This window comes from Bradyrhizobium agreste (assembly GCF_016031625.1).
In the GTDB taxonomy this organism is placed as follows: Bacteria; Pseudomonadota; Alphaproteobacteria; order Rhizobiales; family Xanthobacteraceae; genus Bradyrhizobium; species Bradyrhizobium agreste.
In genome coordinates this window covers 461,374-519,044 of the sequence record NZ_JACCHP010000001.1, presented here as the reverse complement: position 1 = coordinate 519,044, position 57,671 = coordinate 461,374, and the positions used below count along the sequence as shown (strand labels likewise).

Annotated in this window: 39 protein-coding genes and 4 pseudogenes (2 of these 43 only partly in view); 32 read left to right on the top strand and 11 right to left on the bottom strand. The window is 58.4% G+C overall.

The features are described from left to right. The 6 genes from trbK-alt to HZZ13_RS02060 all read left to right on the top strand — a co-directional run. Positions 1-269, top strand: the 3' portion of a protein-coding gene (gene trbK-alt, locus HZZ13_RS02085; RefSeq protein ID WP_197957979.1) for a putative entry exclusion protein TrbK-alt. 103 nt of this gene lie to the left of the window's left edge; only the last 269 of its 372 coding nucleotides appear in the window; its start codon lies off the left edge, out of view; it ends in the stop codon at positions 267-269. Then, positions 266-1,492: a P-type conjugative transfer protein TrbL gene (trbL, locus tag HZZ13_RS02080; protein WP_197957978.1), complete on the top strand. Its 1,227-nt coding sequence runs from the start codon at positions 266-268 to the stop codon at positions 1,490-1,492. The genes trbK-alt and trbL overlap by 4 nt, the downstream gene beginning before the upstream one ends. An 89-nt stretch (positions 1,493-1,581) precedes the next feature. Then, on the top strand, positions 1,582-2,265 hold the full coding sequence (gene trbF, locus HZZ13_RS02075) for a conjugal transfer protein TrbF (protein WP_197957977.1): 684 nt from the start codon (positions 1,582-1,584) through the stop codon (positions 2,263-2,265). 5 nt (positions 2,266-2,270) lie between these two features. Further along, the gene (gene trbG, locus HZZ13_RS02070; RefSeq protein WP_197958111.1) at positions 2,271-3,296 is read left to right on the top strand and encodes a P-type conjugative transfer protein TrbG; all 1,026 of its coding nucleotides are present in this window, start codon (positions 2,271-2,273) and stop codon (positions 3,294-3,296) included. Beyond that, the gene (locus HZZ13_RS02065) at positions 3,293-4,504 is read left to right on the top strand and encodes a TraB/TrbI/VirB10 family type IV secretion system protein (RefSeq protein WP_197957976.1); all 1,212 of its coding nucleotides are present in this window, start codon (positions 3,293-3,295) and stop codon (positions 4,502-4,504) included. The genes trbG and HZZ13_RS02065 overlap by 4 nt, the downstream gene beginning before the upstream one ends. Before the next feature lie 4 nt (positions 4,505-4,508). Next, entirely contained in the window at positions 4,509-4,751 is a 243-nt protein-coding gene (locus tag HZZ13_RS02060) for a DUF2274 domain-containing protein (protein WP_128931751.1), read from the top strand. Between the two features lie 125 nt (positions 4,752-4,876). Here HZZ13_RS02060 and HZZ13_RS02055 read toward each other — a convergent pair whose 3' ends face one another. The 3 genes and pseudogenes from HZZ13_RS02055 to HZZ13_RS37590 form a co-directional block, all read right to left on the bottom strand. After that, positions 4,877-5,812, bottom strand: a complete 936-nt coding sequence (locus HZZ13_RS02055) for a TauD/TfdA dioxygenase family protein (RefSeq protein ID WP_197958110.1) — start codon at positions 5,810-5,812, stop codon at positions 4,877-4,879. 510 nt (positions 5,813-6,322) lie between these two features. Further along, complete coding sequence (locus HZZ13_RS02050) at positions 6,323-6,952, bottom strand: FMN-binding negative transcriptional regulator (RefSeq protein WP_197957975.1); 630 nt, start codon at positions 6,950-6,952, stop codon at positions 6,323-6,325. A gap of 4,530 nt (positions 6,953-11,482) precedes the next feature. Then, a pseudogene (locus tag HZZ13_RS37590) lies at positions 11,483-11,744 on the bottom strand (IS3 family transposase); the annotation flags it as partial. A 47-nt stretch (positions 11,745-11,791) separates the two neighbouring features. On the opposite strand from HZZ13_RS37590, the gene HZZ13_RS02040 reads away from it, so the two are divergent. The 4 genes and pseudogenes from HZZ13_RS02040 to HZZ13_RS02025 all read left to right on the top strand — a co-directional run bounded on the left by HZZ13_RS02040 (position 11,792) and on the right by HZZ13_RS02025 (position 17,999). Beyond that, positions 11,792-12,175: a PLP-dependent transferase gene (locus HZZ13_RS02040; protein WP_197957973.1), complete on the top strand. Its 384-nt coding sequence runs from the start codon at positions 11,792-11,794 to the stop codon at positions 12,173-12,175. Between the two features lie 282 nt (positions 12,176-12,457). Then, a complete protein-coding gene (locus HZZ13_RS36655; protein WP_246504249.1) occupies positions 12,458-12,826 on the top strand; it encodes a transposase in 369 nt (122 codons plus the stop codon). Positions 12,827-13,520: 694 nt separating this feature from the next. Next, a pseudogene (locus HZZ13_RS36650) lies at positions 13,521-14,181 on the top strand (pantoate--beta-alanine ligase); the annotation flags it as partial. A gap of 713 nt (positions 14,182-14,894) precedes the next feature. Continuing rightward, positions 14,895-17,999: an efflux RND transporter permease subunit gene (locus tag HZZ13_RS02025; RefSeq protein WP_197957972.1), complete on the top strand. Its 3,105-nt coding sequence runs from the start codon at positions 14,895-14,897 to the stop codon at positions 17,997-17,999. Positions 18,000-18,094: 95 nt separating this feature from the next. Here the strand turns inward: HZZ13_RS02025 and HZZ13_RS36645 are convergent. From HZZ13_RS36645 to gmd, 4 genes and pseudogenes are all read right to left on the bottom strand, one after another. Further along, positions 18,095-18,306 (bottom strand): annotated as a pseudogene (locus HZZ13_RS36645) (transposase); the annotation flags it as partial. 55 nt (positions 18,307-18,361) lie between these two features. Further along, on the bottom strand, positions 18,362-21,040 hold the full coding sequence (locus HZZ13_RS02020; RefSeq protein WP_246504279.1) for a DUF5695 domain-containing protein: 2,679 nt from the start codon (positions 21,038-21,040) through the stop codon (positions 18,362-18,364). 447 nt (positions 21,041-21,487) lie between these two features. Next, complete coding sequence (locus HZZ13_RS02015; RefSeq protein WP_197957971.1) at positions 21,488-22,495, bottom strand: GDP-L-fucose synthase family protein; 1,008 nt, start codon at positions 22,493-22,495, stop codon at positions 21,488-21,490. Further along, positions 22,476-23,561 carry a GDP-mannose 4,6-dehydratase gene (gene gmd, locus HZZ13_RS02010; protein ID WP_197957970.1) on the bottom strand — a complete coding sequence of 362 codons (1,086 nt, stop codon included), beginning with the start codon at positions 23,559-23,561 and terminating at the stop codon, positions 22,476-22,478. Before gmd ends, HZZ13_RS02015 begins: the two co-directional genes overlap by 20 nt. A 984-nt stretch (positions 23,562-24,545) precedes the next feature. On the opposite strand from gmd, the gene glmS reads away from it, so the two are divergent. From glmS to HZZ13_RS01995, 3 genes are all read left to right on the top strand, one after another. Further along, positions 24,546-26,372: a glutamine--fructose-6-phosphate transaminase (isomerizing) gene (gene glmS / locus HZZ13_RS02005; RefSeq protein WP_197958109.1), complete on the top strand. Its 1,827-nt coding sequence runs from the start codon at positions 24,546-24,548 to the stop codon at positions 26,370-26,372. A 1,108-nt stretch (positions 26,373-27,480) separates the two neighbouring features. After that, the gene (locus HZZ13_RS02000) at positions 27,481-29,445 is read left to right on the top strand and encodes a glycoside hydrolase family 127 protein (RefSeq protein WP_197957969.1); all 1,965 of its coding nucleotides are present in this window, start codon (positions 27,481-27,483) and stop codon (positions 29,443-29,445) included. Between the two features lie 425 nt (positions 29,446-29,870). Further along, positions 29,871-30,698, top strand: a complete 828-nt coding sequence (locus HZZ13_RS01995) for an Effector protein NopP (protein WP_197957968.1) — start codon at positions 29,871-29,873, stop codon at positions 30,696-30,698. A gap of 881 nt (positions 30,699-31,579) precedes the next feature. Here HZZ13_RS01995 and HZZ13_RS01990 read toward each other — a convergent pair. From HZZ13_RS01990 to dctA, 4 genes are all read right to left on the bottom strand, one after another. After that, positions 31,580-32,005, bottom strand: a complete 426-nt coding sequence (locus tag HZZ13_RS01990) for a response regulator transcription factor (protein WP_376707015.1) — start codon at positions 32,003-32,005, stop codon at positions 31,580-31,582. A 46-nt stretch (positions 32,006-32,051) separates the two neighbouring features. Continuing rightward, the gene (locus HZZ13_RS01985) at positions 32,052-32,735 is read right to left on the bottom strand and encodes a response regulator transcription factor (RefSeq protein ID WP_197957966.1); all 684 of its coding nucleotides are present in this window, start codon (positions 32,733-32,735) and stop codon (positions 32,052-32,054) included. Beyond that, positions 32,732-35,407: a PAS domain S-box protein gene (locus tag HZZ13_RS01980; RefSeq protein WP_197957965.1), complete on the bottom strand. Its 2,676-nt coding sequence runs from the start codon at positions 35,405-35,407 to the stop codon at positions 32,732-32,734. Before HZZ13_RS01980 ends, HZZ13_RS01985 begins: the two co-directional genes overlap by 4 nt. A 963-nt stretch (positions 35,408-36,370) precedes the next feature. Then, a complete protein-coding gene (dctA, locus tag HZZ13_RS01975; RefSeq protein WP_197957964.1) occupies positions 36,371-37,681 on the bottom strand; it encodes a C4-dicarboxylate transporter DctA in 1,311 nt (436 codons plus the stop codon). A 1,152-nt stretch (positions 37,682-38,833) separates the two neighbouring features. Here dctA and HZZ13_RS01970 point away from each other — a divergent pair. The 19 genes and pseudogenes from HZZ13_RS01970 to sufB form a co-directional block, all read left to right on the top strand. Further along, positions 38,834-39,523, top strand: a complete 690-nt coding sequence (locus HZZ13_RS01970; protein ID WP_197958108.1) for a molybdate ABC transporter permease subunit — start codon at positions 38,834-38,836, stop codon at positions 39,521-39,523. 65 nt (positions 39,524-39,588) lie between these two features. Continuing rightward, a complete protein-coding gene (locus HZZ13_RS01965) occupies positions 39,589-40,851 on the top strand; it encodes a serine hydrolase domain-containing protein (RefSeq protein WP_197957963.1) in 1,263 nt (420 codons plus the stop codon). 701 nt (positions 40,852-41,552) lie between these two features. Further along, positions 41,553-42,653, top strand: coding sequence for a hydrogenase small subunit (locus HZZ13_RS01960; RefSeq protein WP_197958106.1), 1,101 nt, complete (start codon positions 41,553-41,555; stop codon positions 42,651-42,653). 13 nt (positions 42,654-42,666) lie between these two features. Continuing rightward, a pseudogene (locus tag HZZ13_RS01955) lies at positions 42,667-44,456 on the top strand (nickel-dependent hydrogenase large subunit). After that, positions 44,446-45,141, top strand: coding sequence for a Ni/Fe-hydrogenase, b-type cytochrome subunit (gene cybH / locus HZZ13_RS01950; RefSeq protein ID WP_376707014.1), 696 nt, complete (start codon positions 44,446-44,448; stop codon positions 45,139-45,141). Before HZZ13_RS01955 ends, cybH begins: the two are co-directional and overlap by 11 nt. A gap of 40 nt (positions 45,142-45,181) precedes the next feature. Then, positions 45,182-45,766 (top strand): HyaD/HybD family hydrogenase maturation endopeptidase, encoded by a 585-nt coding sequence (locus tag HZZ13_RS01945; RefSeq protein ID WP_197957962.1) that lies wholly within the window; start codon positions 45,182-45,184, stop codon positions 45,764-45,766. Positions 45,767-45,782: 16 nt separating this feature from the next. Then, a complete protein-coding gene (locus HZZ13_RS01940; protein ID WP_197957961.1) occupies positions 45,783-46,073 on the top strand; it encodes a HypC/HybG/HupF family hydrogenase formation chaperone in 291 nt (96 codons plus the stop codon). A 191-nt stretch (positions 46,074-46,264) separates the two neighbouring features. Beyond that, positions 46,265-46,702: a hypothetical protein gene (locus HZZ13_RS01935; RefSeq protein WP_197957960.1), complete on the top strand. Its 438-nt coding sequence runs from the start codon at positions 46,265-46,267 to the stop codon at positions 46,700-46,702. After that, complete coding sequence (locus HZZ13_RS01930; RefSeq protein ID WP_197958105.1) at positions 46,702-47,556, top strand: hydrogenase expression/formation protein; 855 nt, start codon at positions 46,702-46,704, stop codon at positions 47,554-47,556. The genes HZZ13_RS01935 and HZZ13_RS01930 overlap by 1 nt, the downstream gene beginning before the upstream one ends. A gap of 100 nt (positions 47,557-47,656) precedes the next feature. Continuing rightward, the gene (locus HZZ13_RS01925) at positions 47,657-48,751 is read left to right on the top strand and encodes a hypothetical protein (RefSeq protein WP_197957959.1); all 1,095 of its coding nucleotides are present in this window, start codon (positions 47,657-47,659) and stop codon (positions 48,749-48,751) included. Then, positions 48,744-49,085, top strand: a complete 342-nt coding sequence (gene hypA / locus HZZ13_RS01920) for a hydrogenase maturation nickel metallochaperone HypA (RefSeq protein WP_197957958.1) — start codon at positions 48,744-48,746, stop codon at positions 49,083-49,085. Before HZZ13_RS01925 ends, hypA begins: the two co-directional genes overlap by 8 nt. Beyond that, positions 49,085-50,041 carry a hydrogenase nickel incorporation protein HypB gene (gene hypB, locus HZZ13_RS01915; protein WP_197957957.1) on the top strand — a complete coding sequence of 319 codons (957 nt, stop codon included), beginning with the start codon at positions 49,085-49,087 and terminating at the stop codon, positions 50,039-50,041. Before hypA ends, hypB begins: the two co-directional genes overlap by 1 nt. Further along, positions 50,038-52,293 carry a carbamoyltransferase HypF gene (gene hypF / locus HZZ13_RS01910; RefSeq protein WP_197957956.1) on the top strand — a complete coding sequence of 752 codons (2,256 nt, stop codon included), beginning with the start codon at positions 50,038-50,040 and terminating at the stop codon, positions 52,291-52,293. Before hypB ends, hypF begins: the two co-directional genes overlap by 4 nt. A 1-nt stretch (position 52,294) precedes the next feature. After that, the gene (locus HZZ13_RS01905; protein WP_197957955.1) at positions 52,295-52,528 is read left to right on the top strand and encodes a HypC/HybG/HupF family hydrogenase formation chaperone; all 234 of its coding nucleotides are present in this window, start codon (positions 52,295-52,297) and stop codon (positions 52,526-52,528) included. After that, positions 52,525-53,667, top strand: coding sequence for a hydrogenase formation protein HypD (hypD, locus tag HZZ13_RS01900; RefSeq protein ID WP_197957954.1), 1,143 nt, complete (start codon positions 52,525-52,527; stop codon positions 53,665-53,667). The genes HZZ13_RS01905 and hypD overlap by 4 nt, the downstream gene beginning before the upstream one ends. Then, positions 53,664-54,710: a hydrogenase expression/formation protein HypE gene (hypE, locus tag HZZ13_RS01895; protein ID WP_197957953.1), complete on the top strand. Its 1,047-nt coding sequence runs from the start codon at positions 53,664-53,666 to the stop codon at positions 54,708-54,710. Before hypD ends, hypE begins: the two co-directional genes overlap by 4 nt. A 307-nt stretch (positions 54,711-55,017) precedes the next feature. Then, a complete protein-coding gene (ald, locus tag HZZ13_RS01890; protein ID WP_197957952.1) occupies positions 55,018-56,130 on the top strand; it encodes an alanine dehydrogenase in 1,113 nt (370 codons plus the stop codon). 728 nt (positions 56,131-56,858) lie between these two features. Continuing rightward, complete coding sequence (locus tag HZZ13_RS01885) at positions 56,859-57,053, top strand: 4Fe-4S binding protein (RefSeq protein WP_197957951.1); 195 nt, start codon at positions 56,859-56,861, stop codon at positions 57,051-57,053. A 194-nt stretch (positions 57,054-57,247) separates the two neighbouring features. Continuing rightward, positions 57,248-57,671: the start of a Fe-S cluster assembly protein SufB gene (sufB, locus tag HZZ13_RS01880; protein ID WP_197957950.1), read on the top strand. 1,073 nt of this gene lie beyond the right edge of the window; the window shows 424 of its 1,497 coding nt (coding positions 1-424); the start codon lies at positions 57,248-57,250; its stop codon lies beyond the right edge, outside the window.

Genomic DNA, 57,671 nt, shown 5'->3' with positions numbered 1-57,671 from the left:
CGCCGGCGCCAAAGGCAGAGCAGACGACCTATCCAACCAGCGCCGACCTCGCGCGCTGCCGCGTCGTCGCTCCAGAGGAAACGGCAAGCTACCGCCATTGCCAGCAGGTTTGGTCCGAAAACCGGCGCCGCTTTTTTGGCAAGAAGAACGGTCCCGCAGATGCTGGCCAAAGCGATTCCACCACGGGCCTAGCGCCCGCCCCCAAGGATCAGAGCCGAATACCACAAGGATATCCAGCGCTGGCGATACCTGACACGAGCAAGCCATGACCGGTACGGGGATCATTGACCAGTTCCTGGAAACGTTCACACGTTATATCGACAACGGCTTCGGGCTGCTCGGTAGCGAGGTTGGGTATCTCGCAGCGACCCTTGCCGCGATCGACATCACGCTCGCCGCGTTGTTCTGGAGTTGGGGAACGGACGAGGACATCATCGCGCGCCTCGTCAAGAAGACGCTCTTCGTCGGGGTCTTTGCCTACCTTATCGGCAACTGGAATAGCCTGGCGCGTATCATGTTCGAGAGCTTTGCCGGACTTGGGCTGAAAGCGTCTGGCTCAAGTCTCTCCGCGGCAGATTTCCTGCGACCGGGAAGGATCGCCCAAGTCGGACTCGACGCCGGTCGACCGCTGCTTGATTCCATTTCTAACCTAATGGGCTACATCAGTTTTTTCGAGAATTTCGTCCAGATCGTCGTTCTCCTGTTCGCCTGGGTCGTGGTGCTGCTCGCTTTCTTCATTCTGTCGATCCAGCTCTTCGTCACCCTGATTGAATTCAAGCTTACGACGCTGGCCGGCTTCGTGCTCATTCCCTTTGGCCTGTTTGGCAAGACCGCCTTTGCGGCGGAGCGGATTTTGGGCAACGTTATATCTTCAGGGATCAAGGTCCTCGTCCTGGCCGTCATCGTTGGCATCGGCTCGACCCTGTTCTCGCAGTTCACCTCTGGTTTCGGCGGCGCGCAGCCGACCATTGAAGACGCGATGACCCTGGTGCTTGCGGCGCTCTCTTTGCTGGGCCTCGGTATCTTCGGTCCGGGTATCGCAAACGGCCTAGTATCGGGCGGACCCCAACTCGGCGCCGGTGCCGCGATTGGAACAGGCCTTGCGGCCGGCGGCCTTGTTGCGGTAGGCGCAGGTGTCGCCGCCGGCGGTGCTGGTCTCGCTGGCGGCGCGATTGCAGGCGCCGCGCGCGGTAGCGGTACTGTCATTAGCGGAGCATCAGCCGCCTATCGAAGCGGCGGCCTTGCTGGCGTCGCGGAGGCCGGCGCCTCGGCTGCGATGAGTCCTTTGCGCCGAGCAGCGGCTGCCTTCGGGGGTGGCCAAGCCGGCGAGCAGGCCACGAGCACCTCGGCCGAAGGGCAGCCCGATTGGGCTCGCCGCATGAAGCGTGCTCAGACCATTCGGCACGGTGCCTCGGCTGCTGCCCACGCCGTCCGCTCGGGCGATCATGGTGGCAGCGGTTCCTCCGTTGACTTGTCCGAACGAGAGCGCTGAGGCGGACCAGTGCACCTCCGCCGCACAGCGCGCCTCAAACTCCATCCCACGACTTGAAAGCGATCACTCGATATCAGGGTCAACCATCGATGTTCAAACGACCATCAGTTCACTATGGGCGCATGCCCGAGCCGATTACGCCTTATCAAAAGGCGGCGCAAGTGTGGGACGAACGCATTGGATCAGCGCGGGTGCAAGCCAAGAACTGGCGCCTGATGGCGTTCGGCTGCTTGATGATGTCGGCCGGTCTCGCTGGCAGCCTTGTCTGGCAATCGAACCAGGGATCGATCACGCCTTGGGTGGTAGAAGTCGATCATCTCGGTCAGGCCCAAAGGGTTGCGCCCGCCAACATCGACTATCGACCAACCGATGCGCAGATCGCCTACCATCTGGCGCGCTTTATCGAGGATGTCAGAGGTCTGCCAGCCGACGGCATCGTTCTGCGCCAAAACTGGCTCCGTGCCTATGATTTTACCACCGATCGCGGCGCCGCTGCGCTCAACGACTACGCGCGCAACAATGATCCCTTTGCCAAGCTGGGTAAGGAGCAAATCTCCGTCGACGTATCGAGCGTCATTCGCGCTTCGTCAGAAAGCTTTCGGGTCGCGTGGACCCAGCGCGTCTACGACAACGGCGCGTTGAGTTCGATCGAGCGTTGGACGGCCATTCTCACCATCGTAATCGAAACGCCGCGCGATGCCGAACGCCTGCGCAAGAATCCCCTTGGCGTCTACGTCCGCGCCATCAACTGGTCGAAGGAGTTGAGTCAGTGAACGATATGACGTTAGAAGTATCTACGAAGCGTCGCATCCAACATCGTAGGCTCTATTCGGCTCGGCGCGAGTTCGTGAACTCGAAACGTGCATTTTTGTTCGCTCTCCTGCTTAGTTCGTCGATGCTTGGCGGGTGCGCGACCTACATTCCGCCGGAGATCAGCTATGACGCTGAAGTTCCTCCGTTGCCGGCACCGCCTGTGGCTCTCGACGACAAACCAAAACCCCTTCACGTTCCACCCCTCTGGAAGCCAGCACTCGGCGGTAAGTCAGTAGGGAAGGAAGACGCGGAGCCGGTGAGCCGGGTCGAGACGGCAAACAGCGCGGCCCGTGTTGAGCCGCGCAAGCGGGGGTATTTCAACGCAGCCCAAATCTACGCCTACAGTCCCGGAGCGCTCTATCAGATTTACGCCGCACCGGGGCAAATAACGGATATCGCGCTCGAGGAGGGAGAACAGTTGACGGGATCAGGACCGATCGCGGCCGGAGATACCGTACGCTGGATCGTGGGCGATACCGAGAGCGGGAGCGGGGACACACGGCGCGTCCATATCCTGGTCAAGCCGACGCGAGCTTCGATCGAGACCAACCTCGTGGTCAATACTGACCGGCGCACCTACCTAATCGAGCTCCGCTCCCGCGAGCGGCCTTACATGCCCTCCGTTGCTTGGTACTATCCAGAAACTGTACGGGAACGATCGCGCTCGGTCGCTCTGAAGCCCGTCCTTCCGGAGCCGCCGCAGCGCATCTCCCGCTATGCCATCGAAGGGGACAGTCCTCCCTGGCGGCCGCTCGCCGCATATGACGATGGCCGCAAGGTCTACATCGAATTTCCGGCAGGGATCGTGCAAGGCGAGATGCCTCCGCTCTTCGTCATTGGTCCAGACGGCAAGAGCGAGCTGGTCAACTATCGCGCTTACGCCAACGTATTGATCGTCGATCGGCTGTTTGCTGCCGCCGAACTGCGGCTTGGCGGCGAGCATCAGCAGAAGGTCAGGATTGTCAGGACTGACGGGAGGCCGTCGACATGAACACCCGGAATGCAAACGATGACGAGCGAGCAGTTCCCTCGGAGACACAAGGCGAGCAGTCCGAAAGTTTCCGCTTGAGAGCAGAGCATCCGCGCGTGATGCGGTTGTCGCGGAAGGTCTTAGCCGGCGGGAGCGCGGTTGCCCTGCTTGTCGTTGGCGGAGCGGTGCTGTGGTCGCTACAGAACAATCGCTCACGTAATCAAGCGGCCGATGGGCTTTACAGTACCGACCACCACAATGTGGCCGACGGCATAACGACGCTGCCGAAGGACTATACTGGCGTCCCGCGCCAGTCGATCCCGCAGCTTGGTCCGCCGCTCCCCGGGGACCTCGGTCGACCGATCCTCGCCGCTCAAGGTCAGTTGCCGACGAGCGGCGCTGATCCGGACCATCAGCGGCGGGATCAAGAGACCGAAGCTGCTCGCATCAGTCATCTATTCGCTTCGACCAATGGAAGTGAAGTACGTCCGCCCGTCGCTGCGGCTGTTGGAAGTGACCGCGCTGTGCCATCGAATGCAGCGGGGACCGCCGATGACGGATCCGCGCAAAACAGTCAAGACCGAAAGCTTGCCTTTGTGAGCGGTTCTGTGGATCGCCGCACGGTCAGTTCTGACCGCATCGCCAGGCCCGCTTCACCCTACATCGTGCAGGCCGGAACTGTGATTCCGGGAGCTCTGATCACAGGGATTAGATCGGATCTTCCAGGCCAAATCACCGCGCAGGTGACCGAAAACGTATACGACACGCCCACCGGTCGGTTCTTGTTAGTGCCCCAAGGAGCGCGCCTAATCGGGGTCTATGATAGCCAAGTCACTTTCGGCCAGTCGCGCGTTCTGCTCGTTTGGACCCGACTGATCATGCCGAATGGACGTTCAATCGTTCTCGAGCGGCAGCCTGGCGCTGATACTGCCGGATATGCAGGCCTCGAAGATCAGGTCGAAAATCACTGGGGTGAACTGTTCAAGGCTGCGGCACTATCGACGTTTCTGGCGGTCGGGACCGAATTGGGTGCCGGCTCGGATACCAACAGCAACGACAGCGCAATCATCCAGGCATTGCGACACGGCGCCTCCGACTCACTGAATCAAACCGGACAGCAGGTCGTTCGCCGCAGTCTCAGCATCCAGCCTACTCTGACTGTACGACCTGGATTCCCGGTTCGTGTTCTTGTCAATCATGACCTCATACTTACGCCCTACAGAGGGTGACAACATGCCAAAACTCAAAATTGGAGAGCTTCCAGACGACAAGCCGGTCAAAGTGAGTACGGAGCTGCCTGCGGCAGTGCATCGTGATCTCATTGCATATGCAGAAGCGCTTACGCGTCAGGGTGGTCAAGTGGTTGATCCGACTAAGCTCATCGCTCCCATGTTGGCGCGCTTTATGGCCACGGATCGAGGATTTTCTAAACTGAAACGTGAAGGCCACGTACCGGCCGCTGGCGAGGGACAGTGATGCTCAAGGTTTCCGAAACTGTTGGTCGACGCTAAATATAGGCGCTGCCGAGCTGGCGCCAAGAGCCGAGATATCTTCGGAAAGGTGTGTTCGCGCCCGATACAACTCCGATTACCCAGGTTTTCTCAGTTTTCAGACGCGAGGTGTTGGGTGCCAGTTATTGCCTTCAAGCGCGTTACACTGCTCCGGCCATCGACGCTAACAGGCACGTCACCCTCGACCGTGGCCCGCCGTACGATGCGATGCTGGTCCCCGTAATCGTTGACCGCGTAATGCTGCGTTGCGCGGTTGTCCCATATTGCAATATCGCCCTCTATCCAGTTCCAGCGCACAGTGTTTTCGGGCGCGGTGATGTGGGATTGGAAAAGATCGAACAACTTTTGTCCGTCGTATTTGCCGATCCCTACAAAGTGCTTCACCAAGGCGCCGAGCACTAGCGTCCGCTCGCCTGTTTCGGGGTGGACGCGCACAACGGGATGCTCGGTCTCAAAAGCCGTTCTGGTGAACACCTCGTCAAAGTGCTTCTTGTCGACCTCGCGGACACGCGCGATCCCGGCGTAATCGAAAACGTTGCTGTGAACGGCCCATAGGCCGTCGGCAAGCCGTTGTAGAGGCGGCGGCAGACCAAGATAAGCGGCAGCTGTGTTCGACCACACCGTGTCGCCTCCGAACCTTGGCATTACAACGGCCCGCAGGACCAAAATCTTGGGATAGGCGTCGGCGAAGGTCCCATCCGCATGCCAAACGTCTGCGCGACCGCCGCCGCGAGAGGAGTCCAGTTCGAGGAGCGACGCCGTCCCCTTGGTGGCACCGAGCATCGGATGCGGCACTAACTTTCCGAGACGAGCGGCAAAGCGCTCCTGCTCGGCGTCATTGAGATGTCCTTGATTACGGAAGAAGATCACCTTGTGCTCGAGCAATAAGCTTTTGATCGCAGCGATCGCGTGATCCGGTAGATCGCCTGATAGCTTGATATTTTTGATTTCGGCGCCGATGCGCGCTGCACGTTTCACCACATCGGTGCTCGGAATGACGCCACCGATCAAAGCCGTTGTGCTCATGTTGCTTTTGTAAGCCCTTGCAGTTTTTCTCTCTCTCGCCTCTCGGAGCGAATGATCTTCAGCAAGCATCGTGCCAAGCGAAAGACGACCAGGTATCGCCAATGGCACCGAACGAATATGGTATTTGGCGCGAGTCATAGAAGCCGATGGTTGGACCGAGTGACAGAACTCGATCATCGAACTTCCACTTCTAATGTCGAACTGTGAAGCCGAAGCGGAGAGCAGGAGGCGCCAACCCGGAACATCTTCAGTTATGCTTTTGTAATCATTCAATTGTGTTGGAAAAACAATGCTTCTGTAGAATTGGTAAACTTCATGCGAGATTGTGCCTCTGTCAGAATACGGACAAGTGTCTACAGCGCGGTAAGCTCGAGCTGACTGTTCGGTTAGTAAATGTGGCGAGGTAATTATATTGCCCAGGTTAATCTCTACTAATGCCGCCGGAGCGTGTGAGAGCTGCAGATGTAATGTCCATCGGCGCTGTTGGCCACGGTCAAGCACATTATCGTTTCAGTCCTGAGCCAGGATAAGAGCTGCAACTTCCTGGTCCTGTGCCAGTTTGCTCGCCGCTAGGCCGGTGGCGACACCAACGCGATCAGGCGTAGGGCGGTTTTGGCTCATCTTGCGCTTGCCTTCTACCATAGTGATCGGGATGCGCACGCCGACGATTTCACGCAACTGGACGGCAATGAAATCCGCGGGAGCATCGCTGACGGCCCAGGGCGTCGCACGTGACATCTCATGGATATTCGTCAGACGCGTCACGATCTCAAGGAGGCGTTTAGGATCCTCGAAGAACTCAATCGGCCCATGGGCGTGGACCGCGATGTAATTCCATGTAGGCACCACGCGTTCAGTTTGACGCTTGCTTGGATACCAGGATGGTGTCACATAAGCCTCTGCGCCACTAAAGATCGCCAGAGCTTCTCCAATCGGGGCCGTGCGCCATTGCGGATTGCCCTTCGCCAAGTGCCCGTACAGCGCGCCGTGTTTGCCTTCGCTCTCATCGAGGAAGAGCGGAAGAGGCGTCGCAAGTGGCCCATCTGATGTCGCTGTGATCAGGTTGGCCAATCGGGCGCAGCGGATTGTCGCTCGAATGCTCTCGAGGTCGTAATCTCGAAAGTGGGCTGGTATGTACATAGAGGGTCTCCGGTGGCTGTCGTCCAGATAAAAACCGAAGTCACGAAGCTAGAAAACCGCCAGTTTCAGTAGCTCGCGTAGAGGTGCTCCGCTTTCTCTCTTGACGTGAAGTTTTCGGATTGTCTGGGACGTGACCTGCCACTAAGTATCTGTTCCAGAAGGCCTGGATCGTAGCGCAACTGTATCGCAACATTTCTCGTTCTGCCGCCGGTCCGACAGACTTTGAGACAATAACCGTAGCCATCCAGCGTACTGGCTCTAACTTACTTCAGATGAAGTTCGACGGATGTCTGGCACTTTGATTGGAGAGGATCTCACAGTTCTGCTTCAGAAAGTCGGTTTGAAGCTCAGGAGCCTCGGTGATCGCGCAAACGCGCCCGCAAGGACCTACCAAGAATGGTCGGTCGCACTGTTACGGGAAGTTAGTTATACTGTCGCTCTCAACGAGGGGGATCCGTGCCTTACAGTATTAGGTGTCATCGAACGGGGTTTAGCCGGAAGCATTTTTCGGTTCAAAGTGTGAGCGCAAGAGAAGCCCTGTGTAAGTCGGAGTGTCTTGAGAGATCGGGAGTAGACATAGACTATATTGATACTCCCTCAGGCGGACGTGTCGACCTCCGCACGCTCCGGAAGCTGGCTGAGACGGAGGGCGGCTTCGAACAAGAAATTCCCAGCCAATGATGGTGATCATACCTGTGCTTTCAGCAAAATACTCGAATATTTGAGCTCGCACCTACGAAGCCCTGTCACTTCAAAGCTGGCGCCTTCACGTTTCGATGCGATAGTACCTGGTGCATCGAGCGCGATGGTCTGCACCGGGGTCGTGTCGGTTTCGGCCTGGAATCTCAGAGGCACTTCTTCGGATACCGGTGGGCCGGCCAATTTGGGTTGTCTCGAATACGCGCATCGTTGCCTTCCCTAGCATCCATCAACTTCGCGCATATTCCACCATGCACAATAACTAATAAGACGAGCGGCTACTCCAGCGAGTTCAGTATTGCGAGCTGCCTCGGACTGCCACCGAAGCAGTGTCCCCTGCCGTTAAGATTGTTTCGTCGAGAAGATGCTGCGCATTTCAGGATGCGTTTAGAAGACCGTTCACAGTCTTCAAGCCGAGCCCGTCTTACGGCAGGATGCATGATCCGACGCAGCAGCCTAATCTGCACAGTAGGCGACCGTTGTTGAGCCACGAGCCTACGACAGCTTTCCGGGCCGGCAGCCTCAAGCCGAGACCTTACTCACCATAGCGAAGTACGTGCAGATTGCCGAGTGACGCGCACGTGAGGTGCGGCGCGGTTTTGGTCCGGCGCAAACGATCCATGCTTGCTTGGGCCTGCCAGTCCAGCTTCGCGAACTGTCCTAGACATGCACTAGTTCCGGCCCTTGACCTTGCGCGGCACTTAGCTAGCCGAGGCGCCACGCTGACATAAAGAGGATTTGCCGTCAGGGCCTGTGAAACAGGCAGTGTGATTTTGCTTTGGGAGGAGTTCCTGGTTCATAGTAGCCAGCGGGAGCGAAGATAAAACAGAAATCCGGACCGGGCAAAGCACCGGCAGTAAAAAGACATTAGGCGACAAAGCCGGCCGGCATTATTCGGCGGAAGAGAGGATCCGCATGGTGCTGTGCACGGAATGGAGAACATCTCGAGATCTGCCGCCCAGAAGGCATTGCCGCCTCGATGTATTACAGCTGGTTCAAGGAGTCTGACGACGGACGTCTGCTCTCAAACAAATGTCGACAACTTGACCCTGCAGCCCGCTACGAAGTCCCTGCTGAACCTCCAATTCTCAATTCGGCACGGCCCTTGCTTGGTTAGGGGTACCATCACGTATTGCTCCAGATACGGCGATGTTAGGGGCGGGCTCGGCGTCGCGAGCGTCTGGTCCGCCCCGCCGATTTGCTGCGGCTTGCGAATCCGGTGCCCAAGCGGCCATGCCATAGCCTTGAACACACGTTAGATCAGAGATGCAGACTGGAACGGTAGTCTCCTACAGTGTTGAGAAGGGCTGGGGCTTCATCAGACCCGACAACTGCGACGGCATGAATTTGTTCGTGCACATTTCGGGACCTTTGCGACTGCACAGGCGCTGATCTGGTGCCGGGGACGCGCGTGTCTTTCGATCGTCGCTTCAACAAACGCCGCTCGAAGTACAGAGCCGCCGAGGTCAGAGTAATCAATTGAGATGCCGTATTTTCTGAAGCACGCGTTGCTTATCATTTGATATCGGAAAGGCGATGCAGGAGCGCGTCCCTTGCAGGGCGCATTAAAATTGACGGCTTCCATTCTGTACGTTCAGGTCGATCTTCAGAAGAATCTTGCCCACTCCAAGACTCCTTTTGGCGTAGAGACGTGCCACCTGGATGCCGTGAGCAATCCTGGTCAAAATCGTTCAATGAAGCATCGAAGATGTTGGACAATTTTAGGACGCCGGGGTCATCTGACGGGAGCGTTTCGGCACGGAACTCGTACAAATACGATCGTCCCCAAACAACCGAAACTGGACGGCCGCGCCGATGGATCATACATGGATTCGGCGACGCCCGCGGTGACGCTCAGCGTAGTGCAGTCGACGATCTTGACGAGATCCTAGCCACGCCGCGTGTATTGGCCATCGGTATGTCTCAGACATGCCAACAACGCGGCGTTGAGCGTAGCGAAGATCAGACACGAACAGGCTATGGACGATGCGCGCTTTCACTTACTCGCTCTCGACATTAAGTTCGGCCAGCCGCTGATCGAGTTCTCGGATCGAGTTAACTACCTCGAGGCCGAACTCGCGCCAGCCCGCGACGGAGTCTTCGTCGGGAGTCCTACAATGAGGCGCCTTTGCTGGGTGCAATTGCGCAGCACCTCCAGCGCTTTGATGTCACCGTGATTGTTCCAGATCTTGCAGGAGAGCCAGATTTCGGCTGCGCGATTGGGGGTACTGGACGCGTTATCTTCACCGGCGGCCCGATCGCACAATTCCGTCGGTTTCTTACGCGCTACGGGCTCTGATGCTGCTGCCCTCACGACTCTTTGCCGCTTTCCACGGCCTTTTGTGGCCGTACTTGACGCCGATTTTGTTTCGCAAACGCCGCTTTCAGAATCGGGTTCCGCCTTACCGTCGTTACGTTGCTCAATCCGGCGAAATGCTATTGGCGCGCTCTTCTCCTGGGAGCGGCTGCCATACTGTCTTAGCGCCATGTGGTTTGGCGCGCTGGTGCCACTCGGCTCGACTGGGGGCGCGCTTCCTCATGCGGACTTAATCGAGCGGACATTGGCACTGTTTAACGAGCCGAGCGTTGTCGAGTCGAAGATTCGCATGCTCGAAGCGCTACTGTCCTCGTCCCTCGTCCATTGCGACTCGAATCAATCCGGACCTGACGCCTTATCGTGGAGGAATAGGGTGATCTGTTGCCGTACTCGAGCGCTCGTTCCTATCGACGAACAGATGCTCTTCAGATCGTCCCAGAGCTAGTTGGGGGATCAAGTCGGGCTGGAGGACAGGCGCAGTCCGCCCCTGCCATAACTTGCGGGATCGACAATGCTTGAAAGCAGAAATCCAAGACAGCGCGTCGGCCAAGTCGGCAGCGTCCTTCATCAAAAGCCCCGTGAAGATGACGTTGCCCTAGCATGCGGCCCGCCCGGTCACGACACCGATCACAGTCCATCCGAACCCATCGCGTCAGACCGCGTAGCGAGCTAATCTGGGTGAGAGCTCGATCGCGTTTTACCACTGTGCGTTTAGCCGACGCGGCGCTATGGATGCTTTGCCACTCAGACAAGTCTCGCGGATACCCATCTTTGTAGGATCGCCAGCCCACGGCCAATGACATCTCGCGTTTGCCAGCTCTTCTGCTGCTATGACTTGCGAGATATACTGGCCTAAAACCTGGCCCATCAAACAGGAGGGCGCATCCTCCTGGCACGATGATGATCTCGGCTAGCCCGGCGTAGGTTTCATACCTCCATTGCCTAGCTAACTACCGGGTTAACCCCTTTGATATTGACGGCAACGCGGGTGCGACTCGGCGCCTTTCCTCAAGAGAACTCGACGCTGTCCCTGCCGCGCCCACGCTGCCGGTGAAGTTAGCCCCGACGTGACTCGGCGCTTGTGCTGGTCCGAAAAAGCGCTGTCCCTACCACGCCCCACTAACTTCAGTGGCCAACCTTGCCATAACAACGCTAACCACCTCGCCTTCGCCGGAGTGTCTCAAGCTCCCACAGGCCGCGGAATTGTAGCGCCAAGAGCGATCAAGGGACGCCTACCAGGATTGGTGGCTGGCCTACGGCGTAAAGGCGCACTATCGGTATGGTAATGGCCGCATGAGATGGGCACATGCACATCAACACGATTGCCCGCGCCAAGCTTGGGCAACTACGGGCGCTCACCTCAGCCACGTAGAAAGGGCCCCGAGCATACCTGGCGAGGATGCAGACAAGCCGGCCCTACAACCGTGGTGATACGGGCGTGGCGTGTGCGATGCTACGAGCCGCATGCAGGTTGACGACGTGCTCAAGCTTTAACTCAGTGAGCTGCTGCCGGTTTAATGGACACCGGGTTCAGCTAAACCCGTCTTGCGCCCGAACTCAACCGGGCTGACATAGGCGTGGTGGAGTCCCTGCTGGGTCTTGTTGCAAAATCTTTCAGTTTAGCTGAACACTTTGGCGCGTGCCTCGTCTGGTTCTGTAGATCTTTCCTGCCGTCCGTTCGGTCTTGAGAAGATAAGACGCTCTCCGTGGCCGCATCGTCCCACACTTCCCGGAACGGCTCATGCTGCGCAGGATGCCATGGTCGGCCATCAGGCGCTAGAACTACTCGCTCGTGTGCCGGCGCACCAGTCGGGTGCTTCGCGATGATGGATGATACCTGGGCGACAAACGCTACTTTCAAGCCGCCACCAAATATCTCGCTGGCCGACGCATTCCTCGGGATCGCGACAGCAACTGATGCCGCATGGCCGGCGCTACGGGCGAGTCCTCATCAGTTCGGAGAGGTCGCCGGGCCCAAAGATATCCATTTGGCCCTGTTTAGACTACGCACCCTCACGATCCGCAAACAACATTGGGAAAACGGCCTTAAACTGGCTCCAAGGCTGCAAGCCAATCCCGCTGTCGACCGTGTTTTGCACCCAGCACTAGTTCCCCAAGCTTCGGTGGACATCAATGCCAATCACCCGTCGCATTCGCGACTCCTGCCAGACACGATGAGCCGAGAACTTAGGGCTGGTCGCCTCTGACACGCCGAGAGTGCGAATCCGTAGTTGTCGCGTCGCCCGCAGCTCCCGTCAGGTCATTTGGAACCGAGAGTTTTTAGGCGCGAGCAGCCTTTTCGGAGTTGTGCTGAAGCGATGCCGCGCGCTCAGCTAGCGAGCGTAGCAGGGACAGCGTGGGGTTCTCACTCACTCGAGGCGCCGAGGCACGTCCGCGCTGCTCAGGAGGCGACATGGTGCATCGACAGCTAGGAATCCAAGCCGAGGCACCGGAAGCACGGTGCGGGTAGCCCGATATACACACGACACATGCAGGCCGCATTGATATCACGCGGGCTGCGCTGCAGGATCAGCCGGTTCAACAGCCCGCAGAAGCTGGTGAGCGATTTCGGGCTCAACCGGCGGCTGCGGCTGTCGAGACTGGGAGCTGCCCATCACGGCCGGATCAGTAAGATCGACCGCAGTTATGCGCGCGCCATGCTAGTCGAGGGGGCCTTGGCTGCGCCCAAGGCACCCCGGTCCACTGCATGCGTTTGGTACTGCCGGTTCTGGCCGCGGCGGGCGATCTTAGCGATAGGCCATCGCACGCAGGTTAACTCCAGGGCCGCACGCCCATCTCACAGGTTGTCCATCACGGTCTGGGTGAGTCCTAGTGGCTCCAAGATTTCGTTGGCATAGGAGCAGCTTCGGCTATGCCAACGTATAGCTTTCGAAGGAATTCCTCCGCCGGCATTTATGAGGACACGATCACTGGGTAGCCGAGGCGACGCTATGGGGGGAGGCCATACAGTTGATCACACTTAAATCTGTTCAGATGAGTTTTCGTCATCCGGATTGGGACTGTACTGCGCATTCCAGAACATGAACGCGGAGATCGCAGAGCAAGCTTGGCAATGCGCTCGGCACGGAACAGGTTGGACGGGGCTGGCGGACAGTTCTTCTCTAGAACCGCATGAATTCAGGGCTAAGAGGTTAACTTGAAGGCGGCTCTCCGCTCTCCTCGCTGGACCAGACGGGAAGATGAACTGTTGCGCGAGCTTGTTGATGCAGGCGCGCCTGTGGAATCCATTTGCGAAACGCTCAACAGGCCCGAGCCGGAACTTCGGAGGCGTGGCTACTACATTGGCCTACCAAGGAAATGGTTTAAGCGAAGAGTCGCCCTCTGACGTTGAGGCCGCGCTCGACTGCGATCCTGGTGTTGGCAAAGTAAGGCGAGGCAGCCTCTTTCATTCAGCAAAAAAGGCGACGTCGACTTCCGGGCCCTCCGGCATATGACGATGGTAAGCGCGCATTTTGGCGCGCGGCTATGCGCTCACTCGGCCGCTGGCACGATCTGACGCGGGGCTGGCTTGATTGAGCCCGGCGATCGAACGTCAGCATCTTCGTCGACCCCATTCAGTTCGGACTGAACGAGGATCTCAGCACCTACACGTCCGACTTCTTGCAGGATGAGGGACTGTGCCGCGACGCCGATGTTGCGTTCCTCTTTGCGCCGGATGCACAGGAAGTTTATTCGAGTCATTTCGAGACGTTAATTGAACCGGGGGACCTCGCCAAACCTCTGTGCGGAGCCTTCAGGCCTGGACATTTTCGCGGTGTCGCGACTGTCGTATGCCAGTTGTTGAACATGGTGCAGCCCTGTTTTTTTGCCAGAAGGATTTTCAGCAATGCGCAGTCGTGCGTCGCATGGCGATTGATCTCAATCGCCCAATCGAGCTCTTCACCGTACCGACCGTTCGCGAGCAGGATGGGCTCGCGATGAGCCGTCGCAACCGGTATCTCGGCAAGGAAGAACGTCAGCGGGCCCTTGCGTTCAATCGTGGACTCTCCGCGCCGCGCTCGATGAATTCCGCTCGGGAGAAAGGCTAATTGCGATTGCCAATGCATTTAGAGACTGTTGACCGACTCCAGTATCTTGAACTTCTGGACGGTGACACGCTCAACGCCGCCCACAGTCCACTGCGACGCCCCGCGGCGCTTTGTGCAGCAGCCTACGTTGGATCGCCCGGCTGATCGACAACGTAATACTGGCGTTGCGCAACTCCGTAGCGCACTGCATAGCCAGCATTACGCAGCATATTGAGCTGGAAGAAGTGCTCAAGCCAACCGTTCCGACCGTGTTGGTACCAAGGGCGAACTCCGAGCAGACGTTGTTCAGCGAGTTAGCGATGCGAGAGGGGGCTTGCGGAATACTGTTAGGATCGAGAACTTTGCGTCTGGCAAGGTCACAAGTTTCGCGAGTCTGCGATCAGCGAGCGTTTCGACAAACCTTGGTATAGTGTTTTGCAGCCCATTCAATATTGCCCACTTACCTTTGTAGAGTTGAGCACCCGTCAGGTCGTTTGTACTTTCGATCTCGAACCCGGATCATTCGATCGACGGGCGGCGCGAAGCCCGAAGTGACGCCTTGCTAGAAGTCGTTGCGTTCCAATCAGGTGTGAGGACGAACATCTTGAGTCTGACCGTTGGCCGGCTGCACGCAAAAAAGACTAGGGGGCTGTGTCTCAAAAAGGTGCCCACTATTCGAGATCGCGATGAGTGATCAGAACAGCGCAACCAACCTGCATTCAAGCGACGAAGGTGAAGAAGCGGAGGATTGGGCACGCTATGCTCCGCAACGTGTGAGTCTTTAGAGTAGCCGATAATGCTTCCCTCATATTACGGGCTTTAGCGCAGTCGCCGCATTGATAATCATTGCCGCAATTTGCTGGCGTATTTGCATCCCCCTCTGGAAATGCGAGTCGAGATGGCGTTTACCGAGCTTTTCATCAAACGTCCGGTATTGTCTATTGTCGTCAGTCTCCTGATCCTGCTGGTCGGCTTTCGCGCGGCCACTGTGCTGCCGATCCGGCAATATCCCAAGCTGTCTAATACGGTCGTCAATATCACGACTTCCTATCCTGGCGCCTCCGCCGACATGATCCAGGGGTTCATCACGACTCCCCTGGAGCAGGCAGTCGCTTCCGCCGAGGGCGTCGACTACATCAGTTCCTCGTCAGTGCTCGGTACCTCGACGATCCAAGTTTACATCAAGCTGAATTTTGATCCCAACGAGGCGCTCACCGAGGTGCTCTCCAAGGTCAACTCAGTCAAATATTTGATCCCAAAGGAATCAAACGATCCGGTCGTCACCAAATCGACCGGTCAGGCCACCGCTGTCATGTATATCGCGTTCTCCAGCGAGGAATTGACGGCAAGCGCGATCTCCGACTACCTCTCGCGCGTCGTGCAACCCGTTATGTCAACCGTCGATGGTGTCGCAGCGGCAGACATCCTGGGCGTTCAGAGTTTTGCGATGAGGCTATGGCTCGATCCTGCGAAAATGGCGGGGCACGGCGTGTCGCCGGCTGAAGTTTCGGCTGCAATCGCCGCTAACAACTTCCAGGCCGCAGCCGGCCAGACCAAGGGCAATTTCACTATCTCCGATGTCACTGCAAACACGGATCTGCGGAGCGTCGATGACTTCAAGCGCATGATCGTCAAAGCCAATGACGGCGGCTTTGTGCGCATGGAAGACATTGCCGTAGTCGAGCTTGCCGCGCAGACCGCAGACATCAGCGTCGCCATGAACGGCGAGCACGCGGTCTTTATCGGCGTTCAGGCGAGCCCGCAAGGCAATCCGCTAAACATAGTGCGAGGCGTTCGGGCCCTGTTTCCCGACATCGAACGTAACTTGCCGCCTTCACTGAAGATGAAAGTTGCCTACGACTCCACCAAGTTCATTCAATCATCGATCGATGAAGTGGAGAAGACGCTCATTGAGGCCGTCGTTGTCGTGGTGGTGGTGATCTTCCTATTCCTGGCCTCGCTGCGGTCGGTCATCATTCCTGTAGTCACTATTCCTTTGTCGCTCGTTGGTGTCTGCAGCATGATGCTGGCGCTCGGGTTTTCATTGAATCTCCTGACCCTTCTTGCCATGGTTCTCGCGATCGGTCTCGTGGTCGACGACGCGATCGTGGTGGTGGAGAATATTCATCGCCATTTAGAAGAAGGTGCGCCGCCTGTCCAAGCTGCTACGAGGGGCGCGCGAGAGATCGTCGGCCCCGTTATATCCATGACGATTACCTTGGCTGCTGTATATGCCCCAATCGGATTTCTCGGCGGCCTCACCGGTGCGCTGTTCCGCGAGTTCGCGTTTACGCTAGCCGGAGCGGTAATCGTGTCGGGCGTGATCGCTTTGACGCTATCGCCGATGATGTGCTCGCTCTTCCTGCAGCGCGCTGAGGAGGGGCGGGTCGCAAGAGTTGTGAACCGCGGGTTCGGCGCCATGACACGATGGTACGGCCGCAAGCTCGACCGCTCGCTCGACTATCGTCCGATTACTGGGCTGTTTGCGCTGACCATGTTGGGCCTCGTCGGCTTTCTCTATATGAATATTTCCAAGGAACTCGCACCCGAGGAGGATCAAGGTATCGTATTCGCTCTCATCAAGGCGCCGAAATACGCCAATATCGACTACCTCGACTACTACGGGACCAAGCTTGAGAAAGCGTTACAGAAATTTTCCGAGACTGATTTGAGTTTCGTGCTCAATGGCGTTAGTGGCCAGCAGAGTGGCATGGCCGGCATGTTGCTCAAGCCATGGGACGAGCGCAAGCGATCATCGAGCGCCCTACAGTCCCTTGTCCAAGCCGAGCTGTCGAAAATCGAAGGGATTAACGCGTTTGCCTTTAGCTTGCCGCCACTTCCCGGCGGCTCTGGTGGCCTACCAGTGCAGATGGTGATCAATTCGACGCTTGGCTTCCAATCCGTCTACGAGCAAATGTCGAAGCTGAAAGATGCCGCGCGCAAGAGCGGCCTGTTCATGGTGAGCGACTCCGACCTCGAGTTCAACCAGCCGGTGGTACGAATCAAGGTTGATCGATCCAAGGCCAACGAGCTTGGCATCACCATGCAGACCATCGGTAGCGCGCTCGCCACCTTACTTGGCGGTAACTACGTCAATCGCTTCAATCTGCAGGGTCGCTCCTACCAGGTGATCCCGCAGGTGCCACGTGAGGAACGCCTGGCGCCGCAAGCAATCGGGAGCTATTATGTGAAGACTGCGACGGGGGCGATGCTCCCGCTGTCTACCGTAGTCTCCATCGAGACTGCGACCGATCCGAACGCGCTCACCCACTACAATCAGCTCAACTGCGCGACCTTTCAGGCTGTGCCGATGCCCGGCGTCACGATCGGTCAGGCTGTGGACTTCCTCGAAGCGGAGGCAAACAAACTGCCCACGGGTTTCAGCCACGACTTTCTCGCCGACGCCCGGCAATATGTGCACGAGGGCAACCAGCTGGCGATTACCTTTGCTTTTGCAATCATCATCATCTTCTTGGTGCTTGCGGCGCAGTTCGAAAGTCTGCGCGATCCCTTCATCATCATGATCAGCGTGCCGATGGCAATCGTCGGCGCCTTGATCCCGCCATTCTTTGGCTGGACGACTATGAACATCTACACCCAGGTCGGATTGTTGACACTGGTCGGGTTGATTTCCAAGCACGGCATCCTAATGGTTCAGTTCGCCAACGAGCTGCAGCTCAAAAAGGGGCTTGACCGTCGCTCGGCTATAGAAATAGCTGCGCGCGTCCGCCTGCGTCCAATCTTGATGACTACGGCGGCGATGGTCACGGGCTTCATACCCTTGTTGACTGCAACGGGAGCTGGCGCCGCGAGCCGCTTCTCGATTGGGCTCGTGCTCGTCGCTGGCATGTCTGTCGGCACGCTGTTCACGCTCTTCGTGCTGCCGGCGGTCTATGTCGCTATCGCGTCCGATCACGGTGCCGATGCAAGCTCCGGCCGCGCGAAGATTGCCGCCGAGCTCGGCCTCACCGGCGCTGCTGATGCCCAGCTGGCCGAGCAATGACGATAGATTCAAGCCAGTTCGCTCGGTGTGGTGAGCGGAGGAGCCTGCGACCGGTTCCGCTGGGGAGGAGAGAGTTGATGCTCGCCTGATAAAAAAGGCTTCGTCCTCCACCGAACGAGAGGTGAACTTTGGCTTCTTGGGTCCTGTCTTCAGATCACTGACGGAGCCGGGTCTCTTCCACTTGGCGACCGAGTTGGGATTGATCCCGTAGCGCTTAGCCAGCGCTCTTAAAGCTGTCTTGACTGTTTTGTATTACTCGACGGACCGCCTCCGCCGTGGTGGCGCAGCCGTGTAAAACTTGTCCTATAGCTTCCTTCGAATCGTGCGATAAGGATGCACCATCAAAGCCCGGTACTAAACATCTAGCGAACCTCACCCCGCGGTAAGCGCGCCGCAGGCAAGCGGACGACGATCTGGCTGTCCGTGATGTCGACGACTTCCTTGCGCTTCCTCCCGTCATCGTACCGCAATTCGAACGTCACTCCCGATGCAGATGGAGCAAAGGGCTCAGGCGTAAGGCTGATCCGCCCCTCCCCCAAATTCAGAATGATTGGTCGATCCGCCCGGAATCGGGCGTCGAGCAGGACCAAGTCCAATCGGAGAGACTGGAGGCGCACGTTGAGCCGTCGCCGCACGCCATCACGTGGCCAGATACGCAGGGTGTGAGCGAACGTCTCCATGGTGCCACCGTAACAAACCTGTCCAAAGATGGGATCGTCGGCAACGATCGTCGCGGCAGCGCGGACCGCCCCACAAAATCCCAGGTCGATCTCACACGAGTAATACCACGATCCACGGCGATGCGGCTGACCGAGCCATGTGGTCCCGCTCGGCGCCGGCTCGAAGCCGCCACCGGCCGCGCCGTCATTCTCCTCGCCCGGATACCAATAGCCATGACCGGCCGACGCAGGGCCGCTGTTCAGCAAAGCCCACGCGCTGAGTTGTGACGCATAGCCGAGACGAAGAAGCGGATGCGGGTCGTCTGCATCGTTCAGCGCATGATCAAGCAGCGCCCAGCCGCCCATCTGCGCCATGTAGGTCAGCGTATAGGCGTCGCCCGCAGTCCCGCGATAATCGCTGCCCAGGTAGTAATAAGCAGGTTCCAGCCAGCCACGGCAGAACAGGTTTGCAGCGATCTGGCGCTCCGCGAAGGCACGGGCTGCCGCCTTCGAAACCCCCATGGCGACAGGGTCGTCAAGGGCCGAGCGCGCCAGTGCCTGCGTTGATTCGAAGCCTGTGGAATCGAACGCATATTCCGACCCGAACAGGTCGGCCTTCGGATCGACGAAGGCGCGCACCTTACGCGCCCAGTGCGCCTCCAAAGTCGTCGCCTCGCGCATCAAGCCCGCCGTCTTGAGCGCCGAAACCAGTTCGGGGATCACACATTCGTTGTAAAAGCCGGTGTGGTAGGCAGACCACATCACCACGCGCATCGGCACCGTGAACATGGCCAGCGCCGTACCATAGGCGCGTACCAAATAATCTCGTGCGCTCTGGCGGGTGGGTATCGCGGGATGGTCACGCGCGATGCGGTGCATGGCCAAATACATCGCGAAGATGTGCGGATAGTCATAAGGCCGCCAGATATGCAGGCGACCCTTTGGGCCGGGATCGCGGCTTTCCCTGTTCTGCTTCCAATCGGGTATGCCGTAAAGGCCGTAGGCGTATGCCTCCTGTGTGGTACGTTGCAGCCCGCCCCAGACGAACGTATCTATATACCGATCCAGCGCCGCCACTTCCGCCACATCAGGATGCTCGGCATTCTTGGTCGCGAGGTAAGCGGGCTTGCTCAACCCGGGATCGTCGCACGTCACCTCGTAGATGCGCCAGCCCTTGATCCGGTCGTAATTGTCCGGGCCAAGCAGGACCTGCGTCTCCATATTCCACTCGCCAAACAAACTGTCGTACCATTTGGAAGGGTCACGATGCTGCCGCTTCACGATGAAGGTTGCGCGCTTCTTCATCATCGTCTCGACGGGCTCGGTAGCGAAGAATTCAAGAAAGGTCTGGCGCGCACCAGGCTGGTGCAGGGTCAGCCGGTTCTCGCCCAATCGCGAAAACCGGACCCGCCACAGTTGCCTGCCAGCCCGATCCGGCAACCGTTGCACCACCGTGTCGTCGGTAAATTCCGCTTCGATTCGCTCCACCGGAATGGAGGACGCGAGCGCGATGTCGACATGCAGGTCGTTGGGAACCGTCATGCCGGGCATTACTTCCACGTCCACCAGACCGGCGTTCGCGATAGCCCTGCGCGCCGCCTCGTAATCGGCAACCCACTGGAAGCGGAGACGGTAATGCCGTTGCTCGGCCGGCGACAGGGACAGGGAATGGGTCGGCTGTCGCCAGCGAGTCCCGCCCGCCACTGCCTCGCCGGCGGCCGCCCCACCCAAGATGTAGGCGCACCACGTCCCACTGGCTTCGGCCGAATCCTTGTGGACATCCCAATATTCCAGTGACGTGTCCGCGTCCGGTAAGAGCATGAGGAAGGGACCGGCGCTGTTGCCGCGAATCCAGAAGATGTGCGATCCATGCCCCGAGACGAAGCTGTGCTTCAAAACAGCCCCCGATACCGGTTGCCCTGCCGGAAAATCGGTGTTCATCGGCATGGGCAAATAGAGGTCGCCAACCTCCACGCTCGCCATGGCGTCGTTCTGCAGCATGATCTCCCACGTCAATCCAGCCTCGTCGACTGCGAGGCGGGTCGTGAGAAGGACACCGGCATCACGGGCTGCTAGTTCAAGGGCCGCGCTTTGCATCGGCTTCGTTGCATCAACGCTGGTTCGAAGCGTATGCCACTCGGAACCGGCACGGCGAACTCTAGCGTGAGCCGTCCCCAGCACGGCTCCAGGCAGAACATAATCCGTGTCATACGTATCGTTACGATAACGCAACGAGGTAATGCCGTCTTGTGTGCACCCAACGACGAAGGGAGAGTCGGCCGCCTCCAACACCATGGCAACGTTGCGCTGCGGCCGATTGGGTGTAGGCACCATAACGCCCCCGAACAACGCGCTACCCAAGAAGCTACTGCCCAACAGCATCGTACGACGCGTATACGTCCGGGCTTTAGACATGCCTTTGGTCTTCGTCAACTACCGTATCCGGTATCGCTACATACGGATGATCAAGGCGTGCCGTTTCCCGCCGTAAGCGTCAACGCGACAAAGCGACATACGTTCTCAAGTACCCAGCGTTCGGTCGGCACCGCTTCGGCACCATCGGTCCTGATGGTGCCCTCGGACACGAGACCTTGCACGCAAGGAGGCCAAGCTGCTCTGGGCCTGATTGCCAATGGCAAAGACGCGGTCAACGACAAAGCCACGGCGCGCCTGAGGCGTCCACATAAGGACCATGATCCCAGGTTCAACCCAATCACGCTGAAGCCACCAAGGAGGTCGATCATCCAATCCCCTGGGCGATCGTCTTGCCATCCGCGCTCAACTAGGAAGCAAAATTGATTGTTACGTGAGGTCAGCTAGGGTGGACGTTCACCGCCGATTGATACGTAGGATCGGCCCGTTATCGGGAACAGGCAGATCACTCGGGTGCCGTCCGTCGCTGTCGGCCCGATACGCCAGGTACGCCAGCCGAATCCCGTCCTCGAGCGAGGTCGTGGCGCGCCAGCCGAGCCCGGACAGCCGCCCGACGTCGAGCAGCTTGCGCGGCGTGCCGTCCGGGCGCGACGCGTCGAAGCTGATCTCACCGCGAAAACCGACGGCGGCCGCCACCATAAGTGCTAACTCGGCGATGCTGATGTCCTCGCCGGTACCGATATTGACCAATTCCGGCGAGGAATAGGTCTTCATCAGATGGATGCAGGCGTCGGCGAGATCGTCGACGTAGAGAAATTCCCGGCGCGGCGTGCCGGTGCCCCACACCACCACATTGCCGCCGCCCGAAATCTTGGCCTCGTGGAAGCGGCGGATCAGCGCGGCGATGACGTGGCTGTATTCGGGGTGATAATTGTCGCCGGGGCCGTAGAGATTGGTCGGCATCACGCTTATGAAATCGGCGCCGTACTGGCTGCGATAGGCCTCGGCCATCTTGAGGCCGGCGATCTTGGCGATGGCATAGGGTTCGTTGGTCGGCTCCAGCGGGCCCGCCAACATCGAATCCTCTCGCAGCGGCTGCGGCGCCAGGCGCGGATAAATGCAGGAGGAGCCGAAGAACATCAGCTTCTCGCATCTAGTGGCATGGGCCGCCTGGATCACGTTGCTCGATATCGCCAGATTGTCGTAGAGAAACTCGGCGCGCAGTGTGTTGTTGGCGACGATGCCGCCAACCTTAGCGGCGGCGAGGAACACGGCCTGCGGCCGCTTCGCGGCAAACCAGGCATTCACCGCGGCCTGGTCGCGCAGGTCGACCTCGCTGCGCGACACCGTCAAGAGATCGGCCTGTTCGCGCGCCAGCCGACGCATCAGCGCCGCGCCGACCATGCCGCGATGGCCTGCGACGAAAACCCTCTTGCCCTTCAGCTCAAACGCCGTGCTTGCCATCGGCTGCGTCCTGCCTCGCTTGGACGAGATCGCTAGCGACCATTTCCTTCACCAATTGCGAGAACGGCGTCTTCGGCGCCCAGCCGAGTTTCGCGCGCGCCTTGCTTGCGTCGCCGATCAGGAGATCAACCTCGGTCGGACGGAAATAGGTCGGATCGATCTGCACCAAGGTCTTGCCAGACGTCTTGTCGACGCCGACCTCCTCGATGCCCTTGCCGCGCCATTCGATGCTGCGTCCGACCTCGGCAAACGCCAACTCGACGAACTCGCGGACCGACCGCGTCTCGCCGGTCGCTAGCACGAAGTCACCGGGCTCGTCGACCTGCAGGATCCTGTGCATGCCCTCGATATAGTCGCGAGCATGGCCCCAGTCGCGCTTGGCGTCGAGATTGCCGAGATAAAGCTTGTTCTCGAGGCCGACCTCGATGGCGGCGACAGCGCGGGTGATCTTGCGCGTCACGAACGTCTCGCCGCGAATCGGACTCTCATGGTTGAACAGGATGCCGTTGCTGGCGAACATGCCATACGCCTCACGGTAGTTCACCGTGATCCAGTAGCCATAGAGCTTGGCGACGCCATAGGGCGAACGCGGATAGAATGGCGTGGTTTCCCTCTGCGGCACCTCTTGCACGAGCCCGTAAAGCTCCGAGGTCGAGGCCTGGTAGAACCGTGTCTCATTTTCCATGCCGAGGATGCGGATCGCTTCCAAAAGGCGCAGCACGCCGATCGCATCGGCATTGGCGGTGTATTCCGCGCTCTCGAAACTGACCTGAACGTGGCTCTGGGCGGCCAGGTTATAGATCTCGGTCGGCCGGATCTGCTGTACCAGCCGGATCAGATTGGTCGAATCCGTCATGTCGCCATAGTGCATCAGGAACCGCACGTCGTCGGCATGCAGATCTTGATAGAGATGATCGACGCGCGCGGTGTTGAATGAGGACGACCGGCGCTTGATCCCATGCACGGTGTAGCCGAGACCGAGCAAATACTCGGTGAGATATGCGCCGTCCTGCCCGGTGACGCCGGTAATCAGCGCAACGCGCCGCTTTGAGTCCTGAGCCGCCATGATCTCCCTTAGTTACGTCGTAAAGAGCCCCGCTGTGAAGCACCATTGCGAAGCCGTTTCTCGAAAAATCTAGATGCGCACGCGCGCTCCACCCGTATTTAAAGGAAAGCGATCGTTAGCTCCAGTCATACACATCATGCAGGAATGCACACCATATACATTGATTTATAATTGGACTGAAGGATGCCAACACATTGAACTTCAAAAAATGGAGCCACTAACCCTCGCAACGCGATGATCCCGAGCAGGCGAGATGGATGGCAAACGACGTTACGCGTGCTCCGCAACGGTCTGTGCTCCTTATCTATCCTCAGGCGCATGTATGCATTCTCGTGGTGGTCTCGTCATTGCGAAGAGCGGCGAGTTGAGGCCGCAGTCGTCAATGCATTTGTTAGAATGACGGCATGCAAGCCAGCACCAGTCAAGCCTGCGCATCGGGTCGCAGTCTACAAAGCCTGTTAACTTCCGAACAGAACACGCAGTCTTAGCGGTCGACTCATCAACCATGATCAGCGCTGTTGCCAATATCCAATTCGCGGCAAGAAGTGGACGACCGACAAGACAAAATGAGAAAGAGTAACAAACGTTGGTATAGATCGTGGAACGTTTAGATATCCAGAGCTTACGTTCGTACAATGGAGCTTCGACGTTAATCCTTTTACCTTGACCGCGCGTAAGTTGGCCTAGGTCCGAGTATGATAAGTCTCTTAAACCCGCGCGCGAAAAATGTCTCCAGTAAGACAGGACAATTCAAGCGAGAGCTGCTGCGCAGTTGTACTCGATCGGTAATCAAAAGCGGAATGCGGCCGGGCGAAGCGATGATGGCTGAAGGAGGTCTTACTCACGCTTGCGAATGCGGCGGCGATACAGGCCGCCGCGAAAAAGCCCGAGCTTGACACCTCTTACCATCGGGCAAGCGAATTTCATGATCGGATTCCTGTAGGGGAACCTCGGACTCCCTGAGCTTGGGCTGCATTGATCGATATGTGCGGAATTGTTGGCATTTTGGGGCGTGGTCCGGTCGTTGGCCAGTTGGTCGCGTCGCTCAAGCGATTGGAATATCGTGGCTATGACTCCGCAGGCCTCGCGACTCTCGAAGGTCTCCGTATCGAGCGCCGCCGCGCTGAAGGTAAGTTGAGAAACCTTGAAGAGCAGCTGCGCTATTATCCGCCGTTGGGTCATACCGGCATCGGTCATACCCGCTGGGCGACTCACGGAAAGCCGACCGAGAGCAATGCTCACCCGCATGCGACGGAAAATGTCGCGGTCGTTCATAACGGGATCATTGAGAATTTCCGCGAGCTGCGAGCCGAACTGGAGCGGAATGGAGCCCATTTTGACTCAGAGACAGACACGGAGGTGGTGGCGCATCTCGTCGAATCTTATCTCAAGAAGGGCTACTCGCCGCGGGATGCGGTACAGGCGTCGCTGCCACGACTGCGCGGTGCGTTCGCGCTGGCATTCCTTTTCAAAGCCCACGACGATCTTTTGATCGGTGCGCGTAAGGGGTCCCCCCTTGCGATCGGACATAGTGACGGCGAAGTGTATCTAGGATCGGACGCGATCGCGCTCGCGCCTCTTACCGACACCATCACCTATCTTGAAGACGGCGACTGGGCCGTGCTTACGCGCACGATGTGCGTGATTTATAGCGCAGACGGATCTGTCGTCCAGCGGGAAACATCAAAGTCTGGCGTATCGTCACTCCTCGTGGACAAAGCGAATTATCGCCACTTCATGGCCAAGGAAATCCACGAGCAGCCGACAGTGGCCGGCAAGACATTGGCGCATTATCTCGATATGGCCGCCAAGCGCGTCGTCCTGCCGGTCACATTGCCGTTCGACTTTAACACTATTCAGCGTATCTCAATTACCGCGTGCGGCACTGCAAGCTATGCCGGGCACATCGCCAAATACTGGTTCGAGCGGCTGGCGCGCTTGCCTGTCGAGATCGATGTAGCGTCCGAGTTCCGCTACAGGGAGGCGCCTTTGCGCCGGGGCGATCTCGCGGTCGTCATCTCGCAGTCGGGCGAAACCGCTGATACGCTAGCTGCACTGCAATATGCCAAGAACCAGGGCGTGCACACGATATCTGTGGTCAACGTCGCAACGTCGACGATTGCGCGCGAGAGCGAATCCGTTCTGCCGACGCTGGCGGGGCCGGAAATCGGCGTCGCCTCCACCAAGGCGTTCATCTGCCAGCTGATGGTATTAGCGGCGCTTGCCGTCGCAGCAGGCAAAGAGCGCGGTAAGTTGTCTGAGATCGATGAAACGAGGCTCGTGCGTGAGCTTATCGAAGTGCCGCGGTTGATTGCTGCGGCGCTGTTGATCGAGCCGCAGATCGAGAAGCTCGCGCGTTATATCGCCGATTCAAGGGACGTGCTCTATGTCGGTCGTGGCACATCGGCCCCCTTGGCGTTGGAGGGCGCACTCAAGCTGAAGGAAATTGCCTATATCCACTCAGAGGGTTATGCCGCCGGCGAGCTCAAGCACGGACCGATCGCACTGATCGATGAGGCCGTGCCTGTGGTGGTGATCGCACCTTATGATGATGTCTTCGAGAAGACCGTCTCGAATATGCAAGAAGTTGCGGCTCGGGGCGGCAAGATCATCCTGATCACCGATTCGAAGGGTGCTTTGGAAGCGGCGGTGGACACACTCATGACCATTGTGCTGCCTGAGATGGTCGCAAGCTTTACGCCGATGGTCTATGCCATTCCGGTTCAACTCTTGGCTTACCATACCGCTCTCGTAAGGGGCGCGGACGTGGATCAGCCGCGTAACCTAGCAAAATCGGTGACTGTGGAATGAGCTACAGTGTTATATCGGACCTTGAGGCCACTAATGGCCTGGGCGAGCTCAAAAAGAGAACGATCCCTGTATCAACAGGTCAATCATAGACCGATCCAGCTCGATGAGCAGAGTCAGCCCTGCTTGCGTCATCATCGTCAACCGACTAACGTAATGGGAGCGAGCGTTACCTTCCTGCCGTTCGAGCGGAACGAACGGTCGATAACAAGTGGGATTACGGACAATTGGAAGATCGAAGTCGGCTCTCGGTTACCCAGCCCGCGATCTGCTTTGCAGGGCCAAGTCAGCCTAAAGCTCGGTCTACAAAAGATACTCTCTAACTCATCCTCCCACCTCGCCGATGTCGACGACCAAGTCGGCGCACAACGGCTTCGGGCCGCTCCGGCCCAGCTTATTCACTGGCGGCGCATACGTGCGACAACTCACTTTTCCCGATTGCCAGCATTCGCGCGATGTCGGGCACGTCGAGCATGCATTTCGCCCCGGGACGATTGCTTAGGATTAGCAGTCCAGTGTGTCTCTTCGATCGCGCGTGGCAGCGGTTCACGCAATCTGGTTGGGCCACACGCGCTACCGCGGCCCTCCGGCCTGATACGTGTCACCAAATGGATTGTTAGATACCTGACATTCCCGCGCAAGGTCGAGGGCCCAAAACCACGTGCAGGAGCCGCCGCACCGGAAGGGCGCGGCGCCCCTGGCCTATATGTGGCAGGCGAGTACTATTGACCACTATCTGATCCAGCGACAGTCACCCGCTCGTATAGCAGGATCGATTAGCCTTGCGACGACGTGGGATTAGCACGACTTGCCAATCCGGTTGGTGGGCCAGCGATCGCATCGGGTTCCTAACGCGGAGCTGCAGATCGGGTTGCCAGAAGAACCGGTCCTCATAATCGGCACGGGAATTGCTGTCCCCCACGTCGAACGACTGCTGTCAACGCATGTCTGGGAGTGCGGCGCCTGGGTAGCCTCACCATTTCTATCGTGTGAACCCTCGCACCGAGACTACAAGTGTGCAGCCGCAGATCTCAGAGCCACAACCTTAACGACGCAATCGTGGTGAGGTGGCTTACTAGGCTCCGTTCGCCACACGCCAAGGAGGAACGAGATGGGTGATCGGAATGTGGCCGAAGTCGATCTTCACAATCTAGAAGTCTTGGATCCGCTGATTGGGCAATGCCAGCAACTGGTCAGGGAAGTGGCAATTCCCTACCAATGGGAGGTGCTAAACGATCGGAATCCTGAGGCGATACCGACCCACGCGGTAGAGAACTTCCGTGTTGCGGCCGGACGTGCGAGGGGCGAGTTCCATGGCATGGTTTTTCAGGACAGTGACGTCGCAAAATGGCTTGAGGCGGCTGCATGGTCGCTATGCCAGACACCAAATCCAGACCTGGAGAAAGCCGCCGATGAGCTGATTGAATTGATGGCGGACGCCCAATGTGGCGACGGCTATCTCAACACCTATTTCATACTGAACGCGCCTCAGGAGCGCTGGACCAACCTAGCGGAGTGCCACGAACTATATTGCGCGGGCCACTTGATCGAAGCAGGTGTCGCGTTCTTTCAGGCAACTGGCAAACGGCGATTGCTGGAGGTCGTTTGCAGGCTTGCTGACCACCTCGGCACAGTTTTCGGCCCAGAGCGCGATCAGTTGCACGGCTACGATGGCCATCCGGAAATCGAACTTGCGTTGGCACGCCTCTACGAAGCGACAAAGGAGCGGCGATATCTCACACTAGCCAATTATTTCGTGGAGCAACGCGGCACGGAGCCGCACTTCTACGACATTGAGTACGAGAAGCGCCAGCAATCCCGCGCCGCCAAATCCGGCGGCACGCCTTGGATGATAAAAAACAAAGCGTATAGCCAAGCGCACTTGCCGCTCTCGGAGCAGCGGACTGCAACAGGTCATGCAGTTCGTTTTGCATACCTAATGACGGCAGTAGCTCATCTCGCGCGTCTGCGCCAGAACGAGCAGCAGCGCCAAACTTGCCTACGGCTATGGCAAAACACGGTCCAACGCCAGCTCTATGTTACCGGAGCCATCGGCTCGCAAGGTGCCGGCGAAGCGTTCAGCAGCGATTACGATTTGCCGAATGATACGGCGTACGCGGAAAGTTGCGCGTCGATTGGCTTGATGATGTTTGCGCGCCGTATGCTGGAGTTGGAACTGGACAGTCGCTATGCCGACGTGATGGAGCGAGCGCTCTACAATACCGTTCTCGGCAGTATCGCGTTCGACGGGCGTCACTATTTTTATGTTAACCCACTCGAAGTGCATCCAAAAACGCTGAAGTCTAATGGCATCTACAATCATGTCTCGCCGGTGCGACGACCTTGGTTTGGCTGCGCCTGCTGTCCACCGAACATCGCACGGCTTTTCACATCGATTGGTCATTACATCTACACGCCCAGCACCGATGCGCTCTATGTAAATCTCTACGTTGGTAATAGAGTAGCAATATCCGTCGACGGACATGCGCTGCGGTTGCTCATAAGCGGCGGCTATCCCTGGAGAGAAGAGGTGGAAATCGCCGTCGAATCTGCGCCGCCAATTGCCCACACGCTCGCCCTGCGCCTGCCAGAATGGTGCAGCGTGCCGCAGGCGAGCCTGAACGGCGAGCCTGTGAATTGCGAGCCGCGCAAGGGCTATTTGCACATCAGCCGAACGTGGCAGCAGGGAGATCGCGTCAAATTATCGCTGCCGATGCAAGTGCGTCGCGTATACGGCCATCCACAACTTCGCAATTTGGCCGGCAAGGTGGCCATCCAGCGTGGCCCCTTAATTTATTGTCTGGAGGAGGCCGACAACGGGACCGAGTTACACAACCTTTGGCTTCACTCAGATAGCCGGTTTTCCGTTATGGAAGGATCTGGTCTCTTTAACGGCAAGATTTTGCTGCAGGCCGACGGGGCGCGGTTGCAACACACGCATTCTGAAGAAACGGCGCTTTATAACTACGACAAAGTGCCTGGACAGCTAGAACCGCAGCGGCTGACATTCATTCCGTGGTTCAGCTGGGGTAACCGCGGCGAAGGCGAAATGCGGATTTGGATAAATGAGCGCTGACGCCGGACGCGCGGGTCGCGCTTCCACGAGTCGACGTTAGACGGCCTTTTCTGGCACAGGCGATATCGTTGGTCAAAGTCTGGAAATCGGCCAATCTATGGAAGGCGGTGCGCGAGCTCCACTGGAACGTTGAAAAAAATCGAATATGAAGCAGCGCGGCCCGAAAGAGTACGATCCGATTGGGTCAGCAGGTCAATCAGCAATCGGCCCAATTCCCAATAAAGGAGCCTCCTCGGAGGTGTTCGCGGCCTCTCATCAAACCTGATGAATGCCGATGGCACGAGCGTGCCGCCGTGTCGTTGGTTGCCCTAACGTGAGGGCGGCCACGTCAGGTTTTGGTAAGCCAGGCTTCCTATCAGCGCTGCTGGGCCTAACAGGCCTAAACTAGATGCGGAAATGTATGTCCGACGGGAGCACCAATCGCCATGTATAATCGGATCAATGGCTCGTCCTACTTCCAATCCTCTGACTTTGCCGAAATTGATGAGCAAATGGACGCAGACATCTTTGCGGATGCGTTCGCGAATATGCGCTTAGCCGAATCTGGTTCCAGTAGCAGTTCATCTTCGGCAACAAGACCGTATTCGCTCGTCTCAACCCCTCCCATAATAGAGTTCAAAAATCGTCAGTTATTCCGAAAAGCCGCGGAGGCCTATCATGGTGACGAAATCATAAAAATCGCCGACAACCCCCAAGAGTATTCCGACTTCGTGTCCGGCAAGGCAAGGCGAACTGCAGAAGTTGCCAAAGACTACGGGCGAACCCGAGATTCCGAGAATGCGCGATACTTCAGCTACCAATTGGGCAACAAGAGTGTTGGACTTCTAAGAACGGAAGGCGGCGACAGCATGACCGAGTTCGACGAAAAAAGGTGGAAGAAGCTATTTCCTGGACGCCAAGGGACTACCTCTACTGTGGATCTTCAAGTCGTTCATCCGCTTGTCGAGAACGCTGGCGATATCCTGCTCGAGCACCAGCTTCGACTAGACGGAAAACAGCCGCTGCTCAATTTGCGTCCGGCTAATTCGGAAGCGAGAGCCCGTGCGGCAAAGATGGGATTCGTCGAGGTTGACGCCGACAACATGGTTCTCGACCCAGAGAAGTCAGACAAGTGGGTAAGGAATAGCGATGGCGAATGGCAGCGCAAAGGTACTGCTGCGCTGTATCTTTCCAAAGCTGACGACAGTGAGGGTAGTGATACCGAGATCTCAGCGAGCCCCTCAACATACGACTATGAGGATGATTTTATGTGACAATGGGATCACCGTTGGCCCGATGGAGTAGACCAATCCTCTGTGTTGGAGAGTTCCTCTGAGTTGGCTCAGAATACTGTCCCCAGAGTGCTCCTTTGCTTAGCGGTTGCTGATCTGTTTGAGCCTTGGAAGTAGGGGCTCACTGCGCAAGGCAATTGTGACAATGCTCGCTGCGGCGAGGACCTGCATGGGGTGCCGCCAAAGTGCGCCCGGCCGCCAAGGGGCCGGGCGTGTTGTGCCGAGCCGTTGGACGGCTTGGAGCCAGAAGTCGTCTACAGATGACGCCTACGAAGTAGTAAGGGCGTGAGCGCCTGCCGTGAGTGGTGGGTAAGGAAATGCACAGCGAAGCGGCGCCCGATGGGCAAGACGGCTGGCGTGCGTCAACGGACATAACGACGCCGAGAGCACGATCATCGTTCAGGGCGCTTTCACCAGAAAAGCCTCAACACAGGACGCGAGGCGGTTGTCCTGGGCGAAGCTCCGTTATCATCGTCACTGCAGTCGGCTGCGAACAGCCAATCTCTTGCTTTGTCGATCGCTCTCGGCCAGCTCCGCTCTGCAATGGAATATATAGAAACGATCCAGGCGAGTTAAGAAGGGCTTAGGGTCGTCGATTGCTTTGGATGAGCATTACGTTGAACGTCGATCTGCAGAATGAGTCGAGCTGGCGTGTCCTTCCAGCACTCGCAGCCATAAGGTTGTTCTGCACCAATGTTGCCGCCCGGCGATGGTCGCTAAAGTATCGACAAGGCGACAATTGGTCTCTCGCTCGCTTGGTCTTAGAGTAAGTAGCATCTTTGACTCGAAGAGGTTGATCAGCGGCGAGATCGACGCGTGGAGCGTTTAGATCGGACATCAACCCAAGCCGCAGGTTGATTGCATCAGATGTCGCGCCGGCCGTCATACGCGTTCAGTGCGGTGTCGAGGCATTCGAGTAACGCTTGTCCTGCAAAGGGTTTGGCGAGGAAGCCAATCGCGCCGGCGCCCAGCGCTGACGCGCGCACGCGGTCGTTGGGGAAAGCAGTAATGAAAATGAATGGCGCGTCGTAACCACGTGTCCGCATCTCTGCCAACAGCTCCAGGCCGCTCATAGCCGACATCTGCACATCGGTAATGACACAGGATGTCTCGTCCAATTGCGGGGACCTCAGGAGTTCCTCGGCCGACGCAAATATTTGGGCGATGTAGCCACGCGATCTCAAAAGATTCTCTGTCGCCGCACGGACTGAGGCGTCGTCGTCAACGACGGAAATCAAAGGCGTGGACAAGACGAGCCCTCCTGACGCGGGAATAGCGGCTGCAAGCATTAGCCACCTTCGGCGAAAAGTGGGCTCGACTGATGAAATTGTAAAATCATACTTGGGTTTGTTCAGGACGATTAGCGCGAATTCCCAGCGTCTCAGTCATCCTGATCAAGTCGGCCAGCGACCGTGCGCGCATTTTTTTCATTACGTGTCCTCGATAGATCTTGACCGTAATCTCGGCGAGCCCAAGCTCGGCGGCTACCTGCTTGTTCATCAGGCCGGCAGCGACCAGTTTCATCACCGCCTGCTCGCGCGGGCTTAAGGTCTCAAATAGAGACTGCAGGTTCGCGACCATCTGCTGAGCCTCCCGTCTTTTGCGATCGCGTTCGGTCGCCGCAACGACGGCGTCAAGCAGTTCCTGATCGCGAAACGGTTTGCTGAGAAAATCGACCGCTCCTTCCTTCATGGCCCTGACGGTCATGGGAATGTCGCCATGGCCGGTAATGAAAATGATCGGAATATGTATGTTCAACCTCGCTAGCTCGGTCTGGTAGTCAAGGCCGCTCAAGCCTGGCAGCCGGACATCAAGAACTAGACAGCTAATAACGTCCGGAATTGTGCTTTGCAGCATTTCGCGGGCCGATCCGAATGCAATGACGTCTAACCCTACCGATTGAAAAAGGTTCGTAAGCGAGCGACGCATGGAGATGTCATCCTCGACGACGAAGACGATCGCCTTTGTCGAGGCCTTGGCGTTGCTGCCTTCACCTGGCGTGTCAAATCGTCCTGTCACGAGACGGCCTCCTTATGCAGCGGCAGGGCGAACTGGAAGGTCGCGCCCGGTCCATCTTTGTGGACCATTGACAGCCGTCCGCCATGAGCTTCCACGATCGACCGGCAGATCGAAAGACCCATTCCAAGACCACTCGATTTGGTGGTGAAGAAGGGATCCAAGAGGCGGTCCGCGTCGTTCTCGGCGATGCCGACGCCGCAATCGGTCACGGCAATCTGGACGTGCCCCAGATCGTCCTTTGATGACTGAATCAGCAGTTCGCGCGTCCGGTCTGTAACTGCGTCCATGGCTTCGATTCCGTTCATCACCAGATTGATGATCACCTGTTGTAGCTGAATCCGGTCGCCGAGGATCGTAGGCAGCGCTGCGGCCAACTCGGTTCGTAACGTCACTCGGTGGCTCACCAGCTCTCGTGTTACCAGCGCAATGACATCCTTAACGACCTCATTGATATCGAGCGGCACCATCTCAATCTCGCCTTTCTTCGCGAGCGCGCGAACACGACGGATCACCTCGCTTGCCCGGATTGCGTCTTCGATGATCCACTCCACCGAAGAGCGCGCGGCGGAAAGATTAGGAGCTTCGCGACCCATCCAACCGAGGCAGGCATCGGCGTTGCTGATAATAGCGGCGAGTGGCTGGTTTATTTCGTGGGCGATGGAAGTCGTCAGCTCTCCTAACGTCGTTACACGCGTCACATGCGCAAGCTCCGCCTGTGCCTTTCGTAGTTCTTGTTCGGCTTGATCGGCGCGAATGGTAGCGGTGATGTCAGTGCTGACGCCACGGTAGCCGAGAAAATTGCCCTTTCCATCGAAAAAAGGCTTGCCACTCGTTCGCACGTAGATCGGAGATCCTGTCCGATTCACTGTACGGTAGACGAGATCTCGAAACGGAAGATGGGCTTCCAACGTCGCCCGATGCTGCCGCCACTTCTCGGGCTCCTCTTCGACGTCGCACGCAATGTCCCAACGAAGCAGGCCCATCAATCCTGTCGCCAAAATTCCCGCAGCGCTGGTGTGCTCGGACAAGTGAGTGACCTGATGATCGGGCCCAGTCTCCCAGAGCCAGTCGGAAGCTGTTTCGGCGTAGTCGCGAAAGCGCTGTTCGCTTTCGCGCAGCGCAGCAAGTGTATTTTCCAGGCGTTCCCTAGCTGCGTGTTGCTCGGTGACATCCATATGTGTTCCGATCAGCTCGCTGACGTGACCATCGCTGCCGATCACCACGTGCGCAACGGAGTGTATGCGTCTTATCCCGCCATCTGGTAGAAGGATACGAAAATCATACTCGAACCGCTCCTCCTCGTGTTCAATCGCCTGGCGCTGCACCTCCTGTAGCCGCGGCAAGTCTTCGGGATGGATGCGCGATCGAATGATCTCTATCGATACCGGCTCTTGTGGGCTAAAGCCAAACAGACGATCGACCTCGGCGGAGCGATATATGAAATCTCGACGGTAGACGTCCCAGGACCAACTGCCCGTGTGACTGAGATGCTGGGCTTCGGCCAGATAGGCCTCGCTCCGGCGCAGCTGCTGTTCTGCTCGCCTCGCCGCTGTAATATCCGTAGCTGCCCCAACAAACTCGATGTCCCCAGAGGCTGTCCTCGTCGCTCGTACCTGCGCATGAATGTGCTTTACCGAGCCGTCCGGTAGCAGAAGCCGATATTCGTGCTCGAAATCGCTCGGGTCTCGGTTCGCGCGATCGATAATTTCTCTAACCGAAGCCCTATCATCTGGATGAGTGCGCTCAACGACGAGCTGCGGCCCCGGTGGCACTGTCTGAGGATCTAATTGGAAAATCCGAAATGTTTCCTTTGACCAGAAGGCCTCGCCCGTAGTGGGGTTCCAGCTGAAGCTTCCCGTGTGACTCAACTCCTGCGCCTGGGCTAAATGTGCTTCGCTCCGCTGCAGGGCAAGTTCGGTCCGCCTTCGCTCCGTGATATCTTCGCAGGCGATAAGGATAATGGGCTGCTCATTCGCCCAGAGCATGGCTTTGGCGTTTTCACGTACCCACAACACCGAGCCGTCCTTCCTGACTTTCTGGACGTCCCACGTGCGCGTTTGTCCGATATCCTCAAGGCACGTCCGAACGCATTCGCGAACGAACGCGCGATCCGCCTCGAGAAATACGTCCAGCACCGATCGACCGATCAGTTCAGCACGAGCATAGCCGAGTTGTGTCGCGCCGAGCGTATTGACGTTGAGGACAGTGCCGGCTTCATCGACCATGAAATACATGGCCGGATTGTGCTCGAAGATGGCGCGCCACCGTCTTTCGCGATCCTCCAAATCGGCCGCACTCCGCTGAAGCTTGGCCGCAACTACACGCGCAGCCTCTCTTTCCTGGCGCAGCCTTCCGATCAGGTGCGCTCCGACAATCGAAGCAATAAAGAATGCAACAACCACCGGCAAATCTTGGGGGTCATCGATTCGCAGGCTGAACGCCGGCGGCGCAAAGTAGTAAGCGAGAGCAGCGATGGCTACGATGCAAAGCGCGGACGACGCGATGAAGCTGCCCATCAACGAAAACAGCAATACCACTAACAAATAGGCGAACGCCGTCGCCGCGAAATGCGCGTGAAGGTACAAGCAAGACAGTGTTACAACCGCCAGCGTTATGGAGCCGAAGGTGAACTGAGTGGCTGAGCGCTTTAAACTGCTGATCTGGCTACGCATTTTGATACCGTCCGGCCTGTTCTCCGGCGGGAGAGCTATAACATTTTAGGCAAAAATGGGGCAATACTCGGCACCAGCACCCGCTGTGAGCGGTTCCGAGATCGATTGCTTGCTGAACTGAGCACGCGCGAAGAAAAAACGCATCACAGACATACGTATAGTTGTCCTAAACCTTTCAATATGGCGCGCTGACACGCCTGGAGTGGAAGCTGAGATGTCTGCTTTCCTCCGCTGCCGATAACCTCCGGGCAGGCGCTTGAGGTTGCAGCCGAGGACAACCCCCTTGCGCCGGCCGGACGAGGACAGCGGCTGCAGTTCGGTCAAGACGTTGAACCGAAACAATCAGGCGCGCCTCGCCAAACCGGAAAGAACAGGGACAAGCTGCCGGACGATTCATCTCGCCGTTACGATCGGTATGCGGAAGAAAGCGCAATCGTCATGTGCCGAGATACGAAGGTGAAGTTACCCGGCTGCCTTGTATGCCTTAGGGCCATTACGCCTAGGTGAGAGGACTTGTCTCCGGGTTAGCCGGTGAGCGCGCGCCAACGACGCCGAACCGACACTAGCCGTGTGCGAGCCGCCATGGCTCCGTCGAGGTACCATCTAATCCATGCTGATCACACCCATCACGATTTAATGCGGCAGCGCGGACCGTAACAAGGGATGACGAGTTGCGTCAGCAAGATCGCTACCACGTCGTTGGTTGGGCGAGGTCAGTGCAATGACCGCGCACATTGGCAATTGTAGGCGGACCAACACCTAGGTCGTCAGGTGCACCGTTCTGTCGCAGTCCCATTATCTGGGACGGCAAAATGTTGCAGAAACGTTCAGATGGCCGGGAGCTCGACAGCTAAAGACGCCCTTGAAAATGACTGTTAAAGATCTCCTACTCTTTTGCTCGGGTGGCAGCTTTTCAGGGTGGCTCCCGGGACGCGACGCGGAGCAAGGGCCTGCGCACTGGAATCATCGTGCGTCGATAGTGGTGGAAACGTTGGGCTGGTTGAGCCGAGCCCGCAGCGTCGCGTGCTCGAGCTCGTCCTCCCACCAGGATATGAACACGGCGGCGATGCCATTGCCGGTGATGTTAGTAAGGGCGCGCACCTCGCTCATGAACTTATCGATTGAAAACACGATTGCCATGCCCGGCACCAGCGCTGGGTTGACCACCGACAACGTCGCAGCGAGCGTGATGAAGCCCGCGCCGGTGACGCCGCTTGCTCCCTTCGACGTTAGCATTGCAACGAGCAGGATCGTGAGCTGCTGGCCAAAGGTGAGCTCGACCCCGAGTGCCTGGGCAATGAACAATGTCGCAAGTGTCATATAGATATTGGTGCCGTCGAGGTTGAAGGAGTAGCCAGTTGGCACAACCAGGCCGACCACGGGCTTGGAGCAGCCCAGCCGTTCGAGCTTCTCCATTAATTGCGGCAGCGCGCTTTCAGAGGACGAAGTGCCGAGCACGATCAGTATCTCGTCCTTGATATAGACAATGAACTTGAAGATTGAAAAGCCGACGAGGCGCGCGATCAAACCGAGCACCACCACGACAAATAGCGCCGCAGTCGCGTAAAACAGCGCGATCAGAGCGATCAAATTGCCGAGTGCTGCCGGCCCGAACTTGCCGACGGTGAAGGCCATGGCGCCGAAGGCGCCGATCGGAGCCGCTTTCATGATGATAGCGATTACGCCGAACACCGCGTGCGCGACGTCGTCGATCATGCCGCGCAGCCGCTCCCCACGCTTTCCCAGCGCCATCAACGAAAAGCCGAATAGAATCGCGAACAAGAGAACCTGCAGAACATCGCCACGAGCGAAGGCGCCCACCATGGTGTCGGGAATGATGTTGAGAAAGAAATCGACGGTCTTCGAGGCTTCCGCCTGCTTCACGTAATTGGCGACCGCCGCAGCATCCGGCTTGACCGCAAGGCCATGGCCGATTTGGACCAGATTGCCCATAACAAGGCCCAACAGCAAGGCAAAGCTGGAGACGATCTCGAAATAGACCAGCGCCTTGACGCCGACGCGTCCGACTTTCTTCGCATCCTGAATATGCGCAATACCGGATGTGACGGTGCAGAAAATAATCGGCGCGATCACCATCTTGATGAGCTTGATAAATCCGTCACCGAGCGCCTTGACCCAGTCGTTGGTCGCGACGGACGGCCATAGGCAGCCGACCATGGCGCCAATCATGATCGCAATCAGCACCTGCACGTAGAGAATCTTATACCAAGTTTGCGACGCGCGCGCTGGCGCCGCAGTTGACATGGTGGTCATGACGCTTCCTTCCCGAATATGCTCGAGTGTGAGCCGCCGCGTCTTTGAGAGGCGACAGCGTCATACGAGACTCATTTTCAGCCGTGTGCGATTGAAGACGGTTCCGAGAGTCGGCGCGTCATTCCAAAGGCAGGCGAGTTGCGTTTATCCTTTCTCTTAAGCAAGATCTGCACCAGATGCCAAAATGCGCAGACTAAGCAGTGGCGGACAAACCGTCTGTCGCCGGCGGCATCGGTTTGAGTGCTCGGACCGCGTTCGCAAGGTCGAACAAAAAAGGTCCAGCGTGACTCCTAACTTGATCGGCTGGGCGCATTAGCGGAGTCACGTCTCGGCCGCGAAGCCCTAGCGTGATCGATATGCGCCGACTGCTGAGATGGATGCAACAGTACGTGACATCGGTAAAATTCATAGTTTGGATTGTAGGCATTTACGCGATGGAAGCCTGGTTTAGGAACTCGATTGCGCGGAAGAATCTTTGATCGATGCACTGCATTGTCGCCAACGGCAAAGCTCGTTCGCGACGGGGCATTGTCTCCAGGCCTATGCTAGCGATGCGCATTAAGCAGACGGCCTTCGCTCTCGGCTCCTCGTGCCTTTTGCCGCGTCGCAGAAGCAGCGTTACGATGATTTCTCAGCTAGATCGTTCCCGTTACTGCCAAACGGCAGTCTTGCTGAGATCCGTTGCATTGCCAGCGTGGCGAGTGCGGCGGTTGAGCCATCGACGAATCAAACAGGCATCATGAGGGCGTCAAAAGCGACCCCTTCGTTGCGGGGCGTGTCGCTGTCTGCTCGGGAACAAAAATGCCTGAAATCTGACAGGGCGTTGGGTTCACGCCACATTGATGTGGGCGTCTATGCGAATTTCGCACGTTGAGCATAGAGCGCGCGACAGTTCGCACGCGGCACAGGAATTGCTGACGACGAACGAGGAGCTTCCGCCGTCAGATAGATGGACGTGGCCCAGTCGCAGGAGTTGCCGATGAGTATTGCGATGCTGCTGCTGCTCGCAGAAGCGACGCGCGCGAATGTGGCGGCCGCCACGAAGTGCCGCGCGACTAAAGGGCGATCTGCGCCACATCGCTGGATGAGCCGGACGTGCAGGCGATCACTGTGCCGACACGGCGACCTGCTCGGACTGTTGGGCTGACCCACATGGATGTCTTTTCGGCAGAGATTTCGCAATCGGTTGCGCTCACGATTGAGCTCGCCAGCGTGACGACCGTGATCCTCCTCCTGATTGGTGTGCCCCTCGCTTGGTGGCTGGCGCGCTCAAGGACTCTTTTGAGCGAGGCGGTGGCGACGATGATCGCCCTACCGCTAGTGCTACCACCGACGGCTCTCGGTTTTTGCGTACTCGTGTTGCTCGGCCCAAACGGACCGGGTGGCGTTCTCGCCTCTTTGTGGGGCGAGCGCACGCTCGCTTTTACCTTCGCGGGAATCGTGATCGGATCGGTCCTCTCGGCGCTGCCGTTGGTGGTGCAACCGATCCGTAACGCCTTTGTTGCGATAGGCGATCGTCCATTGAAAGCTACGGGACGCGTTTCGTCGTTGTATACCTTCATTACCATCAGCGGGCCGCTGGCGCGACTGGAGTTTGTTAAAGCCGCCGTGGTTGGCTTCTCTCATACGATCGGCACATTCGGCGTCGTGATGATGATCGGCGGCAACATTCCTGGGCGCACCAAGGTGTTGTCAGCCTACGTCGTAGACTACGTCCAAGCGTCGCGCTGGCGCGAGGCGAGTGTGATTGCCGGCGGTATGGTGATGTTCGCGTTTGCAGCGATCTTCACCTTAGCCCTCATCGACAAATACTGTGCCAAGAGAGGCATTGAACCGTCTTAGGCTTGCCGGTCGGACATATCCGATCACGACCGATGAGCGGATCTATCCATCCTTGCGAGGCTACAATGAAAAAGCTTGTTATGGCCGCGGCGGCTGCTGGAATCGGCTTCAATTCAGTGCACTCCGCGCCTCTGCCTGAAGCAACGGCCGATGATGTTGGCGTTTCTCAGCAGCGCCTCGCCAAGCTAGACGAGTTCTTCGCTCGCGAGATCGCGAGTAAACGCGTGCCGGGCGCGGTGGTTGCAATCGCCAGAGACGGCAAGCTGATCCACTACAAGGCGTACGGGCAACTCGATCCTGCGAAAGGAAAATCGATGCCGCTCGATGCGATGTTCGCGCTTGCGTCTATGACCAAACCGATGGTGGCCGTTGCCGGGCTTATCCTCATGGAGCAAGGTCGCCTGCCTCTACAGGCGAGGCTTACGGATTACTACCCGGAATTCGCAAACATGAAGGTGGGAGTGCCGCTGCCAGACGGCTCATTAGAATTTCAAACGCAGAGTTCTCCGATCTACATCCACGATCTATATCGCCACACATCCGGGCTGACCTATGGCGCGCCCCCCGACAGCTCAGACCAAGTGGCGCGTCTCTATCCCGATTTCGCCGCTCCGCCACTAAGGGGCGATAAGCAGACGTTCATTGAAGCCATTACCAAGCTGCCGCTAGCGCACCAACCGGGGACAGAATTCGAATACGGCTTCTCGACCGACGTGCTGGGAGCTGTCGTGGAACAGGTCAGCGAACGACGATTGGGCGACTATCTGGCCAGCAACCTGTGGAAGCCGACCGGAATGCAGGATGCCACTTTCCATTTGTCGGAATCGCAACGCGAGCGCCTCGCGCATCCATTTCCAGACGACCCGCTGACAGGAAAGCCACAAGAAATCGAGCTCCTCGAAATTCCGACGAAATTTGACTGCGGGGGAGCCTGCGCATTTGCGACAGTCGGTGACTACGTGCGCTTTGGACAAATGCTGCTCAACGGCGGGGAGCTCGATGGGCAGCGCATTCTCGGTCCGAAGACGGTGCGCCACATGATCTCCGACCACCTCGGGCCAGAGATGAAGAATAGGGTCGCCAATGTGGAGCCGCACCGTGCCGGCTTCGGCTTCGGGCTCGGAGTGGCTGTACGCATAAACGAGGGTCTCTCGGCGGTTCCGGGCAATCCAGGTGAGTTCACCTGGACCGGCGCCTACGGGACACAATTTTTCTGCGACCCAAAGGAGCATCTCGTCGTGGTGGTCGGAACGGCAGCGCCCGGAGAAATCCGGAAGTATTACCGCGAACAGGTCCAGTATATCGTCTATGCTGCAATAATCCGATAATCCGCTTCCCGTCGAAAGGCGCGATCAACCGTTTTGTTTTTTGGCAGACAGTGTTGCTGCTACCCATCGATGTCAACTGAAAGCCGGCGCCGTCACCTGCTATCCGCGTCGGCCGAATCGCGCTAGCTCTGAACGTCCAGGCTCTCGCCCAAGATACTGCAGCGATGCGGTGCGCGCGCCCCTTTGAATCGAACGCAGATCGGATCGATCAGACCTAAAAAGCGAACGCTGCGTGCGCATCGGGGCTCACATTGCGGCTTCTCTTCGTCGCTCGACAGCCGCTCTGGGTGTGGGCTGCTTTCCGCAGTTGCGACTACGAGCTGGCTTTAACGCCCCATTGGTCAGCAATCGGCAAGTCTGATTGAGACTGGGGGCAGTGCGGTCCCCGTCAACTGCACCTATTCTATTCAACAATCGGCATGCCGCGTCAGTGTCGCGGTCGTGCAAGAGCGAGCATGACATGGTCACCGCAGTAGTGAACCATGGTGCTGCTCTGTTGAAGTGCTCACATCGACGTCCAAAACCCGACACGAATAGCATGACAGATCAATGGCGCAGCTTGTGGCTCGCTGGCTGGTTTCGACTGTCCGCAAAGCCAGAAGCGGTGGCGTGCCAGCTATCAAGTGTTTCGGTTCGCTGGCTTGTTTCTTGCTAAACGTCAGTAATTCGTTACGGCCGACGACCCTCACATGGAAGGCTTAATGGGTGGTGCAACAGAAACGTTCTACAGCGTGATCAGACGTCAGGGTATCACGCGTCGTAGTTTCCACAAATTCTGCAGTTTGACTGCCGCGAGCTTGGGACTTAGTCCGCTCGCCGCGGTCAGTATTGCCAATGCCCTGGAGACCAAACCGCGTGTGCCCGTCATCTGGCTGCACGGGCTCGAGTGTACCTGCTGCTCGGAAAGTTTTATCCGCTCGGCCCATCCCTTGATCAAGGACGCGCTGCTGTCGATGATATCGCTCGACTATGACGATACAATCATGGCGGCGGCAGGACACCAGGCCGAAGCCATCCTGGAGGAAACTCGTGCCAAGTACAAAGGCAGGTATGTGCTCGCCGTCGAAGGCAATCCGCCGCTGAACGAGGGTGGCATGTTCTGCATTGACGGCGGCAAGCCGTTCGTTGAAAAGCTCAGGTCCATGGCGGAAGAGTCCGTGGCGGTCATCGCTTGGGGCACGTGCGCGTCCTGGGGATGCGTGCAAGCGGCCAAGCCCAATCCGACGGGCGCGGTGCCGATCGATAAGGTGATCACTAACAAGCCGATCATCAAAGTGCCCGGGTGCCCTCCTATCGCAGAGGTCATGAGTGGTCTCGTGACATTTATGACCACGTTCGGAAAGCTTCCGGAGCTCGATCGCCATGGGCGTCCAAGTATGTTCTATTCCGAGCGGATTCACGACAAGTGCTATCGGCGTTCCCATTTCGACGCTGGCCAATTCGTCGAAAAGTGGGACGATAAGTACGCACGCAAGGGCTATTGCCTGTACAAGATGGGCTGCAAGGGGCCCACCACCTACAATGCCTGTTCTGCCATTCGGTGGAACGGCGGCATTTCATTTCCGATTCAATCCGGCCACGGCTGCTTCGGCTGCTCCGAAGACGGCTTCTGGGATAAGGGGTCATTTTACGACCGCCTCACAGCGATCAAGCAGTTCGGCATCGAGGCGAACGCCGACCAGATCGGCATGGCCGCTGCCGGCGCAGTTGGGCTAACCGTCGCTGCCCACGCGGCGGTCACCGCCGCGAAGCGGTTGACCCACAACCGGGATCGCGCAGCCCACAAAAGCAAACCGAGTTGAGGAGAGGGCGACGGTGGCCGTCCAGACACCGAATGGGTTCAATCTCGATCGTTCCGGCAGGCGAATCGTCATCGATCCGCTGACGCGGATCGAAGGCCACCTGCGTGTTGAAGCAAATCTCGATTCAGACAATGTGATCCGCAATGCGGTCTCCAGCGGGACAATGTGGCGTGGCATCGAAGTTATTCTGCGCGGGCGCGATCCGCGCGACGCCTGGGCGTTCACCGAGCGGATTTGCGGTGTATGCACCGGCACCCATGCGCTCACCTCCGTGCGCGCGGTTGAAAATGCACTAGGAATTGCGATTCCGGAGAATGCCAATTCGATCCGCAACATCATGCAGCTGTGCCTGCTCGTGCATGATCACCTCGTACATTTCTATCACCTGCACGCGCTGGATTGGGTCGACGTGGTCTCCGCGTTGAAGGCCGATCCCAAGTCGACCTCCGCGCTCGCGCAGTCTATCTCGCCCTGGCCGCTGTCGTCCCCTGGCTATTTTAAGGATTTGCAGATCCGGCTCACCAAATTCTTCGGATCAGGGCAACTCGGTCCGTTCAAGAATGGCTATTGGGGGCATCCGGCCTACAAGCTGCCACCGGAAGCGAACCTGATGGCTGTAGCGCATTATCTGGAAGCGCTCGACTTCCAGAAGGAGATCGTCAAGATCCAAGCTATCTATGGTGGCAAGAACCCGCATCCGAACTGGCTGGTCGGCGGCGTGCCCTGCGCGATCAACATCGACGGAACTGGCGCGGTGGGTGCGATCAATATGGAGCGATTGAACATCGTGTCCTCGATCGTCGACCGTTCGATCGAGTTTGTCGAACAGGTCTACCTGCCCGACATTGCCGCGATCTGCTCGTTCTATAAGGACTGGCTCCATGGCGGCGGACTTTCGAGTAAAAGCGTGATGTCCTATGGCGACATCCCCGAAAACGCAAATGACTGTTCCGCCAAAAGCCTCAAGCTGCCGCGCGGGGTCATTCTTGGTGGCAATCTCAAGGAGATACTGCCGATCGACCATGGTGATCCCGAGCAGATCCAGGAATTCGTCGCGCATTCATGGTATAAATACCCCAGCGATTGCTGTGGACTGCATCCCTGGGACGGTATCACTGAGCCGAGTTTTGAACTTGGGCCAAAACTCAAAGGCAGCAAGACAGATATCAAGGAACTCGATGAGGGCGGCAAGTATTCCTGGATCAAAGCGCCGCGCTGGCGCGGCCACGCCGTGGAGGTCGGGCCGTTAGCGCGATATATCATGGGTTATGCGCAAAACAAAACCGAGTTCAAGGAGCCCGCCGAGAGACTGCTCAAGGGGCTCAATCTTCCCCTGACTGCGCTGTTCTCAACGCTTGGCCGTACTGCGGCGCGGGCGCTCGAATGCCAGTGGGCGGCGCATCAGATGCGTTATTTCCAGGATAAGTTGGTAGTCCACATCAAGGGGGCAATACGGCAACTGCCGATGTCAGCAGGTGGAAGCCGGAAACCTGGCGCAAGGAGGCCAAGGGCTATGGGTTCACTGAGGCGCCGCGCGGTGCGCTTGGGCACTGGATCAAGATCAAGGACGCCAAGATCGACAATTATCAATGTGTTGTGCCGACGACGTGGAACGGATCTCCTCGCGATCCCAAGGGCAATATTGGCGCTTTTGAAGCCTCCCTGATCGGTACCCCGATGGCCGATCCGCAGCGGCCTCTGGAGATCTTGCGCACGATCCATTCCTTTGATCCGTGCTTGGCTTGCTCGACCCACGTGATGAGTCCTGAGGGCCAGGAAATGGCTTCAGTCAATGTTCGTTAGGGGCTTGCCGAACAGGGCTCGGAAGCTCCTTGCCGCCGTCGATGCGGCACCGACTGAACGCTGCATCGGCGGTGGTATCGCCTGCGCGCCGGTGCGACTGTGGCATTGGGTCAATGCCGCGGCCATTCTGATACTGAGTCTAACCGGCTATCTCATTGGAACCGCGACACCGGCGATGTCGGGAGAGGCAACCGACAATTTCCTGTTCGGCTATATCCGCTTTGCTCATTTATCGGCGGGATATGTGCTCAGTATCGGCTTTCTTCTGCGGATCTACTGGGCTTTAAAGGGAAATGCGCATGCCATGCAGATCTTTTGGGTGCCGCTCTGGCGCAGCTGCTTTTGGCGCGAGGTGTACCAGGAGATTCGCTCGTATGCGTTCCTTACAGTTGAGCCCGAGCGGCGCGTCGGGCGCAACCGTCTCGCTCAGCTCGCAATGTTCTTCATGTTTACGCAGACGATCACGTTCATGGTCGTCACAGGGTTTGCACTTTATGGGCAAGGTGCAGGTACTGACAGCTGGCAGTACAAGCTGTTCAGCTGGGTATTTTCAATTTGGCCGAACAGTCAGGACGTCCATACCTGGCATCATCTCGGCCTGTGGGTGATCGTGACCTTTGCGCTGGTCCACATCTACGCGGTGATCCGGGAAGACACATGTCGCCCAGGAGCATCTGATCTATAATTTCGGGTGAGCGCGGGTTTCGCGATTGACTGAGAGGCGGATGCTGGCTCCGGAGAACAAGAAGAGGATTCTGGTGCTCGGCATCGGCAATATCTTGTGGGCCGATGAGGGATTCGGCGTGCGGGTGGTCGAGGAGTTTCATCGCCGCTACGCCATCGATGACAACGTCACCGTCCTCGATGGCGGCACACAGGGGCTCTACCTCGTCAGTTTTCTCGAGCAGGCCGATTGCCTGATCGTGTTCGATGCGATCGACTATGGATTGCCGCCCGGGCAGTTGAAGCTTGTGCGAGATGACGAAGTGCCAAAATTTACCGCCGCCAAGAAGATGAGCCTGCATCAGACCGGCTTTCAGGAGGTCTTGAGTGCGGCCGACCTGCTTGGCCGGCGCCCGCGAGAGCTCGCTCTCATCGGCTGTCAGCCGCTGGACCTGGAGCATTGGGGCGGTCCGCTGACCGCCCCGGTACGCTTTCAAATTGCGCCTGCCATTGAACTAGCTTGCAAACTCCTGGCGCAGTGGGAATCGCCGGCAAAACCGCGGACCGCGCCGCTGCCTGCATCAGAACGACTGTTAGCGAACAATATCGACCATGCAAATTATGAGATGAGGGCGCAGCCGATCTAGCGGCCCGCGACTGACCATGTGCCTTGGCTTGCCGATGACGATTCTCGAGACCGACAGCATTACGGCGCTGTGCGAGTATGGCGATGAACAGCGGCGCGTCTCAGTCATGCTGCTCTCCGACGCCGTGGTCGGCGCAAAGGTGCTCGTTCATATCGACAGCGCGGTGCGGCTTTTGGACGAAAATGAAGCAAGGCTGATCTCGGAAGCACTTGACGCGCTTGAGGCCAGCCTCAACGGCCAGGACTGCGATCGTTTCTTTGCAGACTTGATTGGTCATGAGCCGCAATTGCCGGAGCACCTACGCTAGCGGGTCCGCTTGCGGATATTGCGCCCACTGCGCTTGCTCACACATCGGCTTCCAGTCGCACCTAACCTTTGCATGGAAAATGTCAGGCGCTTCGAGTCTTTGGTTCGAGTGGGACTCGCCAACAGACAATGGTTGGCATGCGCCTTGCTAATAGCCTGTTAGCAGAACCGAACATTTACAGAAGGCGTGTGATGAAGTTGCAGCCGGCGCAGCATGGTTTTGCGCGGTCCGCTCCGCCCGAGGTGAGGGGCGTCAGCGTCGATGCGCGCCTAGTCGCGCACGTTCCCATGAGGGCGGCCGTGATGCCGCAGCCGGTGGCCGATCCCCTATATTTGCTCCGGATCGTCAAGCCCGCGTTCTTCCGTCCTGAAATGGTCAACGCATTTCGGCGGCGCATTCGAGGCACAGTGCCTGCGGTCGGCGTTAGTGGCGAGCTGGTCGGCCGGCTCGGCCTGCGCGGCCCGTCGAGCCTGAGCCTGCGCGGTCCGCAGGGTACACTCCGCGTGATCGGCAGGAGACCGGTCCGTTTGGTCACGATCGACCGCATTTCGGTACAGATCGTTCGGTCACACGCCGGCAGCACCTGTGTCGGCAAGGGCTCTCGAGAAAGCCAACGGAACGTCGCATGATGAAGACAGCGCTCCGCGTTGTATCGGACGGCACCGAGCGGGTGGCGAGCAAGCTTGTCACGGGCTCTGGAAGTCTCGATGTATTCCATAGCGGGTCGACGAGCGCGCTCGCCAGCGGCTGGCGCGATGGCGACGAGCTTGCAAGGAACTATCCGAATGCCACCGCGCTGTTATCGAATGCCGCTGCTGCCGTTGGCGGCCAGAGAAGCGGCGCTCGGACGCAACAGTACGGACTCGCGAATCTCAGCGATCCCGAGCGCAAGCTGATTGGCGAAGTGCTCGGAGAAGGTGAGGTTGCTGGCGTGGTTGCGCTGCCAGATGGCACTTTGGCGCAAATCCGGGAGTCCGTGCTTGCGGGAATCTGGCGCGTGCGCATCGGGACCGATCCGGCGCACGAATATGTTGAGGTCGGGGCGATTCCGCAGATTGTCCGGAGCGCCGCAAGTGACCTGACGTCCGCCGATATCGTAATCGGCGCGGCGCCGGACGGCGCGATGAACGTGCAATCGTTGCTCGCGGAAATACGCGAGCGGTCGCGCGTCTGGCGGTTTGGCATGCGCGCGCATGTCATCAATCTCACGTTGCTGCCGATGAGCGTTATCGATCTGGCATTCCTGCAGCACAGCGTGGGCAATGGCCCGGTCCAACTCATCTTCCGCGGTTACGGCACGTGCCGAGTGCAGGCGACCGGGATCAGGAATGTCTGGTCGGTGCAGTTCTTCAATTCTACGGACAATATCATCCTTGATACGCTCGAGGTCGGCGGCGTGCCGATTGTTGCGTTGGCTGCCGACGAAGATTTCCAGGACTCTGCCGAACGCATGCACGAAATGATTAAGGCGTACTTCACATGAAGAGCTTGGAGAACATTCGGCATTGGGTGGGATCCCATAGACAGCGCGTGTGCAGCGACCGCCGGCATACCTTGCGCAGGATGTTGGCGGAGCGGTGCGCATGAGCTTCGCTGCCCGCAGCAAAATCGATGTCACCGTGTCGCTTGCTGCCGACGTAGTCGCCGCGGTCGAGATCCTGCCGCGAGTCCGGCCGCCGCTGGCGCGGCTGTTCGCCGGCAAACAGGCCTCGTCGCTGCTCAATGTGCTGCCGCGGCTCTTCGCGCTGTGTGCCGCTGCGCAGCAAACCGCACTGCTGTCCGCGATCGAGACGGCGCGCGACGAAGCGATCACCCGCACAACAAAACAGCATCGTATTGCGCTTATCGTTACCGAGCGCATCGCGGAATTGCTACGGGGCCTCTTTGTCGGACATCTTACGCAAGACATCGCCAGTGCGGCGGCAATCCGCTTCCTGAGGCGGGAAATGTCAGCGCTAGTCGGCACCGCACAGACACCCTGGGGCTCCGCTCAACGCGAAGCAACAGCGCGGATTGTGGCTGCGCTAGCTGCGCTCGGCATGCCGAATGAGGGTGGCGCGCTGAGGTCCGGTAGCCCATTGGCGCTTCGCATTGCAGCGCTTAATGAGATCGACCTGAAATCAATTCCGGCGGAGCACTCGTTCCTGTCCGTTGCCGACGACCGCAACATCATTAAACGGCTGCTCGTGGATGACGCGACATTTTGCTATTGTCCCGATCTTGACGGACATGCGCCTGAGACGGGTCCATGGGCGCGCCAAATGAAGCGTGATCGACTCTCGCCGAGCCCATCCGGCGCGGCCGAGCGGCTGAAAGCCAGAATTGTGGAAATCCTCCGGCTATGCGCCTGGCTCAAGGCCGGTGCTCATATCGAGTCGGCGGAGCATGGGATTATCGAAAGATATAAGCTAGGGCCCGGCCGTGCAGCGGCCGCGGTCGAATGCGCCAGGGGTCGTCTCTACCACGCGGTTGAGCTTGATCCTCAAGGCCGGATATCCCGCTTCGAATTCCTTGCGCCGACGGAGTGGAATTTCCACCAGCGCGGACCGCTTGTCCGCAGCCTGGAGGGCGCGGTGCTGACGGCGAGACGACATCGGGATTCAGTTCATGCGGTGATTGCATCGCTCGATCCGTGCGTCGGGTTCACCCTCAATTTTCGCGAAGTTGGCGATGCATGAAATGGCGATTTGTCTTGGCATCATTCAAATCGTCGAGGAGGAGGTACGTCATCGGTCGTTTTCGCGGGTGCGGAGCGTCTGTCTAGAGATGGGAGCGCTGAGTCATGCCGCGCCTGAAGCGATCAGGTTCTGTTTTGCTGTCGTTGCAACGCGGACCGTTGCCGAGGGCGCTGTCCTTAACATCGTCGAACTTCCAGGCGTCGCCTGGTGCATGAGCTGTTCGAAGAGCGTCGAAATTGCACGGCGCGGTGAGTGCTGTCCTCGCTGCGGCAGCTATCAGTTGCAGGTAACCACGGGCGAACAGATGCGCGTGAAAGAGCTGGAGATCGATTGATGTGTACCGTTTGCGGCTGCACTGACGGGACGCCGTCGACCGCACGCGCCAAGGCGCACGATGCGGAGAGCCACGCGCGTTACTATGCTGATATGCAGGACGATTTCGCTCGCCGTTACCACCCGCATGGCGACCAAGGCCTGCAGCGTTCATACGATGCTCGCGAGAGTCATAGTCACGATCATCGCTTTGCCCATCACCAGGCTCATGGCGGGCAGGCGCTGCTGAGCGGCGGCGCCGGGCCGGCTGGCTTGAAGGTCGCGGGCATGAGCAGAGAGCGGGTCATTCAGATCGAGCGCGACATTCTTGGCAAGAATAATGGGATTGCGGCGGAAAACCGTGCGCTCTTCGCAGCCGATGACCTGCTTGTATTTAATCTTGTGTCCAGTCCTGGTGCAGGTAAAACGACGCTGCTTGTCCGCGCCGTGTCCGAGCTCAAGCGCAGCCGCCCGGTCGGGGTCATCGAAGGAGACCAGCAGACCTCGAACGATGCCGAACGCATTCGGGCCGCCGGCGTGCCGTCCGTTCAAGTCAACACCGGCAAGGGTTGCCATCTCGATGCTGCCATGATTGGCGAGGCTCATCGGCGCTTGCCGCTGCTCACTGACGGCATTCTCTTCATCGAGAACGTCGGTAATCTGGTCTGTCCCGCAGCCTTCGATCTTGGTGAGGCCTGCAAGATCGTAGTTTTGTCGATTACCGAAGGTGAAGACAAGCCGCTCAAATATCCTGATATGTTTGCCGCTTCTTCGCTCATGGTGATCAACAAGATTGATCTGGCCCCGCTGCTTGAGTTCGATTTGGGTAAGACGATCGAATACGCCAGACGCGTCAATCCAAAGATCGACGTGCTTGTAGTTTCGGCTCGTACCGGCGAGGGTTTTGGCGCGCTCTACGCCTGGATCGATAGACAGGCGAGGCATCAGAGGCACGTCGTAGAGGACACAAGGCGATGAACGCCGCAGCCACCTGCGACCGAACACGGCTACGCCTGCGCGTGAGTGGGGCCGTGCAAGGGGTCGGCTTTCGTCCTTACGTCTATGGACTCGCTATGCGGTACGGATTGGCGGGATTTGTCATCAATGGCCCCGAGGGCGTTACGATCGAGGTCGAGGGTCATCGGGTCTCAGAGTTTGTCGCCATGTTGCCGCTCGAGGCGCCGCCATTGGCACGCATCGACCACATCTGCGTTCGGGAGACTGCGGCGCTCGCGGCGGAAGACTTTTCGATCGGCACGAGCGAAGGCGGCAAATTGTCAACGCAGATCGTCGCGGATGCTGCGGCCTGCCAGCAATGTCTCAGTGAGCTGTTCGATCCAGAAAATCGGCATTATCTTTACCCCTTCATCAGTTGCTGCCATTGCGGCCCACGCTACACCGTCGCCGAACGGCTTCCGTACGATCGCCGCAACACCGTGATGAGGGTTTTTAGGCTGTGCGCCGCCTGCGCGGCTGAATATGGCGATCCGGCGAGCCGTAGGTTTCATGCGGAGGCGATCGCGTGTCCGGCATGCGGTCCTCGGCTCAGCCATGAGATCAGCGCCATTGTCGCGGCAATCGCTGGGGGACAAATCGTGGCGATAAAGGGGCTGGGTGGATACCAGCTGCTTTGCGATGCGCGTAACCAGGACGCGGTGCAGCGTTTGCGCAGAAGAAAGCAGCGCCCTCAGAAGCCGTTCGCGGTTATGGTCGATTCCATAGAGCGCGTCAGCGAGATCGCGGAGGCGAACGCGCCCGAGCTTGCGCTGCTCGAATGCGCAGCACGTCCCATCGTCCTTCTGCCTTCGCGAAACAATCTGGCGCCCGCCATAGCTCCTGGCTTGTCACGTGTGGGTGTCATGCTGCCTGTAGTGCCGCTGCATCACCTCATCTTTCACGCGCTTCGCTCGGCAGGAGCATGTGCGGGGGACGGCCCGGTCATCGTCGCCACCAGTGCCAATCTTTGCGGCGAACCGCTCCTGATCGACAACGCACAGGCGCTGCGCCGGCTCAAGGGAATCGCCGACGTTATCGTGACCCATGATCGCGATATCCTGACGCGTGCTGATGACTCCGTGGTGTCGGTGGTGGCTGGCCGGCCGCAATTCATTCGTCGTGCCCGTGGCTATGTTCCCGAACCGATCCGGCTTGCGAGGTCTGTACCGCCCGTGCTCGCAGTCGGGGGCGCGCTGAAATCGACCATCACCATCACGCGGGACAACCAAGCGTTCGTCTCCCAGCATATTGGCGATCTGGATACGGCCGAAGGCATTCGTGCGTTCGAGGAGACGATCCGACACCTCACATCGAGCCTTGACGTGGAGCCTGTCGTCGTCGCCCATGATCTGCATCCCGATATGGCTTCTACCCGGTTTGCGGAAGCAAATGGCCGCGAGCTGGTGGCTGTCCAGCATCACCACGCACACGCTGCCGCAGTGATCGCCGAGCATGGTCATGCGGGACCTGCGCTTGCCCTGGTGCTCGATGGCCATGGCTTTGGTTCCGACGGCGGTAACTGGGGTGGCGAACTTTTGTTGTGTGAAGGGCCGAGGTGCCGACGCATCGGGCACTTAGCGCCGCTGCAAATGCCTGGTGGAGATCGTGCAGCTCGCGAGCCGTGGCGCATGGCGAGCGCAGTACTACACGGGCTCGACCGGGGTAATGAAATCGGGCTGCGCTTTGCGGCGCAACGGCAGGCTAGATGTGTCTCGGCCATGCTCGATCAGCCGGGCGGGCCCACCACCACCAGTGCGGGCCGGTTGTTCGACGCGGCAGCGGCGCTGCTGGGGATTGCGAGTTTGCAGAGCTATGAGGGCGAAGCGGCGATGAAGCTCGAGGCGCTGGTGCGGCGGACTGCGATTATCGAAGCCGGCTGGACGATCGATGGCTGCGTGCTGTCGCTTCGTCCGATGTTTGCGCGGCTGATTGCAGATGACATTGACGCCGTAGGCGGAGCCGGGCTTTTTCATGGCACCTTTGCCGCCGCCTGCGTTGACTGGGTCACCCGCTCCGCGCGGACAACCGGCGTTAATACTGTCGTTCTGAGCGGCGGCTGCTTCCTGAACGCGGTGCTGGCGGAGGAAATCCCGCGCGGTTGCAGCGCTGCCGGCCTTACCCCGCTCGTGCCACGGCGGGTGCCGCCCAATGATGGCGGTTTGAGCCTTGGCCAGGCCTGGATTGCCGCTCTGCAGATTGCTCAACAGTCGTCCGCCAGGGGAGGAACAGCCTGATATGTGTCTTTCAGTGCCGGCAAAGATTGCGAAAATTCTTCCCAACGACATGGCCACGGTGTCCATCGATGGCATCAGCCTGGAGATATCGATTGCTCTCGTCGACGAGCTCGAGGTCGGCGATTGCGTCCTTGTCCATGTCGGCTATGCGCTGGCCAAGATCGATCCGACGGAAGCCAAGCGCACGCTGCAGCTCCTGCAGGAGCTAGGCGGCGCAGGAGAACGCCGATCGTGAAATATGCCGACGAATTTCGCGACCAGGCCATCGCGCAGAGAATCGCGCGTGCGATTGGCGCCGAGGTCAGTTCGCAAAGAGCCTATCGGTTCATGGAATTCTGCGGCGGACACACTCATGCGATCTCCCGCTACGGCCTGGAGGATCTGTTGCCCGCGAACGTTCGCATGATCCACGGGCCCGGTTGTCCCGTCTGCGTTCTGCCCGCCAGCCGAATTGATATGGCGATCCGGCTCGTCGACCGACCAGAGGTCACTCTGTGCGTCTACGGCGACCTGTTGCGCGCGCCTGGGTCGCAAGGACAGTCCCTGTTGCGAGCCAAAGCGCTCGGCGCAGACATTCGGATGGTCTACTCGACGCTCGACGCTATCCGGCTCGCCGAACAGGCACCGAGCCGCGAGGTGGTCTTCTTTGCCATTGGATTTGAGACCACGACGCCTCCGACGGCGGTGATGATCCGAATTGCCGAGAGGAAGCGGCTGAAGGGGCTCAGCGTGTTCTGCAACCACGTGCTTACACCCTCTGCGATGCACAGCATTCTCGAGAACCCCAAAATCCGCGACACCGGCGGGATTCCAATCGACGGCTTCATCGGGCCTGCACATGTCAGCACCATTATTGGTACGCAGCCTTACGAGCCTCTGGCGGAACAATTCGGCAAGCCCATCGTGATCGCGGGATTCGAGCCGCTCGATGTGATGCAGGCGATCCTGATGCTGGTGCGGCAGGTGAACGAAGATCGCTACGAGGTGGAGAACCAATACAGTCGTGCGGTAACGCGCGAGGGCAATCGGCGCGCGAAGGAGGAGGTATCGCAGATATTCGAACCGCGCGAGCAGTTTGAATGGCGAGGGCTCGGACTCGTACCCAACAGCGGACTGAAGCTGAAGCGGGCTTACGCGCAATTCGACGCCGAGACGCGTTTTGCGATCCACGACTTGCGTGTCGCAGACAATCCGGCATGCGAGTGCTGCGCGATCTTGCGTGGCGCCAAGCGGCCGGTCGAGTGTAAGCTGTTTGGAACCGTCTGCACGCCGGAAACTCCCATAGGGTCCTGCATGGTGTCATCGGAAGGCGCTTGTGCGGCGTATTGGACCTACGGCCGAGTTCGCGATGAACAGTTGAGGCGGCCGTCATGAGCGTAAAGGGTTATCAACGCAAGCTCGACGTCGAGAACGGACGCGTTGATCTTTCCCATGGATCCGGGGGCCGCGCTATGGCACAGCTGATCTCCGGCCTTTTTCACCAAGCCTTTGGTAATGAATGGCTCGCCCGCTGCAATGATCAGTCGGCCTTTGACGTTGCGGCAGGCAGGATGGTGATGACGACCGACGGCTACGTGGTTTCCCCGCTGTTCTTTCCCGGCGGCAATATCGGGTCACTGGCTGTGCACGGCACGATCAATGATGTCGCGATGTCCGGCGCGCGTCCCCTCTATCTGTCGGCCAGTTTTATCATCGAGGAGGCCTTCCGGTTTTCGGATCTGAAGGTAATCGCGGAGTCGATGGGCGCGGCAGCGCGGGCGGCCGGCGTTTACATCATTGCCGGAGACACCAAGGTCGTCGAGCGCGGGAAGGCGGATGGTTTGTTCATCTCTACGACCGGCATCGGGATTGTGGCCGATGGGCTCGATCTCTCCGCCGACAAGGCAAGGGTCGGGGACCGTGTGCTGGTGTCCGGTAGCCTCGGGGATCATGGGGTGGCGATCATGTCAAAACGTCAGAACGTCGCTTTTCAAACCGAGGTGGTCTCGGATTCCGCAGCGTTGCATAATCTCGTAGCGGTCATGGTTGCCGCCGGCGGTAGCAGCATCCGGGTGATGCGCGACCCCACGCGGGGTGGGCTTGCCGCGACCCTCAACGAGATTGCGCATCAATCCGACCTCGGGTTCCGTCTGCAGGAAACATCCATTCCGGTGAAGCCCGCGGTTGCAGCTACCTGCGAGCTCCTTGGTCTCGATCCGATCCATGTCGCCAATGAGGGCAAGCTCGTTGCGATCGTCGCGCCTGATTTGGCCGATGCCGTGCTTGCAGCCATGAAGGCGCATCCGCTCGGGTCCGATGCAGCTGATATTGGCGAGGCGGTAGCTGACGATCGGAGATTTGTGCAGATGGCAACCGGTTTCGGCGGCCGGCGAATCGTTGATTGGTTGTGGGGCGAACAATTGCCTCGGATCTGTTGAACACATATGGGCGAGCCTACCCAACCGGTAGACTGCGACCCCGCTCTTTAAGAAGTTTCGGCGAGGCTGGATTTCGGTTGTTAGCTTTTCCACGAGCCGAGAACGCAATTCGAAACTTCATCGCGATCACGCATTTTCGACGGTTAAGCTCAGCGAGCATGGCCACACGATCCGCTCGGCACCGGTGGGTTTGAAATCCTGCGAAGCTTGCCAAATATCGCTGAATTTCTGCGTCATTTTGACGGCTGCGTCGCAATATCCCTGCTCGCTTCCGATTAGAAAGGCGCTCCAGGCAGGGAGTTTTCAAATGAAGGTCGGAGTCCCCAAGGAAATCAAAGCGCACGAATATCGCGTGGGCCTTACCCCGGGAGCTGTCCGCGAATACGTGGCAGCGGGCCACCGCGTGATGATCGAGACCAATGCCGGCGCTGGCATTGGTGCAACCGACGACGATTATCGCAATGCTGGCGCAACGATTCTAACTTCCGCAGTTGAGGTATTCGCATCGAGCGAGATGATCGTAAAGGTTAAGGAGCCTCAGCCGTCCGAATGGTGTCAGCTGCGGGAGAATCAGATCCTTTTCACTTATCTGCATCTGGCCCCCGACCCTGATCAGGCCAAGGGCCTCCTGAAATCTGGATGCACCGCGATCGCCTATGAGACCGTAACTGATGCGCATGGTGGTCTTCCGCTACTGGCGCCGATGAGCGAGGTCGCGGGTAGGCTTGCGATCGAAGCGGCGGGTAGCGCCCTGAAGCGGAGTGCAGGCGGACGAGGGCTGTTGATCGGTGGGGTGCCCGGTGTTCAGCCTGCCCGAATCGTGGTGATCGGAGGTGGCGTCGTTGGTACGCACGCGGCACGCATGGCGGTCGGTTTGGGCGCAGAAGTGACCATCATCGACCGTTCGATACGCCGGCTCCGCGATCTGGACGAGCTCTTCGAAGGACGCGTTCGCACCAGATTTTCGACTATCGAATCCGTGGAGGAAGAGGTATTTGCGGCGGATGTGGTGATTGGTGCGGTGCTCGTTCCAGGTGCGAGCGCGCCGAAACTGGTCCGCCGGAGCATGCTGAGCTCGATGCGCAAGAGGGGGGTGCTCGTGGACGTCGCTATCGATCAGGGCGGCTGCTTTGAGACATCGCGCCCAACCACTCACGCTGATCCTACTTACGAAGTGGATGGCGTCATTCATTATTGCGTCGCCAATATGCCGGGGGCTGTACCGCTGACCTCGAGCCAGGCACTGAATAACGCGACGCTGCCGTTTGGTTTGGCTCTGGCCAACAAGGGTTTTTCCGCCGTGCTCGAAAATCCGCATTTGCGCGCGGGCCTCAACGTCCATCGGGGCCGACTAACTTACAAAGCGGTGGCCGAAAGCCTCGGGCTGCCCTTCTCACCGATCGAACAGGCTGCGGCCTGATCCCAGAGGCCCTTATGGGCGTTTCCTCCCTGACTTAGGCCACCCCTCGGGGTGGCTTTTTTTCGGCTCCATCGATCTGTTGACCGCCGTCGGCAGTTATTTGGAACGCGGAGCGAAGCGAAGGATCACCAGACGAACGCCTGGCTTCAGTCGTCCGCACGATGCGAGACAATGTACGTTCGCCCATACAGCGCATATGAATGCCGGTTTGGCCAGGTAATCCAAGGCAATTGAGAATGTGTCCCGCGGGTCCGCAGAGGACCCGCAATCACGGAGCCACTTTATCTGGCGCGATCGCCGCTGGCTGTGGAACGCCGATCGGACCGGCGATGACTGCGCGGGTGGTTTATCGCGGTGCGGTCGCCGAAGCCGCCGCTGTCCCGATGAGTGGAACCAACAAGGTGCGGCTTGGGGTCGACCTGACACATCGGCGGAGAACTTTGTGAAGTCGCGCGGCGTATCGATCCTAGCCGCGGCACGGCGGCCTTAGGATGCATTGCAGACTGACGAAGGCGGTTCACCTGATTGCTGACTGCCGAAAGATGACCATGCGCAAACCACGGCATCGACATCAAGCTGCTGTCATGCGCGTTGTAGGAATTGCGACACGATGTCGAGGCGGCGACTTGCGTTATCGAAAATAGCCCAGACAAATCAAGGTTAACTGTCTGGCACAAGACTTGAAGGCAAGAAACTGTCGCGCAACTTTTGCTCATGGAATCGGAGTGATGGCCTACAAGATAATCGCATCCCAGTGCACCGTCTGCGGTGCGTGTGAGTTCGAATGTCCCAATGCCGCGATCAGCCTGAAGAACGATATATATGTGATCAATCCGACCCAGTGTACGCAATGTGAGGGGCAATTTGACGCGCCGCAATGCGCGGTCGTTTGCCCGGTGCCAGATACCTGCGTGCCGGCATAGGTGGGGTAACCGATGAGAGGAGCTCCGGCGCGAAACATGATGAACACGCTATCGTCAGCCGCCGTCTTTTGGATCCATCTCCTGTTTCTCTCACTCGCTGGCCCCGAGTTGGCGGCGACTTGCGCGATCCGCTCAGAGAGATTGCGACGCCATCCTCGCCGGCGGGAGTTATCGTTGCGTGAGTGGAGCGGGCAATGGTAGCTCTACAAGAGACGGTCGAGCGCGTGAAGCGCATCGACGTCGACCAGTATCGTTATGGGTTTGAGACCCTGATCGACTCCGAGAAGGCTCCCAAGGGGCTGTCGGAAGAGACCGTCAAATTCATCTCGCAGAAAAAGAACGAGCCCGCCTGGATGCTCCAGTGGCGGCTGGAGGCCTATCGCCGCTGGCTGACCATGACCGAGCCGACCTGGGCGCGCGTCAATTATCCCAAGATCGACTTCCAGGACATCCACTATTACGCGGCACCAAAGCCGAAGAAGACGGTCACCTCGCTCGACGAGATCGATCCGGAGATCCTGAAGACCTACGAGAAGCTCGGCATTCCCCTGCGGGAAGTCGCCATGCTCGAGGGCATCGAGCTCAAGGCGGGCGAGGACGATCCGGCCAAGCGCAAGA

Excerpts from the sequence above, each read along its gene's own strand:
- HZZ13_RS01945 (WP_197957962.1), top strand. The coding sequence starts at position 45,182 with ATGCTGGCTCCGGAGAACAAGAAGAGGATTCTGGTGCTCGGCATCGGC.
- HZZ13_RS02040 (WP_197957973.1), top strand. The coding sequence starts at position 11,792 with ATGATGGATGATACCTGGGCGACAAACGCTACTTTCAAGCCGCCACCA.
- ald (WP_197957952.1), top strand. The coding sequence starts at position 55,018 with ATGAAGGTCGGAGTCCCCAAGGAAATCAAAGCGCACGAATATCGCGTG.
- hypA (WP_197957958.1), top strand. The coding sequence starts at position 48,744 with ATGCATGAAATGGCGATTTGTCTTGGCATCATTCAAATCGTCGAGGAG.
- gmd (WP_197957970.1), bottom strand. The coding sequence starts at position 23,561 with ATGGCGGCTCAGGACTCAAAGCGGCGCGTTGCGCTGATTACCGGCGTC.
- HZZ13_RS01935 (WP_197957960.1), top strand. The coding sequence starts at position 46,265 with ATGAAGTTGCAGCCGGCGCAGCATGGTTTTGCGCGGTCCGCTCCGCCC.
- dctA (WP_197957964.1), bottom strand. The coding sequence starts at position 37,681 with ATGACCACCATGTCAACTGCGGCGCCAGCGCGCGCGTCGCAAACTTGG.
- hypB (WP_197957957.1), top strand. The coding sequence starts at position 49,085 with ATGTGTACCGTTTGCGGCTGCACTGACGGGACGCCGTCGACCGCACGC.
- HZZ13_RS01995 (WP_197957968.1), top strand. The coding sequence starts at position 29,871 with ATGTATAATCGGATCAATGGCTCGTCCTACTTCCAATCCTCTGACTTT.
- HZZ13_RS02015 (WP_197957971.1), bottom strand. The coding sequence starts at position 22,495 with ATGGCAAGCACGGCGTTTGAGCTGAAGGGCAAGAGGGTTTTCGTCGCA.
- HZZ13_RS36655 (WP_246504249.1), top strand. The coding sequence starts at position 12,458 with ATGCAGGCCGCATTGATATCACGCGGGCTGCGCTGCAGGATCAGCCGG.
- HZZ13_RS01885 (WP_197957951.1), top strand. The coding sequence starts at position 56,859 with ATGGCCTACAAGATAATCGCATCCCAGTGCACCGTCTGCGGTGCGTGT.
- HZZ13_RS01970 (WP_197958108.1), top strand. The coding sequence starts at position 38,834 with ATGGATGTCTTTTCGGCAGAGATTTCGCAATCGGTTGCGCTCACGATT.
- HZZ13_RS02060 (WP_128931751.1), top strand. The coding sequence starts at position 4,509 with ATGCCAAAACTCAAAATTGGAGAGCTTCCAGACGACAAGCCGGTCAAA.
- HZZ13_RS01905 (WP_197957955.1), top strand. The coding sequence starts at position 52,295 with ATGTGTCTTTCAGTGCCGGCAAAGATTGCGAAAATTCTTCCCAACGAC.
- trbG (WP_197958111.1), top strand. The coding sequence starts at position 2,271 with ATGACGTTAGAAGTATCTACGAAGCGTCGCATCCAACATCGTAGGCTC.
- HZZ13_RS02020 (WP_246504279.1), bottom strand. The coding sequence starts at position 21,040 with ATGCTGTTGGGCAGTAGCTTCTTGGGTAGCGCGTTGTTCGGGGGCGTT.
- HZZ13_RS02065 (WP_197957976.1), top strand. The coding sequence starts at position 3,293 with ATGAACACCCGGAATGCAAACGATGACGAGCGAGCAGTTCCCTCGGAG.
- HZZ13_RS02055 (WP_197958110.1), bottom strand. The coding sequence starts at position 5,812 with ATGAGCACAACGGCTTTGATCGGTGGCGTCATTCCGAGCACCGATGTG.
- trbF (WP_197957977.1), top strand. The coding sequence starts at position 1,582 with ATGTTCAAACGACCATCAGTTCACTATGGGCGCATGCCCGAGCCGATT.
- trbL (WP_197957978.1), top strand. The coding sequence starts at position 266 with ATGACCGGTACGGGGATCATTGACCAGTTCCTGGAAACGTTCACACGT.
- HZZ13_RS01965 (WP_197957963.1), top strand. The coding sequence starts at position 39,589 with ATGAAAAAGCTTGTTATGGCCGCGGCGGCTGCTGGAATCGGCTTCAAT.
- HZZ13_RS01960 (WP_197958106.1), top strand. The coding sequence starts at position 41,553 with ATGGGTGGTGCAACAGAAACGTTCTACAGCGTGATCAGACGTCAGGGT.
- hypF (WP_197957956.1), top strand. The coding sequence starts at position 50,038 with ATGAACGCCGCAGCCACCTGCGACCGAACACGGCTACGCCTGCGCGTG.
- cybH (WP_376707014.1), top strand. The coding sequence starts at position 44,446 with ATGTTCGTTAGGGGCTTGCCGAACAGGGCTCGGAAGCTCCTTGCCGCC.
- HZZ13_RS02000 (WP_197957969.1), top strand. The coding sequence starts at position 27,481 with ATGGGTGATCGGAATGTGGCCGAAGTCGATCTTCACAATCTAGAAGTC.
- HZZ13_RS01980 (WP_197957965.1), bottom strand. The coding sequence starts at position 35,407 with ATGCGTAGCCAGATCAGCAGTTTAAAGCGCTCAGCCACTCAGTTCACC.
- HZZ13_RS01925 (WP_197957959.1), top strand. The coding sequence starts at position 47,657 with ATGAGCTTCGCTGCCCGCAGCAAAATCGATGTCACCGTGTCGCTTGCT.
- HZZ13_RS01990 (WP_376707015.1), bottom strand. The coding sequence starts at position 32,005 with ATGCTTGCAGCCGCTATTCCCGCGTCAGGAGGGCTCGTCTTGTCCACG.
- HZZ13_RS01940 (WP_197957961.1), top strand. The coding sequence starts at position 45,783 with ATGTGCCTTGGCTTGCCGATGACGATTCTCGAGACCGACAGCATTACG.
- glmS (WP_197958109.1), top strand. The coding sequence starts at position 24,546 with ATGTGCGGAATTGTTGGCATTTTGGGGCGTGGTCCGGTCGTTGGCCAG.
- HZZ13_RS02025 (WP_197957972.1), top strand. The coding sequence starts at position 14,895 with ATGGCGTTTACCGAGCTTTTCATCAAACGTCCGGTATTGTCTATTGTC.
- HZZ13_RS01930 (WP_197958105.1), top strand. The coding sequence starts at position 46,702 with ATGAAGACAGCGCTCCGCGTTGTATCGGACGGCACCGAGCGGGTGGCG.
- HZZ13_RS02050 (WP_197957975.1), bottom strand. The coding sequence starts at position 6,952 with ATGTACATACCAGCCCACTTTCGAGATTACGACCTCGAGAGCATTCGA.
- hypE (WP_197957953.1), top strand. The coding sequence starts at position 53,664 with ATGAGCGTAAAGGGTTATCAACGCAAGCTCGACGTCGAGAACGGACGC.